The 44,367-nt window shown below is 71.5% G+C and carries 41 protein-coding genes (1 of these 41 cut by a window edge); 19 read left to right on the top strand and 22 right to left on the bottom strand.

All coding sequences use genetic code 11. The features are described from left to right. The 4 genes from C4T78_RS20115 to C4T78_RS20130 all read left to right on the top strand — a co-directional run. Positions 1-92: the 3' end of a hypothetical protein gene (locus tag C4T78_RS20115; protein WP_093349922.1), read on the top strand. The gene continues 169 nt to the left of window position 1, outside the view; the window shows 92 of its 261 coding nt (coding positions 170-261); the start codon falls outside the window, past its left edge; it ends in the stop codon at positions 90-92. Positions 93-96: 4 nt separating this feature from the next. Further along, positions 97-348 (top strand): hypothetical protein, encoded by a 252-nt coding sequence (locus C4T78_RS20120; protein WP_093349924.1) that lies wholly within the window; start codon positions 97-99, stop codon positions 346-348. Between the two features lie 170 nt (positions 349-518). After that, the gene (locus C4T78_RS20125) at positions 519-3,326 is read left to right on the top strand and encodes an FtsK/SpoIIIE domain-containing protein (protein ID WP_093349925.1); all 2,808 of its coding nucleotides are present in this window, start codon (positions 519-521) and stop codon (positions 3,324-3,326) included. Beyond that, positions 3,319-3,708 carry a hypothetical protein gene (locus tag C4T78_RS20130; RefSeq protein WP_093349927.1) on the top strand — a complete coding sequence of 130 codons (390 nt, stop codon included), beginning with the start codon at positions 3,319-3,321 and terminating at the stop codon, positions 3,706-3,708. Before C4T78_RS20125 ends, C4T78_RS20130 begins: the two co-directional genes overlap by 8 nt. Here the strand turns inward: C4T78_RS20130 and rox are convergent, their stop codons facing one another. Further along, positions 3,709-5,136: a rifampin monooxygenase gene (rox, locus tag C4T78_RS20135; protein ID WP_093350197.1), complete on the bottom strand. Its 1,428-nt coding sequence runs from the start codon at positions 5,134-5,136 to the stop codon at positions 3,709-3,711. Between the two features lie 198 nt (positions 5,137-5,334). Beyond that, positions 5,335-5,877 (bottom strand): TetR/AcrR family transcriptional regulator, encoded by a 543-nt coding sequence (locus tag C4T78_RS20140; protein WP_093349928.1) that lies wholly within the window; start codon positions 5,875-5,877, stop codon positions 5,335-5,337. A 91-nt stretch (positions 5,878-5,968) separates the two neighbouring features. On the opposite strand from C4T78_RS20140, the gene C4T78_RS20145 reads away from it, so the two are divergent. From C4T78_RS20145 to C4T78_RS20155, 3 genes are read left to right on the top strand one after another with little or no spacing between them, the layout of a single operon-like run. Next, the gene (locus tag C4T78_RS20145) at positions 5,969-7,141 is read left to right on the top strand and encodes an MFS transporter (RefSeq protein WP_218161534.1); all 1,173 of its coding nucleotides are present in this window, start codon (positions 5,969-5,971) and stop codon (positions 7,139-7,141) included. Further along, on the top strand, positions 7,138-8,295 hold the full coding sequence (locus C4T78_RS20150; RefSeq protein WP_093349931.1) for an MFS transporter: 1,158 nt from the start codon (positions 7,138-7,140) through the stop codon (positions 8,293-8,295). Before C4T78_RS20145 ends, C4T78_RS20150 begins: the two co-directional genes overlap by 4 nt. 52 nt (positions 8,296-8,347) lie before the next feature. Further along, positions 8,348-9,085, top strand: coding sequence for a GNAT family N-acetyltransferase (locus tag C4T78_RS20155; protein WP_103908138.1), 738 nt, complete (start codon positions 8,348-8,350; stop codon positions 9,083-9,085). Here the strand turns inward: C4T78_RS20155 and C4T78_RS20160 are convergent. After that, the gene (locus C4T78_RS20160; protein WP_093349934.1) at positions 9,066-10,709 is read right to left on the bottom strand and encodes an FAD-binding oxidoreductase; all 1,644 of its coding nucleotides are present in this window, start codon (positions 10,707-10,709) and stop codon (positions 9,066-9,068) included. The genes C4T78_RS20155 and C4T78_RS20160 overlap by 20 nt on opposite strands. Positions 10,710-10,725: 16 nt before the next feature. Between C4T78_RS20160 and C4T78_RS20165 the strand changes: the two genes are divergently transcribed. The 4 genes from C4T78_RS20165 to C4T78_RS20180 are packed head-to-tail and all read left to right on the top strand — an operon-like array spanning position 10,726 to position 15,078. Then, positions 10,726-11,346: a TetR/AcrR family transcriptional regulator gene (locus C4T78_RS20165; RefSeq protein ID WP_093349936.1), complete on the top strand. Its 621-nt coding sequence runs from the start codon at positions 10,726-10,728 to the stop codon at positions 11,344-11,346. Positions 11,347-11,371: 25 nt separating this feature from the next. Next, complete coding sequence (locus C4T78_RS20170) at positions 11,372-12,946, top strand: glycerol-3-phosphate dehydrogenase/oxidase (RefSeq protein WP_093349937.1); 1,575 nt, start codon at positions 11,372-11,374, stop codon at positions 12,944-12,946. 48 nt (positions 12,947-12,994) lie between these two features. Continuing rightward, positions 12,995-13,906, top strand: coding sequence for an ABC transporter ATP-binding protein (locus C4T78_RS20175; RefSeq protein WP_235863341.1), 912 nt, complete (start codon positions 12,995-12,997; stop codon positions 13,904-13,906). Next, the gene (locus C4T78_RS20180) at positions 13,903-15,078 is read left to right on the top strand and encodes an ABC transporter permease (protein WP_093349940.1); all 1,176 of its coding nucleotides are present in this window, start codon (positions 13,903-13,905) and stop codon (positions 15,076-15,078) included. The genes C4T78_RS20175 and C4T78_RS20180 overlap by 4 nt, the downstream gene beginning before the upstream one ends. 412 nt (positions 15,079-15,490) lie before the next feature. On the opposite strand, the gene C4T78_RS20185 is transcribed toward C4T78_RS20180, so the two are convergent. The 3 genes from C4T78_RS20185 to C4T78_RS20195 form a co-directional block, all read right to left on the bottom strand. Next, positions 15,491-16,795, bottom strand: coding sequence for a citrate synthase (locus tag C4T78_RS20185; RefSeq protein ID WP_093155956.1), 1,305 nt, complete (start codon positions 16,793-16,795; stop codon positions 15,491-15,493). Positions 16,796-17,173: 378 nt separating this feature from the next. After that, positions 17,174-18,106: a carbohydrate kinase family protein gene (locus C4T78_RS20190; RefSeq protein ID WP_093349942.1), complete on the bottom strand. Its 933-nt coding sequence runs from the start codon at positions 18,104-18,106 to the stop codon at positions 17,174-17,176. Then, positions 18,103-18,714 carry a TetR/AcrR family transcriptional regulator gene (locus C4T78_RS20195; protein WP_093349943.1) on the bottom strand — a complete coding sequence of 204 codons (612 nt, stop codon included), beginning with the start codon at positions 18,712-18,714 and terminating at the stop codon, positions 18,103-18,105. Before C4T78_RS20195 ends, C4T78_RS20190 begins: the two co-directional genes overlap by 4 nt. A 348-nt stretch (positions 18,715-19,062) precedes the next feature. On the opposite strand from C4T78_RS20195, the gene C4T78_RS20200 reads away from it, so the two are divergent. Then, a complete protein-coding gene (locus tag C4T78_RS20200; protein WP_093349945.1) occupies positions 19,063-20,202 on the top strand; it encodes an acyl-CoA dehydrogenase family protein in 1,140 nt (379 codons plus the stop codon). 152 nt (positions 20,203-20,354) lie between these two features. Here C4T78_RS20200 and C4T78_RS20205 read toward each other — a convergent pair whose 3' ends face one another. The 11 genes from C4T78_RS20205 to C4T78_RS20255 form a co-directional block, all read right to left on the bottom strand. Beyond that, the gene (locus tag C4T78_RS20205; RefSeq protein WP_093350200.1) at positions 20,355-21,275 is read right to left on the bottom strand and encodes an aldose 1-epimerase family protein; all 921 of its coding nucleotides are present in this window, start codon (positions 21,273-21,275) and stop codon (positions 20,355-20,357) included. A gap of 76 nt (positions 21,276-21,351) precedes the next feature. Then, the gene (locus C4T78_RS20210; RefSeq protein WP_093349946.1) at positions 21,352-22,752 is read right to left on the bottom strand and encodes an APC family permease; all 1,401 of its coding nucleotides are present in this window, start codon (positions 22,750-22,752) and stop codon (positions 21,352-21,354) included. 96 nt (positions 22,753-22,848) lie between these two features. Continuing rightward, positions 22,849-24,144, bottom strand: coding sequence for an MFS transporter (locus C4T78_RS20215; protein WP_093349948.1), 1,296 nt, complete (start codon positions 24,142-24,144; stop codon positions 22,849-22,851). A gap of 232 nt (positions 24,145-24,376) precedes the next feature. After that, on the bottom strand, positions 24,377-25,030 hold the full coding sequence (pdxH, locus tag C4T78_RS20220; RefSeq protein WP_093349949.1) for a pyridoxamine 5'-phosphate oxidase: 654 nt from the start codon (positions 25,028-25,030) through the stop codon (positions 24,377-24,379). A 329-nt stretch (positions 25,031-25,359) separates the two neighbouring features. Beyond that, positions 25,360-26,259, bottom strand: a complete 900-nt coding sequence (locus tag C4T78_RS20225) for an urea transporter (RefSeq protein ID WP_177247504.1) — start codon at positions 26,257-26,259, stop codon at positions 25,360-25,362. Further along, on the bottom strand, positions 26,256-27,023 hold the full coding sequence (locus C4T78_RS20230; RefSeq protein WP_093349954.1) for an urease accessory protein UreD: 768 nt from the start codon (positions 27,021-27,023) through the stop codon (positions 26,256-26,258). Before C4T78_RS20230 ends, C4T78_RS20225 begins: the two co-directional genes overlap by 4 nt. 69 nt (positions 27,024-27,092) lie before the next feature. Beyond that, entirely contained in the window at positions 27,093-27,809 is a 717-nt protein-coding gene (ureG, locus tag C4T78_RS20235) for an urease accessory protein UreG (protein ID WP_235863344.1), read from the bottom strand. Further along, complete coding sequence (locus C4T78_RS36790; RefSeq protein ID WP_218161535.1) at positions 27,799-28,491, bottom strand: urease accessory protein UreF; 693 nt, start codon at positions 28,489-28,491, stop codon at positions 27,799-27,801. Before C4T78_RS36790 ends, ureG begins: the two co-directional genes overlap by 11 nt. 219 nt (positions 28,492-28,710) lie before the next feature. Further along, positions 28,711-30,438, bottom strand: a complete 1,728-nt coding sequence (locus C4T78_RS20245) for an urease subunit alpha (protein ID WP_093349962.1) — start codon at positions 30,436-30,438, stop codon at positions 28,711-28,713. Then, positions 30,419-30,802, bottom strand: coding sequence for an urease subunit beta (locus C4T78_RS20250; RefSeq protein WP_093155975.1), 384 nt, complete (start codon positions 30,800-30,802; stop codon positions 30,419-30,421). The genes C4T78_RS20245 and C4T78_RS20250 overlap by 20 nt, the downstream gene beginning before the upstream one ends. A gap of 181 nt (positions 30,803-30,983) precedes the next feature. Then, positions 30,984-31,286, bottom strand: coding sequence for an urease subunit gamma (locus tag C4T78_RS20255; protein WP_093155977.1), 303 nt, complete (start codon positions 31,284-31,286; stop codon positions 30,984-30,986). A gap of 272 nt (positions 31,287-31,558) precedes the next feature. Here C4T78_RS20255 and C4T78_RS20260 point away from each other — a divergent pair, with 272 nt between their 5' ends. The 4 genes from C4T78_RS20260 (at position 31,559) to sepH (ending at position 36,295) form a co-directional block, all read left to right on the top strand. Further along, positions 31,559-32,686: a citrate synthase 2 gene (locus C4T78_RS20260; protein ID WP_093349965.1), complete on the top strand. Its 1,128-nt coding sequence runs from the start codon at positions 31,559-31,561 to the stop codon at positions 32,684-32,686. A gap of 129 nt (positions 32,687-32,815) precedes the next feature. After that, on the top strand, positions 32,816-33,745 hold the full coding sequence (locus C4T78_RS20265) for an SEC-C domain-containing protein (protein WP_143185769.1): 930 nt from the start codon (positions 32,816-32,818) through the stop codon (positions 33,743-33,745). A 209-nt stretch (positions 33,746-33,954) separates the two neighbouring features. Continuing rightward, positions 33,955-35,097 carry a phosphoserine transaminase gene (gene serC, locus C4T78_RS20270; protein ID WP_093349970.1) on the top strand — a complete coding sequence of 381 codons (1,143 nt, stop codon included), beginning with the start codon at positions 33,955-33,957 and terminating at the stop codon, positions 35,095-35,097. Between the two features lie 265 nt (positions 35,098-35,362). Then, on the top strand, positions 35,363-36,295 hold the full coding sequence (sepH, locus tag C4T78_RS20275; RefSeq protein ID WP_093349972.1) for a septation protein SepH: 933 nt from the start codon (positions 35,363-35,365) through the stop codon (positions 36,293-36,295). Positions 36,296-36,521: 226 nt separating this feature from the next. On the opposite strand, the gene C4T78_RS20280 is transcribed toward sepH, so the two are convergent. Beyond that, entirely contained in the window at positions 36,522-37,136 is a 615-nt protein-coding gene (locus C4T78_RS20280; protein WP_093350203.1) for a DUF2537 domain-containing protein, read from the bottom strand. Next, positions 37,136-37,948, bottom strand: coding sequence for a TrmH family RNA methyltransferase (locus C4T78_RS20285; RefSeq protein WP_093349975.1), 813 nt, complete (start codon positions 37,946-37,948; stop codon positions 37,136-37,138). The genes C4T78_RS20280 and C4T78_RS20285 overlap by 1 nt, the downstream gene beginning before the upstream one ends. A gap of 64 nt (positions 37,949-38,012) precedes the next feature. On the opposite strand from C4T78_RS20285, the gene C4T78_RS20290 reads away from it, so the two are divergent. Continuing rightward, positions 38,013-38,948 (top strand): aldo/keto reductase, encoded by a 936-nt coding sequence (locus C4T78_RS20290; RefSeq protein ID WP_093349977.1) that lies wholly within the window; start codon positions 38,013-38,015, stop codon positions 38,946-38,948. Positions 38,949-39,068: 120 nt separating this feature from the next. Beyond that, positions 39,069-40,568 (top strand): glutamate-cysteine ligase family protein, encoded by a 1,500-nt coding sequence (locus C4T78_RS20295; RefSeq protein ID WP_093349980.1) that lies wholly within the window; start codon positions 39,069-39,071, stop codon positions 40,566-40,568. On the opposite strand, the gene C4T78_RS20300 is transcribed toward C4T78_RS20295, so the two are convergent. Genes C4T78_RS20300 through C4T78_RS20310 form a run of 3 tightly spaced genes read right to left on the bottom strand, consistent with a single transcriptional unit; the run spans position 40,565 to position 43,379 of the window. Beyond that, positions 40,565-41,332: an ABC transporter ATP-binding protein gene (locus tag C4T78_RS20300; RefSeq protein WP_093349982.1), complete on the bottom strand. Its 768-nt coding sequence runs from the start codon at positions 41,330-41,332 to the stop codon at positions 40,565-40,567. The genes C4T78_RS20295 and C4T78_RS20300 overlap by 4 nt on opposite strands. Then, complete coding sequence (locus C4T78_RS20305; protein WP_093349985.1) at positions 41,329-42,447, bottom strand: FecCD family ABC transporter permease; 1,119 nt, start codon at positions 42,445-42,447, stop codon at positions 41,329-41,331. Before C4T78_RS20305 ends, C4T78_RS20300 begins: the two co-directional genes overlap by 4 nt. Continuing rightward, positions 42,444-43,379, bottom strand: coding sequence for an ABC transporter substrate-binding protein (locus tag C4T78_RS20310; RefSeq protein ID WP_093349987.1), 936 nt, complete (start codon positions 43,377-43,379; stop codon positions 42,444-42,446). Before C4T78_RS20310 ends, C4T78_RS20305 begins: the two co-directional genes overlap by 4 nt. Positions 43,380-43,759: 380 nt before the next feature. Here C4T78_RS20310 and C4T78_RS20315 point away from each other — a divergent pair. Further along, positions 43,760-44,367: superoxide dismutase (locus tag C4T78_RS20315; RefSeq protein ID WP_103908139.1), on the top strand; the 608-nt coding region annotated here is incomplete at its 3' end.

Consider the following 44,367-nt stretch of genomic DNA (forward strand, 5'->3'; position numbering starts at 1 on the left):
CGATCGTCCACGTCATGCAGACGATCGCCAGCGCGCAGGACATGATCCAGAACACCATGACCTCCGCCGAGGCCTACGCGGGTCGGCTCTAGCTAGATGTCCGCGCTCGAAGAGCTCGCGCAGCAGCTGGGCGTCGCAGAGCAGCACCTGACCGATGTCGGCGCCCTGCTGGGAACCACCCGGAAGTCGTTGGGCGATGCGGAGCGATCGCTGATCAAGCTCGATCCCGAGCACCCGGAGACCGTGGTGCCGCCGAGCCTGCACCGCGCGGACGACCAGGTGGCCCGCGCCCAGGAGATGATCGAGAACATCCTGGAAACGCTGCGCGACTTCGCCACCCGGTTGTAGGCCGTCGCCCGGCAGGCCTTCGCCGCGCGGTGGCGGCCGGGACGTCAACTGCGCAAAACGGTCCTGAAAACGGATTTCCGGCTCCGCAGAATGCGAGAGATGGGTTCTGCCCGACCATCTGCCGGGTGGTACTTTGATCACGGTCAGTAACTCTGCTTCCGAGGTGGGGTGTGGGTAAACGCAACGATCGGCGGGACCGCGTCAAAGACGCGTTCCAGCGCCTGCGCTCCAGCATCGCCACCGCGCTCGGGGCCGCCGAGAACGAGTACGCCAGGGTCCTCGCCGAATGCGCGCAGCAGGAGTTCGCGCTGCGCATCGCGCAGACCGGCATCGCGGCGGCGGAGCGCGACCCGCAGGAGATCGGCGATCCCGGTGACGCCGCGTTCCAGGCCGCCATGCGGGAAGCGCTGGCCGATCGCGCCGAGGTCTACGCGGAGTGGACCGCCGAGGGGCCCGGCCGGCTGGCGCAGCTGGTGGCCGAGGCGGCGCCCGGCTCGGCCGGACTGCCCTGGCAGGAGTGGCTCGGCCAGGTCGGCACGCGGGAGCCCTCCGCTCCGCCGCCCGAGCTGTGGCGCATCGGCACCGCGGTCGTGCCGGATTCACCGGACCCGCAGCCCTTCCCCGCCGCCGTCCCGCTGCTCGACGAAGCGCACCTGCGGATCACCTCCGACGGCAACCCGGAATCCGCCGAAGCGCTGGTGCAGGACCTGCTGCTGCGGCTGCTCAGCCACTTCCAGCCGGGCGCGGTGCGCCTCCACGTCTGGGACGTCTCGCAGCTGACCGGCACGCTGCCCGGCCTGTACCCGCTGACCCGCGCCGGGCTGCTCACCGCGCACGACCCGACGCGGCTGGACGAGATGCTGGACGCGCTGTCCGACCACATCCGGCGGATCCACACCAGCGCGCTGCTCGGCGGGCACACCTCGCTGCGGGCGCTGGCCGATGAGAAGGGCCACCGCTCCGAGCCCTGGCGCATCGGCGTGCTGTTCGGCAACGGCGAGCCGCTGCGCGAGGAGCAGCAGCAGCAGTTGCAGCGGATCGCCCGCAGCGGGCCCGCCTGCGGCATCCAGCTGATCGTCGTGGACATGTCCCTGTCGGTGAGCAGCGCGATCGAATCGGTCCGCCTGATCGGCGAGGACCGCGCCCGCACCAGCACCACCGGCCCGGAAGCCGTGGTGACGCTGGACGAATCGCCCTCGCGCAACGAGGTCACCAAGGCCTGCACGACGATCGGCGAGGCGTTCCTGGCCCGCCGCGCGCGGGTGCGGACCTTCGAGGACCTGGTGCCCGAGCAGTACTGGGCGCACAGCTCGAAGACCGGGTTGCAGGCGCCGGTCGGGTTCAACGAGGGCGAGCCGGTGTGGATCACGCTCGGCGACAGCAGCCCGCACACGCTGATCGGCGGGCCGAGCGGTTCGGGCAAGACCAACTTCCTGTTCGGCATGCTCGGCGGGCTCGCCGCCCGGTACTCGCCCGACGAGCTGGAGCTGTACCTGCTGGACTTCAAGGAGGGCGTGTCCTTCGCCCAGTTCACCCCGGGCAAGCGGGATCCGAGCTGGCTGCCGCACGCGCAGCTGGTCGGGGTGAACGTCAACACCGACCGCGAGTTCGGGCTGGCGCTGCTGCGGTTCCTGGCCGACGAGATGCGGCGGCGCGCGGCGGCGGCCAAGGAGCACGAGGTCACCAAGCTCGAAGAGCTGCGCACCGAGGACCCCGGCGGCCGGTGGCCGCGGATCGTCGCGGTGATCGACGAGTTCCAGTACCTGTTCGCCGACCGCGACAACGTCACCGCGCAGGCCACCGCGCTGCTGGAGGACGTGGCGCGGCGCGGCCGCTCGCAGGGCATCCACCTCGTGCTGGCCAGCCAGGACGTGTCCGGCATCGAGGCGTTCTGGGGCAAGCCGGCGATCTTCGAGCAGTTCATCCTGCGGATCGCGCTGCCCAAGGCGCGCCGGGTGCTGGGCGAGCAGAACACGGCCGCGATGGAGCTGCCGCGCTGGCACGCGGTGGTCAACCACGAGTCCGGCGTCAAGCACGGCAACGAGATCGCCCGCATCCCGGACGCCACCGCGCGAAACACCTTCGACTCGCTGCAGCTGGAGCTGTGGAAGCAGCTGGACGGATCCGCCGCGCCACCGCGGCTGTTCGACGGCTCGAACCTGCCCGTGCTGTCCACTTTGGACGACTACCGGCGACTCTCCGCGCCGGTGCCCACGCCGAAGGCGCTGCTCGGGCAGATCATCGACGTGGACGGAACCGCCGCCGCGGTGCGCCTGACCCGATCACCGGGCCGCAACATCGCGGTGATCGGCTCGGTCCGGGTGGACGCGGTGAGCGTGCTGGGCGCGGCGACGCTCTCCTTGGCGCGCCAGCACGTTCCGCGCGGGATCAAGTTCACCGTGGCCAGCCTGCTCGACGACGTCGACGACGACGCGCAGCACATCGTCGAGCAGCTGCGCGCGAGCGGTCACGAGGTGGACCTGGTCGGCCTGGACCGCATCGAGGCGACGCTGACCGAGATCGCGGGCTCGATCGACGGCCGGTCCGGGGCGGACGTGCCGCACTGCGTGGTGCTCTACGCCGCCGACGCGGCGCAGACGACCTTGGAGCGCAAGGACCCGACCACCCGCGTCAGCGGCGTCGACCAGCTGCGGAAGATCCTCAAGCAGGGCCCGGAGTCGCGGGTCCACGTGATCGGCTGGTGGCGCAGCGTGCAGCGGGTGAAGAACACCCTCGGCATGGGCCCGGTGGACGACATCGGCGCGTGGGTCGCCTTCGACGTGCACGGCCAGGAGCTGGCCACCTTCGCGGCCGGGCAGATCGTCACCTGGTCGCCGCGCGCGCGGCGCGGCCTGTTCTTCGACCGCTCCGTGCACTCCCGGCCCGAGGTGATCCTGCCGTTCGACCTCGGCGAGCCGGAGGTGCCGCGGCAGCGGGCCACCGAGGAGACCGAGGTGTTGGAGGAAGCCGGTGACTGAGCGGGTTCCGGCGTCGATCCGGTACAAGGAGCTGACCGCGCTGGCGACCACCGCCGCGCAGCAGCTGCGCAAGCGCGAGCGAGCGCAGGTGGCCGAGCTCAGCGACGAGGTCGCCGCGGGCCAGCAGCGCAAGGACGCGGCCGCCGAGGAACGCGACAAGGTCATCAAGGACGTGGAGTCGCGGTGGGAGGCCGCGATCCGGGCGCTGTGGCACGAGAAGTGGATGAAGGGCTCGGTCTTCCCGGAACCCGACCGCTCGGCGCCGCGCGCGAAGCCGGAGAAGTCCGTCCGCGCCGTCCAGGCCGCGTACCTGGAGTTCAACGACGCCCTGGAGCGACTCCGCTTCGGCTCCGGCTTCCTCCGCCGCAAGAAGTCCTCGTGATCAGCCGGTGGGCTCGCCGAACCACCTGCGCAGCCGGTCTTCCAGGCCCGACTGGTCCGCACCGGCCCACGCCACGTAGCCGTCCGGGCGCAGCAGCACCGCGGGAACGTCCAGTTCCTCGCTGACGTCCACGACGTGGTCGACGCGATCCGCCCAGCCGCCCGCCGAGAGCTGCCCGGTCTGGTCGAGCAGGAGCCCGCGGCCGCCGTGCATCAGCTCGTACAGGCGCCCGCGCTTCAGGCCCACGTCGCGCAGCCGGCGACCTAGGAGTTCGTGGCCCTCGCCGAAGTCGTAGCGCACGCCGATCGCGGTGATCTTCTCGATCAGGTAGCGGTTCACCTCCTCGAAGTCCATCAGCTCCGAAAGCAGGCTGCGCACGGCCTGCGGGCCCGGTTCCAGGGACATCAGCGCCATCTGCGCGCGGGTGTTGGTCAGCACGTCGGCGGCCACCGGGTGCCGTTCGGCCTGGTAGCTGTCCAGCAGCCCGGCGGGCGCCCAGCCGTTGATCTCGGCGGCCAGCTTCCAGCCCAGGTTGGCCGCGTCCTGCACGCCGAGGTTGAGCCCCTGCCCGCCGGTGGGCGGGTGGATGTGCGCGGCATCGCCCGCCAGGAACGCCCGACCGGCCCGGTAGCGCTCGGCCTGCCGCGTCGCGTCGCCGAAGCGGGAGAGCCAGCGCGGGGAGTGCACCCCGAAGTCGGTGCCCGCGATCGCCACCAGCTGCGCCTTGAGCTCGTCGAAGGTGGGTGGGATCGCGCGGTCCTCGGCCAGGCCCGCGGCGGGCGCGATCACCCGGTACGCGCCGTCGGCGAGCGGCACCACGCCGAACCGCTTCTGGGTCTCGCGGACCGCCGCGACCTTGGCCATCAGCTCCTCGCGCGGCACGGCCACCTCGACCTCGCCCAGCAGCGTCTCCACCCTGCTGGGCTCGCCGGGGAAGCCGATGCCGAGCATCTTGCGCACCGCGCTGCGCCCGCCGTCGCAGCCGACGAGGTAGCGCGAGCGCAGCTGCGTGCCGTCGGCCAGTTCGGCGGTGACGCCGTCCTCGTCCTGGCTCAGCCCGGTCAGCTCGCAGCCGCGCCGGATCTCGGCACCGAGCTCGACGGCGCGCTCGGCCAGCAGGCGATCGACGACGGGCTGCGGGATGCCGAGGACGTAGCCGTGCGCGGTGTCCATCCGCTCGGGCCACGGCTTGTCGATGCCCGCGAAGAAGCCGCCCGTCTCGTGCCGCGTGCCCAGCGCGAGGAAGCGATCCAGCAGCCCGCGCTGGTCCATCAGCTCGATGCTGCGCACGTGCAGGCCGCCGGCTCGGACGACCTCGGTCGGCTCCGCGTCCCGTTCCAGCACGACCACGCGCGCACCGTGCAGCCGCAGTTCGGCGGCCAGCATCAAACCGGTCGGCCCGGCACCGACCACGATCACGTCCATCATCACAACGCCCGTCCGACGAGGGTGGGTCCGGCCGGCGGGCACCGGTCGGCGAATGCGCTCGCCGACTCCGATTTCCGCTGGTCGAAGGATTCGAGCGAGGATTCTGCGGCACCACCGGGGTCTTGCCGCAAGCCCCCGCGTGCGCTATACCTTGAAGCAGGCGGGGAGAACGCGGTTCCCCGCCTTCGCCATGTCCGGTCAGCTGTCCATCAGGGATTCGGCGATGCTCCTGGCCCGGCGGGCCGGTTCCGCGGTTCGCTCGCGGAGGGCCGTCACGTTGGCGCCGTCGACCAGCAGCATGAACTGCTCCGCGAGTTCGCGGTGGCGGGCCTGCCCGGCCGCCGCCAGCAGTTCGTCCAGGTAGTCGATGACCTTCTCCTTGTGCTCGGCCGCGACCCGGTGCGCCGCACTGTCCACATCGGCCATCTCGACCATCGTGTTGATCGAGGCGCAACCGCGGAAGTCGGCGGCCTCGAACCGGTCGGCGAGCGCGTCGAAGACCGCCAGCGGCCCGCCGCCGCGCGCTTCGACCGCCTCCGCCAGCCAGCTCCGGAAGCGCTCGTCGTAGCCGCGCAGCATGGTCACCACCAGGTCGTCCTTGCTGCTGAAGTGCCGGTAGAACGAGGCTCGGCCGACCCCGGAGACGGCGACCAGCCGCTCCACGCCGACCGCCCTGATGCCCTCGGTGTAGAAGAGCTGCTCCGCGGCCTCGACGAGGCGTTCCCGGGCTCGTGTGGCCATGCCGACACGGTATCCCACCTTGCGCGAAAACGGAAACGATCGGTACCGTCCACCGACATGGAAACGATCGGTACCGTTTTGGGGAGTCGCGTTGACCACGACCGCTGAACCCGCCACCCGCGTCCCGCTCCGGGTGGCGGTGCTGGCGCTGGGCACCTTCGCGGTGGGCACCGACGCCTTCGTCGTCGCCGGGGTGCTGCCCGAGATCGCCGCCGACCTGGACGTCGGGATCGCCCAGGCCGGGCAGCTGGTGACCGTCTTCGCCATCGCCTACGCCGTGCTCTCACCGGTCCTCGCGACGCTCACCGGCGCCTGGCCGCGGCGCGCGGTCCTGCTCACCGCGCTCGCCGTCTTCGTGCTCGGCAACATCGCCACCGCGCTCGCACCGAGCTACGCCACCGTGCTCGCGACGCGCGTGCTCGCCGCCGCCGGCGCGTCGATGTTCACCCCGATCGCCGGTGCGGCCGCCGCCTCGCTCGCCCCGGAAGGCCAGCGGGCGCGGGCGATTTCACTGGTCGTCCTGGGCCTGACCGTCTCGACGGCGCTCGGCGTCCCGCTGGGCACGCTGCTCGGTTCGGTCACGAGCTGGCGCGGCACGATGTGGTTCGTGGCCGCGCTCGGCGCCGCCGCCGCGATCGGGGTGGCCGCACTGCTCCCGACCATCGCGGCCCCGCCCGCGGCAGGCCTGCGCGAACGCCTCGCACCGCTGCGCGACGGGAAGATCACGGTGGTCCTGCTGACCACGGTCGCGTTCTTCATCGGCATCTTCACCGTGAACACCTACATCAGCGTGATCGTCGAACCCGCCACCGGGAACAACAGCGCACTGCTCGCGATGCTGCTGTTCCTGTCCGGTGCCGCGGGCACGGCGGGCAACCTGATCAGCGGCGGTTGGACCGACAGGTTCGGCGCGCGGCGGGTGATCGCCGTCGCCATGGTGATCGCCCTCATCAACTGCCTGCTGCTGCCCATCACCGCGGAGACGCTGGTCAGCGCCGTACCGGCCGTGCTGGTCTTCGGGCTGACCGCGTGGAGCGTGACGGTGCCGCAGCAGCACCGGCTGATCGAGGCCGCACCCTCGGCGACCTCGCTGGTCATCTCCCTCAACGCGTCCGGCGGCTACCTGGGCTCCTCGCTGGCCGGGCTGATCGGCGCCGCCGCCCTGGAGCTGTCCCCCACCTCGCTGCCGCTGGTGGCGGCGGTGTTCATCGTCATCGGCCTGGCAGCGTCGGAACTGGCGCAGCGGATCGGAGCGCGCTCATGACGTCGGCAGTGGAAACCGCCCCGCGCCGGTGGGCGGTGCCGGTGCTCGGGTTCGGCACCTTCGCCGTGGGCACCTGCGAATTCGTCCTCGCCGGGCTGCTCCCGCAGCTCAGCAGCACCCTGCGCGTGTCGATCGGCACCGCCGGGCAGGTGGTCACCGCGTTCGCCCTCACCTGCGCCCTGCTCGCACCGGTGCTGGCCACGGCGACCGCGAGCTGGCCGCGGCGCCGGGTCCTCCTACTGGCGACGGGCGTGTACCTCGTCGGCAACATCGCCACCGCGCTCGCCCCGTCGTTCCCGCTGGTGATCGCCGCGCAGATCGTCGCCGCCGCGGGCGCGGGCCTGTTCGTGCCGACCGCTGCCGTCACCGCCTCCGCGCTGGTGCCAGCGGACCGGCGCGGGCGCGCGATCGCCGCCGTGACAACGGGTTTCACCGCTGCCACCGCGATGGGCGCACCGCTGGGCACCGCGTTGGGGGCGTTGTTCGGGTGGCGGGTCACGATGTGGTTCGTCGCCGGGGTGGCGGTGCTGGGCCTGCTCGGGCTGGTGCGGCTGGTGCCCGCCGACGTCGCGGCCCCGGCCGCGGAAGGCCTGCGCGAGCGGCTGGCCCCGCTGTCCGACCGGCGGGTGCTGGTGGTGCTGGCCACCACGCTCATCGCGTTCACCGCCGTCTACCTGCCCTACACCTACATCGGCGCGGTGTTCGGCCCGGCGACCGGCGGCAGCGGCGTCCGGCTGGCGGTGCTGATGTTCCTGCTGGGGGTCATCGGCACCGTCGGCAACTACGTCGCCGGGATGCTGGCCGACCGGTTCGGCAGCAGCCGGGTGGTGGCGTTCGCGCTGGTCTGGCTGGTCGCCGCGCTGCTCGTGCTGCCGCTGACCACGGGCGGCTTCGGCTGGGCGATGGCGGAGATCGCGATCTACGGCATCGCCGCCTTCGCCATCACGACTCCGCAGCAGCACCGCCTGATCACCCTGGCACCGGAGTCGGCGCCGGTCCTGGTGTCGCTCAACGCCGCGATCCTCTACCTGGCGATCGCGCTGTCCGGCATCGTCGGCGCGGCGGGCATCGCCTGGGCGGGCCCGCAGCTCCTCGGGCCGATCGCGGCCGCCTTCGCGGCCATCGCGCTCGTCCTCTCCACCAGGAGTCGCTGAAGTCACGGGAAATTCACTTCCGGCGTTGCGGGCGGCGCGGGACGATCGGGACATGCGAGAGCTCCGTTCCGCCGCCGAAGTCGGCGAGGTCACCGATGACCTGCTGGTCCGCTGGGCCGCGCAGGCGCTGGTCGCGGACTACCCGCACCCCGGCGGGGCCGCTTGGCGGCACCGCAGCGCGGTCGTGGTGCACGCACCGGCGCTCAACCAGAACAACCGGGTCGTGTTCAGCGGATCGGCCGAGGACTGCGCCGAACTGCTCGCGGAGGTGCTGCCGGGGCTGCGCGGCGAGAAGCTGCGCCCGCTCGCCCGCACCGCGCTGGCGCACCGGGTCGCCGACCGGCTCGGCCTGGAGGTGCTGGCGACGTTCGGCTGGATGCAGCTGGCCACCGCGCCGCCGACCGCACCGGCGCCGAACGTCGAGTGGCTCACCCGCGATGACGAGCAAGCGGTGGAAAGCCTGCTGCGCAAGGCGAATCCGCGGTCGTACCTGTTCCCCGGCGACCCCGGGGCCCGTCGCTGGGCGGGCATCCGCGGGGCCGACGGGACGGTGCTGTCGGTGGGCGGCGACTGCTGGCCGGCGCCGGGCGTGCGCTACCTCTCCGGCGTCGCCACCCACCCCGACCACCGCGGCGCCGGGCTCTCCACGGCGGTCTGCACGTTCCTGACCAGGGAGCTCGCCCGCGAGGGCGCCGTGGCGCTGATGGCCGACGCGGACAACGAGCCCGCGCTCAAGGTGTACCGCAGGCTCGGTTTCCGCTACCACTCGATCAGCGCGCTGGCCGGATGAGCTTGCCCGGGTTGAGGATCCCGGTCGGGTCCACGGCCTGCTTCGCCGCGGCCAGCACCGATTCGCCGATGTCGCCGATCTCCTCGACCAGCCACGGCAGGTGGTCGGCGCCGACGGCGTGGTGGTGGCTGATGGTGCCCCGCCCGGCGATGGCGTCCGACGCCGCCTGCTTGGCCTGCTGCCACTGACCGAGCGGGTCCTGCGCACTGCGCGGTGCGAGCACCGTGAAGTACAGCGACGCGCCGGTTTCGTAGGCGTGCGAGATGTGGCACATCACGATCGGCTTCTCGCCGCCGGACCGCAGGCTGCGCACGAGGGCGTTGCGCACCGCCGAGCGCAGCTCGCTGATCCCGCTCCAGTGCGTCGCGGTCTCCAGCGTCTCCACGCACACACCGCGGTCGAGCAGGGCATCGCGCTGACGGGGGCCGGAGAACCGGTGCGAGCGCCAGGTCTCGCCGACAGCGCGGCCCAGCCGCACCGCTCGCGTGCCGCGCAGCACTCCCAGGGTCGCCTCGCGGCGCCGGGCGAGCTCCGCCCGCGAGCCCGCGTCCCAGCCCAGCACCAGCATGCAGGGCTGCCGGATTCCCTTGCTGCGCAGCAGGAACTGCAGGGCCTTGACCTTCATCGCCCCGGCCAGCTCGAACTGCACCTCGGTCTCGTCCACATCGGACAGCCGCGTCACGTCGGCGAGCACCCGGTTCTGCGCGAGCGCCCGCACCGCGTCGACCCCGCCCTGCCAGCCGTCGACCACGAAGGCCTCGTAGCGGCTGTGCACCGGCACCGGCCGGACCCGCACCGCCACCTCGGTGATCACGCCGAGCGCGCCCTCGCTGCCGACCGCCAGCTGGCGCAGGTCGGGCCCCGCCGCCGATGCCGGGGCGACGCCGAGCCGCCACTCCCCGGCCGGAGTGGCCAGCCGGACACCGGTGACCATGTCCTCGAAGCGGCCGTAGCCGGAGGACGCCTGCCCGGCGGAGCGGGTGGCGGCGAAGCCTCCGATGGTGGCCCGCTCGAAGGACTGCGGGAAGTGCCCGAGGGTGAAGCCCTGCGCGGCCAGCAGCGATTCGGCCTCCACAGCGCGCATCCCGGCCTGCAGCACGGCGATCCGCGAGCTCGGGTCGAGCGAGACCAGCCGGTCCAGCCGGGCGAGGTCCAGCGACACCACAGCCGCCTTGGACCCGCGCAGGGCGTCGACGCCGCCGACGACCGACGTGCCGCCGCCGAACGGGACCACCGCGATGTCGTGCCGCACGCAGACCTCCAGCGCGGCCTGCACGAGCTCGGGATCGCCCGGGAGCAGCACGGCGTCGGGCACCGCGAGCTCTTCGGCGCTGCGGCGGCGCATCAGGTCGCTGTAGGACATGCCGCCCGCCCGGCCCAGCCGCGCGGTGGCATCGGTCAGCACGTGCTGCTCGCCGAGCAGCGCCGCCAGCTCCTCGCGAGCCGTCTCCGGCAGCGCGCTGTCCGGGACCTCCAGCAGCGACGCGGGAACGGCCGGCGTGGTGGTCTCGGCGAGCCCGATGCGCTGCCGCAGCCAGCGCAGAGCTCGGGGGGACAACGGCGCGGCGGAGCCCCCCGAAGGGGTCCAGGTGCCGCGCAGGGTGTGTTCGATCAGCCCGCTCACCAGTACAGTGTTACACATGACGTCGCAATGTCACAGCAGCTTGCCGCGGCACAGCGCGCGGTCCGCCCCGAACCGGGTCGGCGAGGCCGAGCTGCTGCACGCGGCCCGCGAGTGCGTGCTCGCCAACGGCGTGCGGCGCACGACGCTGACCGAGATCGCCCGCCGGGCCGGGGTCAGCCGGATGACCCTGTACCGCCGGTTCCCCGACGTCGACAGCGTGGTCACCGCGCTGATGACCGTGGAGTTCGGCGAGATCCTGGACCTGGCGCGCGCGGCGGAGCGGACCGGCAACGTCCGGCAGCGACTGGTCAGCGCCACCGTGCACGGCGTGCGGCTGCTGCAGACCGCGCCGCTGCTCCAGCGCGTCGTGGAAGCCGACGCCGAGCTGCTGCTCCCCTACCTGGTGCAACGGCTGGGCAGCACGCAGCTGGCCGCCGAGGGATTCCTGCGCGAATACCTCGTCGAGGGCCACGCGGACGGTTCCATCCGCCCCGGCGACCCGGCGGTCCAGGCCCGCTCGCTGCTGCTGCTCGTGCAGTCGTTCGTCGTCACCGCCGGTCCCGCGACCAGCGACATCGATCCCGACGACCTCGCCGCGGAGCTCACCAAGCTCCTCGACGGAGCCCTCCGCCCCTGACCTCGCCGACACCTCCGGAGTTGCGATGATCACCACGCCGTTGCCCGCCGGTTCGCTGCGCGCGACCTCGCTGAACGCCGCGCGCCGCGCCACCGAGCTGGCCGAAGTGGCCGAGGCCGAGATCGACCTGCTGGTGGTCGGCGGCGGCGTCACCGGTGCCGGCGCCGCCCTCGACGCGGCCGCACGCGGTCTGTCCGTCGCGATGGTCGAGGCCGAGGACCTCGCCTGGGGAACCTCCCGCTGGTCGAGCAAGCTCGTGCACGGCGGGCTCCGCTACCTGGCGCACGGCGACGTGGCCCTGGCGCACGAGAGCGCCGTCGAGCGCAACGTGCTGATGACCCGCACCGCGCCGCACCTGGTCCGCACGATGCCGCAGCTGATCCCCTTGCACAGCAGCGTTTCCCGCCGTTCCGAGCTGGTGCTCGCCGCGGGCCTGCACGCGGGCGACGCGCTGCGCCGCGCCGCGCGCACGCCGTCGGACGTGCTCCCGCCACCGCGCCGCATCCCCAGCGCCGAAGCGCTCGCCCTGGTCCCGGGCCTGCGCGCCGCCGGGCTGCGCGGCGGACTGCTCGGCTACGACGGCCAGCTGATCGATGACGCGCGGCTCGTCGTCGCGCTGGCCCGCACCGCCGCGGGCTTCGGCGCGCGGGTGCTCACGCACGTGCGGGCGCAGAAGCTGGACAGCAACGGCGCCGACGTCGTGGACCAGCGCACCGGCGAGACGCTGCGCATCCGGGCGCGTTCGGTGGTCAACGCGGCCGGGGTCTGGGCCGGAGAGCTGTCGCCGGACATCAAGCTGCGGCCGTCGCGCGGTTCGCACCTGGTGATCGACGCCGACGCCGCGGGAATCGCCGGAACCGCCCTGGTCGCGCCGATCCCGGGCGCCTCCGGCCGGTTCCTCCTGCTGCTGCCGCAGGCCGACGGCCGCGCGCTGCTCGGGCTGACCGACGAGCCGGTCCCCGGCCCCATCCCGTCGGTGCCGGAGGTTCCGGAGTCCGATGTGGACTTCCTGCTGGCGGGCATCCGCGACGTCCTCGGGCAGCCGCTGGGCCGCGAGCACGTGCTCGGCTCCTTCGCCGGGCTGCGTCCGCTGCTGGAGCAGGCGCGGCGCAAGGAATCGTCCGACCTGTCCCGCAAGCACGCCGTGCTGACCTCGCCGGAAGGCGTGGTGACGGTGGTCGGCGGGAAGCTCACCACCTACCGGAAGATGGCCGCCGAAGCCGTCGACGCGGCGGTGCTCGCCGGTGGCCTCTCCGCCGGGCCGTCCAAGACCGCCGCCGTCGCGCTGGTCGGCGCGGCGCCCCGCCGCCACCTGACCGACGTCGAAGCCCCGGCGCGCCTGATCGCGAAGTACGGCACCGAAGCCGCGCGCATCGCCGCGCTGGCCGACTTCGACCCGGATCTCGCCGAACCCGTCGCGGAGGGCGTCTCGCTCACCGCCGCCGAAGTGCTGTGGGCGGTGCGGCACGAGGGCGCGCTCGACGCCGACGACGTCCTCGACCGGCGCAGCCGGGTCGGCCTGAACCCGGCCGAGCGAGACATCGCACAGCCCGTTGTCACCGAACTCGTCGGCCGCGCTCTGGAAGGTGTGCTGAACTGAGCACCACGGGGGCGCGCCCGGATATCAACAGCAGAAGGGGGGCGATCGGTGACTGATCGCGTGCTGGAGATCGACCGGATCTCCAAACGCTACGGACGTGTCACGGCGCTGCAGGAGATGACCTTCAGCGTCCGCGCCGGTGAGATGTTCGGCTTCGTCGGCAGCAACGGCGCCGGGAAGACGACCACGATGCGGATCGCGCTGGGCGTGCTGGCCGCCGACTCCGGCGAGGTGCGCTGGAACGGCTCACCGCTGGACCTCACCACCCGCCGCCGCATCGGCTACATGCCGGAGGAGCGCGGCCTGTACCCGAAGATGAAGGTCGCGGAGCAGCTCGCCTACCTCGGCGAACTGCACGGCATGTCGGCCGCCGACGCGCAGGCGGCCGCGGCGCGCTGGACCGAGCGGCTGGGGCTCACCGAACGACGCGACGAAGAGGTGCAGAAGCTCAGCCTCGGCAACCAGCAGCGGGTGCAGCTGGCCGCCGCGCTGGTGCACGACCCGGAGGTGCTCATCCTCGACGAGCCGTTCTCCGGGCTGGACCCGGTCGCGGTCGACGTGATGAGCGCGGTGCTGCGGGAGAAGTGCGATTCCGGCGTGCCGGTGGTGTTCTCCAGCCACCAGCTCGACCTGGTGCAGCGGTTGTGCGACCGCGTCGGCATCGTCCGCAGTGGACGGATGGTGGCCTCCGGTTCGGTGACCGAGCTGCGCGACCAAGGGCCGGTGACGCTCGTCGTCGACGCGCCCGACGCCGCGCCCGGCTGGGCCGCCGACGTGCCCGGCGCGCAGGTCGTGTCGGTCGACGGCAGCCGCACCACCCTCCAGCTCGACGAGGACGCCGACGACCAGGCGGTGCTGAAGGCCGCGCTGACCACCGGGCCCGTGCGGGAGTTCTCCCGGCACCGGCCGAGCCTCACCGAGCTGTTCCGCAACGTCGTCACCGAGGAGGCCACCGAATGAGCCCCGTCTGGTTGGTCGCCCGCCGCGAGATCCGCACCCGGGTGCGCACCCGCGGCTTCATCATCGGCACCCTCGCCATCATCGCGATCATGGGCGGTTACGCCGCGCTGATGGCCTTCATCGGCAACCAGGCCAGCACCACGAAGATCGGTGTCGCGCCCGAGGCCGCCGCGGTCGGCGAGCCGCTGCGGACGGCGGGCGAGGCCTACGGCCAGACCTTCCTGATCAGCACCGTGCCGGTGCCGGCGGGCGAGCAGCAGGTGCTCGACGGCGACCTGGACGCGCTGATCACCGGGACACCGGCGGAACCGCGCCTGGTCGTCAAGCGGGCGCCGGACAGCTCCGTCGAGGCCGCGCTGAACGCGATCGTGCAGCAGCAGGCGATGAACGTCGAGCTCGCGCGCTCCGGCGTGGACCCCTTCGCGGTCCGCGCGGCGGCGGACAACGCCCAGGTCGCGGTGACCAGCCTGGAGACCGACGACCCGCACCGCGGGGAGCGGATCGCGCTGGCCATCGCCTCCGGGATCGTGCTCTACATGTTCCTCATCATGGGCGGGCAGATGATCGCGCAGGGCGTGGTGGAGGAGAAGTCCAGCCGCGTCGTCGAGCTGCTGCTGTCCACGATCAAGCCGACCCAGCTGCTGGCCGGGAAGGTGGTCGGCATCGGCCTGACGAACCTGCTCCAGATGGTGGTCATCGCCGGTGCGGCGCTGATCGCGGCGGGCGTCGGCGGAGTGCTCACGCTGCCGTCGGCGGCGCTGACGAGCACGCTGCTCTGGGCGCTGGCGTGGTTCGTGCTGGGCTTCTTCACCTACGCGACGATCCTCGCCGCGGCGTCCTCGCTGGTGTCCCGCCAGGAGGAGCTGCAGAACGTGATCAGCCCGGTGATCATGCTGCTGGTGGTGCCGTTCATCATCGGCGTCTCGGTGCTGCCGGGTTCGCCGGACAGCACGCTGGCGGCGGTCCTGTCGCTGGTGCCGGGCTTCTCCCCGACGCTGATGCCGATGCGCATCGCGCTCGGCGTGGCGGCGCCCTGGGAGATCGCGGTGGCGCTGGCCCTGAGCATCGCGGCCTTCGCCCTGCTCCTCCACCTCGGCGGCCGCATCTACTCCAACGCGATCCTCCGCACGGGCTCCCGCGTCAAGCTCCGCGAAGCCCTCCGCACCACCTGACCGGCTCCGCCACCCGGGCGGTCCGCAATTTCAATGGAAATCAGAGGTCCAATTTCCATTGAAATCGCGCAGAATCCGACCCACCGTCGGCGTGTCGGACACCGACACACCGACGGACCGCAACTTCAATTGAAATTGGACGTGCAATTTCAATTGAAATTGCACATCCGGACATCCGGACATCCGGACATCCGGACATCCGGACACTCGGACACTCGGACACTCCGGAGAGTCTGGAGGGTCCGGAGGGCCCGGAGGGTCCGGAGGTTCTGGAGGTTCTGGAGGTTCTGGAGGGCTGGAGGTTCTGGAGGTTCTGGAGGGCTGGAGACGGGTCGGCCCCGGGCACCGCTGCGGTGTCCGGGGCCGTTCGTTTGCCGGGTGCCGTGGCAGCCGACTGGATTCAGGTTTCGATTCAGCGCTCGTTGATCGACTTGTAGGAGCGCTCCGGCGAGCCGGTGTAGACCTGCCGCGGGCGGCTGATCTTGCGGGCCGGGTCCTCCAGCATCTCCCGCCAGTGCGCGATCCAGCCGGGCAGCCGGCCGAGCGCGAACAGGACGGTGAAGTACTTCGTCGGGAAGCCCATGGCCTTGTAGATCAGGCCGGTGTAGAAGTCGACGTTCGGGTAGAGCTTGCGCTCGATGAAGTAGTCGTCGGCGAGCGCCTTCTCCTCGAGCTTCATCGCGATGTCCAGCAGCGGGTCGTTCGCACCCAGCTTGCTGAGCACCTCGTCGGCGGTCTTCTTGATGATCGCCGCGCGCGGGTCGTAGTTCTTGTAGACCCGGTGGCCGAAGCCCATCAGCCGGACGCCGGGCTCCTTGTTCTTGACCCGGTTGACGAACGAGTCGACGTCGCCACCGTTGGCCTGGATGCCCTCGAGCATCTCCAGCACCGCGCTGTTCGCACCGCCGTGCAGCGGGCCGAACAGGGCGTTGATGCCCGCCGAGATGCTGGCGAACAGGTTGGTCTCCGCCGAGCCGACCATCCGGACGGTCGAGGTGGAGCAGTTCTGCTCGTGGTCGGCGTGCAGGATGAACAGCAGGTCCAGGGCGCGGGCCAGCGTCGGGTCGACCTCGTAGGGCTCGGCCGGGAAGCCGAAGGTCATCCGGAGGAAGTTCTCCACCAGGCCCAGCGAGTTGTCCGGGTAGAGGAAGGGCTGACCGACCGACTTCTTGTAGGCGTAGGCCGCGATGGTGGGCAGCTTGGCCAGCAGCCGGACGGTGGACAGCTCCACCTGGTCCTTGTCGAACGGGTTGAGGCTGTCCTGGTAGAAGGTGGACAGCGCGGACACCGCGGAGGACAGCACCGGCATCGGGTGCGCGTCGCGCGGGAAGCCGTCGAAGAACTGCTTGAGGTCTTCGTGCAGCAGGGTGTGCCGCTGGATCCGGTCGGCGAAGTCGTCGTACTGCTGCTGGGTGGGCAGCTCGCCGTAGATCAGCAGGTAGCTGACCTCGATGAAGTTCGACTTGGCGGCCAGTTCCTCGATCGGGTAGCCGCGGTAGCGGAGGATACCGGCGTCCCCGTCGATGTAGGTGATGTCGGAAAGGCAGGCGGCCGTGTTGACGAAGCCCGGATCCAACGTCACCAAACCGGTCTGGGCCAACAACTTGCCGAGGTCCACGCCAGGCGCACCCTCGGTCGGCTGCGTCACCTGCATCTCGTGCTCGCCGGCGTCATAGCGCAGCGCGACGGTACGTTTGGCGGTCACGTCGTCGGGCATTCGGGAACCTCTCGCGCTCGTCGGGGTGCGTGCGTTGACGACCGCGGGTGCCCGGCCGAACGGCAGGGCTGCGTGTTGTCGCCCGCGCGCGGCCCGGGGTGTCCGAACCGCCGCAGCACCACCCCGTTGGGGTCCTGTCAGTAGTCACGCTAGACCGCAGTGGGCCCCCCGCGCAGCAATCGTGTTTCGGCTTTTTGGCAGGTGGGACCACGATCACATCACATCGGGCGGCTTTCACCGGAGATTTTTCGACGCTCCGGAGCCGGACGGGACGGTCATAGTGACCAACCGGACCATCCGGACGGCCCAACGCGCGCTGGGCCGACCGGATGGTGGGCGGCTGAGCTCACAGGGTGTCCTCGGGCACGTCCGCCCAGTTCAATCGGCCGTCAGCTCTCCGGCCCACGGCGGCTCGGCACCCGCGCGGGAGACGGTGACGGCGGCCGCCGCAGCGGCAAATCGCAGAGCTCGTTCCCACTGTTCGCGATCGAGCCGTCGCACGGCATTCGCCGAGAGGGCGCCGTTGCGGTGCAGCCACGCCAGCAGCGCGGCCTGCACGGTGTCGCCGGCGCCGATGGTGTCGGCCACCTCGACCCGCTCCCCCGGCACGGTGATCTCGCCGGCGGCGGTCACCGCGGTGAGCCCGTCCGCCCCGCGCGTCAGCACCACCGCCGCCGGGCCCTCGCGCTGCCAGTCGCGAGCCGCGTCGAGCACGTCTCCGCCGTCGGCGAGCCATCCGGCGTCGTCGTCGGAGACCTTCAGCAGCCCGACCGACGGCAGCCAGGAGCGGAACCGGGCGCGGTAGGCGTCGGGATCGGCGATCAGATCGGCGCGGATGTTCGGGTCCAGCGCGATGAACCGGCCGCGCTCGGCCTCCCGGAACAGCACCTTCTCGTACACCGAGGCGCCGGGCTCCAGCACCATGCCGAGCGTGCCCAGGCAGAGCGCGGTGGTGCGCTCGGGCAGCTCCTGGTCGGTGACGAACCGGGTCGCGGTGCCCTCGGTGTGGAAGCTGTAGCGCGCCGAACCGTCCTCGCCGAGCCCGACCACGGCCAGCGTCGTCGGCTCCGGCCCGCGCTGCACCAGCCCGGTGTCCACGTTGGAGGCCCGCAGCCGCTCGACCAGCTTGTCGCCGAACTGGTCGGTGGACACCCGGGCGTAGAACGCCGCCGGGACGCCGAGCCTGCCCAGCGCGATCGCCACGTTGTACGGCCCGCCGCCCAGCAGCGGGTGCAGCGGCCCGAGCTCGCCCTCGCCCGTGGCCGGGTCCGGGACGAGGTCGACCAGGGCCTCACCGCCGATGACGATCACTTCTCCTCCTCGTTGTTCTGCGGCGCGGCGGCCAGCCCGCCGAGCAGGAACTGCGAGAGCTCGGCGAACGCGGCCGCGTCCGAGAGACCGGTCCGCTCGCCGATCTCGCCGCGCTGGATGCCCGCGATGGCGTGGCCGACCAGCTCGCCGACGAACCCGGCGTGCACCTCCCGGAACACGCCCTGCCGCACGCCCTCGCCGATGAAGCCGCGGATGCGGTCGGCGGCGGCGTGCGCGTTGGCCTCGTAGGTGGCGCGGGTGGAGAGGTTGGCGGCCATGTCGGCGATGAACTCCCGGGACGCCGGGCGCAGCGCCTCCGCCGCGGCGTCCAGGTAGACCCGGACCTTCTCCCGCACGTCCTGGACCGCCTCCACCTGCCGCTCGACGCGCTGCGTGGCGCACTTGAAGTAGTGCGCGACCACGCGGACCGCGAGCTGCTCCTTGCTGCCGGCCAGCGTGTACAGCGTCGACTTCGAGCAGTGCAGCCGCGCCACCAGGTCGTCCAGCGTGAAGTGCGCGAATCCTTCGGCCAGGAACAGGTCGCGCAACTGGTCCAGCAACTCGGCCCGGCGCGCGTTGGCCGGCCGGCGGCTCGGGGAGGTGGTCATCGCTGGAAGCCTGCCACAGCACTCTCGGGTGTCGATGAGGGTTCTCGTTCGCTGAGAACCCGTCGGCGAAGCCGTCCGCGCCTCACAAGCGGCGACGGCAGCCCGTTGGAGCACGCACGCAAAGCGACCACCTGCGGGCTCTGAGAGCTTTCCGGCGAGGGCGGCCCCCCGCCGTGCACTCGGTCATACATCACGAGGGGCACCCGCTGACCTGAAAACCTCGCAGTTCCCGCCGAGTGACACCCCGGCAGCCCAATCACCAACAGGTTCTCGGACTTCCACAGTACTGAAGTACGCCCTACAGTACTGGCACCAGTACCGACGTCGGCATCAGGAGCGCGATCCGCCATGTCCGTCCAACGCCTGCTCCCCACCCCCGAATCCACCGACCTGCTCGCGCTGACCAGGGAGATCGCCCGCGATGAGCTCGCGGGACGGGCTGCCGGTGACGAGGCCGCGGAGAAGTTCCCGCGCGACGTCTTCCGGCTGCTCGGCGAGTCCGGGTTCCTCGGCCTCCCCTACGCCGAGGAGCACGGCGGCGGGGCCCAGCCGTACGAGGTCTACCTCCAGGTCCTGGAGGAGCTGAGCAGCGCGTGGATGACCGTCGGCGTCGGCCTGTCGGTGCACACCATGAGCTGCTTCCCGCTGGCCCACTTCGGCACGCCCGAGCAGCGCTCGCGCTGGCTGCCGGACATGCTCGGCGGCGATCTGCTCGGCGCGTACGCGCTGTCCGAACCGCACGCGGGCTCGGACGCGGCGTCGCTGAGCACGCGGGCCGCGCGGCAGGGCGACGAGTACTCGATCAACGGGGCCAAGGCGTGGATCACGCACGGTGGCGCCGCGGACTTCTACACGCTCATGGCCCGGACCTCCGACGACGGCCCGCGCGGCATCAGCTGCTTCCTGGTAGACGGCTCGACCTCTGGCCTGTCCGCGGGCCCGCCGGAGCACAAGATGGGCCTGACCGGCTCGCCCACCACGCCGCTGTACTTCGAGGACGCGCGGATCGCCGCGGACCGGCTCGTCGGCGAGGAGGGCGACGGCCTGAAGATCGCGCTCAGCGCCCTGGACTCCGGGCGGCTGGGCATCGCCGCCTGCGCGGTCGGGCTGGCCCAGGCGGCGCTGGACCTGGCGGTGGACTACGCCAAGCAGCGCAACCAGTTCGGGCGGCCGATCATCGAGTTCCAGGGCATGGAGTTCCTGCTCGCCGACATGGCGGCGGCGGTGCAGTCGGCGCGCGCGAGCTACCTCGACGGGGCCCGTCGCCGCGACGCGGGCCTGCCCTTCGGCCAGCAGGCGTCGGTGGCGAAGCTGGTGGCGACGGACGCGGCGATGAAGGTGACCACCGACGCGGTCCAGGTCCTCGGCGGCGCGGGCTACACCCGCGACTTCCCGGCGGAGCGCTACATGCGCGAGGCCAAGGTCCTCCAGATCTTCGAGGGCACCAACCAGATCCAGCGCATGCTCATCGCCCGCGGCCTGAAGTAGGGAGCGGGCGGGGCCGGGCTGAGGGGGGCCGGCTCACGTTGCGGAGGTGGTCCGGCTCACGTTGCGGAGGTGGTCCGTGAGTGTTTTGGGGCGTCATAGCACCCCAAAACACTCACGGGACCTGTGCAGGCACAACGTGATCGCGGCCCGGCTCAGAACGGCGTCAGGCCCCAGTGGGCGATCCAGGTCTCGCCCGGTTGGAGGGTGAGCAGGTCGGTTCCGGTGTTGAGGGCGTTCGGCGGGCAGGTCATCGGCTCGATCGCGATCGCCCGGCCCCGGCCCGGGAAGTCCTCCGGCGTGTAGACCTGCACCCACTTGAACACCGGGTCCGCCCACAGCTGGACGCCGTGGCCGTCCGGCCCGGTGACGGCGTGCCGGACGAGCTCGTCGCCCGGCGCCGGGGCGGCCCCGCCGAACGCGGTGTCCAGCAGCAGCCCGGCCAGCGGTCGTCCGCTGCGGAAGTCGAGCTCGTCGCCCTGCAGCGCGCGAGGCGGCCGCACCGGGACCATCCGGTCGGCGTCCACCGGCAGCAGCGTCGACGCCGACAGCCGGAGCGAGCAGTCGTCGGTTCCGGCGGCGCCCGCGCGCGGGTACGGGTGCACGCCGAGCCCGAACGGCGTCGGGCGCGAGCCGAGGTTCTCCATGGTGTGCGTCACGGTGAGCCCGTCGGGGCCGACCGAGTAGCCGACCGACGTCAGCAGCGGCACCGGCCAGCCCGGCTGCGCGGCCACCATCGCCTGCAGAACCACTGTGGACTCGGCGTGCTCCACGACGCTCCACGCGGTGTGCCGCAGCAGGCCGTGGATCGCGTTGCGCCTCGCGGGTTCGGTCAGCGGGAGCTGCTGCGGCTCCCCGTCGAGCACCCACTGCCCGTCCGCGACGCGGTTCGGCCACGGCACGAGCACCGCACCGGCACCGCCGGGCGGCAGCTGGTCCGCGTCGTAGGTCTCGACGTGCGGCACACCGCCGACCTCGAAGGCCCGCAACGCCGCACCGACCTCGGTGATCACCGCGCGCGCCGGTCCGGAAGCGATCTCGAACTGCCGCCCCGTCGCGGGAATAGGTTCGTGCACCCGGCCCACTCTAGAAGCAGGAAACCCCCCGCGCCGCCGAATTCGGCACGGGGGGTTTCCTGGATCCCGGACCGGTCTACTTGCCGAGCTTGGCGGCGTCGAAGTCCTTCCTGCCGCCGAACACGAAGTTGATCGCCCAGAAGATCACGCCGATGCCCAGCAGGATGCCGGCGATGATGTACTCCGTGGCCGGCCGACCGGACAGCGGGCTGGCGAAGAACGCGCAGGTCAGCGCGCCCAGCACCGGCACCCAGCTGGGGGCCTTGAAGTGCTCGTGCTCGACCTTGTCCTTGCGCAGCACCAGCACCGCCACGTTGACCACGGCGAACACCATCAGCAACAGCAGCGAGGTGGTGCTGCCCAGGTCGGAGATCTCCAGCGAGCTCACCAGGATCACCGCGATGAGGCTGGTGAACAGGATCGACACCCACGGCGTGCGCCGCGTGCGGTGCACCAGCCCGAACTGCTTGGGGATGATGCTCTCCTGCGACATGCCGTAGACCAGGCGGCTGGCCATCAGCATGTTGATCAGCGCGGTGTTGGTCACCGCGAACAGCGCGATCATCGAGAACAGGATCGGCGGGAACCACGGCGCCGCGGCCTGGACGACCAGCAGCAGCGGGCCGTCGGATTCGGCCAGCTTGTCGGTGGGCACCAGCGTCGAGGTGATCACCGCGATCACCAGGTAGATCGAAGCCGTGATGGCCATGCCCAGCAGCAGCGCGCGCGGGAAGGTCTTGGCCGGGTTCTTGGTCTCCTCGGCCATGTTCACCGAGTCCTCGAAGCCCACCATCGCGAAGAACGCCAGCGCGGTCGCCGAGGTGATCGCGACCAGCGGCGTGCTGTCGGTGTTGAACTGCAGCAGCCGGCTCGGGTCCGGGTCGACATCGGCGCTGTGCGTGCCGGAGATCAGCGCGAAGAGGCCGAAGAAGATGACGATCGCCAACCCCGTGAGCTCCACGAAGGTCAGCACCACGTTCATCTTCACCGACTCGCCGACGCCCCGGAAGTTGATCGCGGCCAGCAGCAGCAGGAAGCCGATCGCCACGATCCAGGCCCACGAGGAAACGCCCTCGCCGACGATCGCCTCCAGGTAGTCACCGCTGAAGGCCTGGGCCGCCGAGGCCGCCGAGGTGATGCCCGAGCACATCACCGCGAAGGCGATGATGAAGGTCAGGAAGTGCACGCCGAACGCCTTGTGCACGTACAGCGGTGCGCCGCCCGCCTTCGGGTACTTCCCGACCAGTTCCAGGTAGCTGAACGCGGTCAGGAAGGCGACCACGAACGCGACCAGGAACGGTACCCACAGCGCGCCGCCGACCTTGCCCGCGACCTTGCCGGTCAACGAGTAGATCGTGGTTCCGAGGATGTCCCCCACCACGAAGAAGAGCAGCAGTTTCGGGCCCATCACCTTCTTGAGGCCAGGCTCCTGCGCACCGCTGGGCGCGTTGTCGTTCACGGTCGTCTCGTTGGCCATAGCTGAAAAGTGTGCAGGGAGGCTGATCGGCGCGTCTGCCCACCCCTGGTCGAACCGCACTACGCCGACCGGCCCAGGCGTGGCGACCTGCACAATTCAGGCGTCGGAAGTGGGTGCGCGATACCGCCAGAACGCGGGCAGCAGCGCCGCCGAGATGACCGCTCCGACGACCACCAGCACCCCGCCGCCCACGATCGCCGCGGTGGTGCCCATCGCGGCGCCCGCCAGGCCGTGCACGGTGTCGGCCAGCCGCGGGCCACCGGCCACGACCACGGTGAACACGCCCTGGATGCGCCCGCGCATCTCGTCGGTGGCCGCCGTCTGCATGATCGCGCTGCGGTAGACCATGCTCACCAGGTCCGCCCCGCCGCCCAGCGCCAGGAAGAACACCGCCAGCCAGAGCGAGTCCGACAGGCCGAAGCCGATCACCGCGAGACCCCACGCGATCACGCCCACCGTGACGCCGACGCCGTGCCGCACGATCCGGTGCAGCCACCCGGAGAACACCCCGAAGAGGAACGCGCCGAGCGGGATCGCGGCGAACAGCCAGCCCAGCGAGGCACCGCCGCCGGGCGGATCGCCGAAGGTCCGCTCGGCCATCTCCGGGAACAGCGCGCGCGGCATCCCGAACACCATCGCGACGATGTCCAGCAGGAACGACGCGAGCAGCACGGAGTGCAGGGCCAGGTAGCGGAAGCCGTCCAGCACGGCGCGCAGGCCGGCCTTCTTCGGCGCGCCTTCCTGCGGCGGCAGCGGCGGCAGCCGGAACACCGCCCAGAGCGCGGCGCACAGCGCCACCGCGTCGACCAGGTACAGCGTCGAGAGCCCGGCGACCGGCAGCAGCACGCCCGCCAGCAGCGGCCCGGCGATCGAGCCGAGCTGGAACACGGTGGCGCCCAGCGCCTGCGCGGACGGCAGCAGGTGCACCGGGATCAGCCGGGCGATCGCAGCGCCGCGGGTGGGCATGTTGATCGCGAAGAACGTCTGCTGCGCGGCGAAGAGCACCAGCACCAGCCACACCGACCGGGTGCCGGAGGCAGCCGCCACCCACAGCAGGACGGAGGTGACCGCCAGGCCGCCGTTGGTGATCAGCAGCAGCTTGCGGCGGTCGACGGTGTCGGCGATCGCGCCGCCCCACAGCCCGAACACCAGCAGCGGCACGAGGCCGAAGATCCCGGCCAGGCCGACGTAGGCGGAGGAACCGGTGATGTCGTAGAGCTGCTTGGGCACCGCGACGGCGGCGAACTGCGCGCCGACGGCGGTGACGATGTTGGACAGCCACAACCGGCGGTAGGCCGGGTACTTCAGCGGGCGCGTGTCCAGGAAGACCTTGCTCAGCAGGGACTTGACGGATCGGCGCTGGGCTGTCGGGGTTCCGCTGCTGGGCTGCACGAATGCCGAAGCCTAGCCGTTAGCGCCCCTAACAGCACTCGATTTACCGCCCCGTGTGACCGACTTCAACTCTTTCCGCGCGAATCCGCCGATCGGGCAATCACCACCCGCCGACCGCACTGCTCGGAACAGGGAAAATACCGAGCCGAACGAAGCGCGGCGTCAATTTCGCGCGGAATCGACCGTCACCGGGGTGAACGTCGATTCCGCGCGAAATCGGCACGACGGTTGATCACGGAGCGAGGCGCTCGACCGTCCAGGTCGCGTCGGTGCGGCGGAAGCGGAGGCGGTCGTGCAGCCGGTCGGGGCGGCCCTGCCAGAACTCGACCGACTCGGGGCGGATCCGCCAGCCGCCCCAGTGCGGCGGCACCGGGACCTTCTCCTGCTCGGCGAACCGGCGCTCGATGCCGCTCAGCGAGGACTTCAGCGCCTCCCGGTTGGCGACCACCCGGGACTGCGGCGACGCCCACGCGCCGAGCTGCGAGCCGCGCGGGCGGACGTCCCAGTACTCGGCGGTCTCCGCCGAGGAGACCTTCTCCACGGTTCCGCGCACGTTGACCTGGCGCTGCAGGCCCAGCCACGGGAAGGTCGCGGCGGCGACCCGGGTGGACTTGAGGTCGTGGCTCTTGGCGGAGGTGTAGTTGGTGAAGAACACCACGCCCCGCTCGTCGAATCCCTTGCACAGCACCGTGCGCGACGACGGGACGCCGTCGGCGTCGGCGGTGGCCAGAACCATGGCGTTCGGCTCCACCAGCTCGGCCTGCACGGCCTCGTCGAACCACAGCTGGAGCTGCTCGTACCAGGTCGCGGCGAGCGAGGACTCGTCCAGCGCTCCGGCCTCGTAGGACACCCGCATCGACGGCAGCGCGACGTTGGCCTCCGACATCCCCATTTCCTCCCTGACTCGCCCGGCAGCGGCACGACTCGAACTTCTCCGGCTGCGCAGCCGGACGGTACGGGTTGGACCGGCCGGCGCGACAGGACCAGGTGGCGCCAGCCACCTACGACGGTAAACGGGATCCGAACGGACGCCGAATCGGCGGTGCTTCACGATCGATTCCGCAACCGATGCAGTGATCGTTCCCACACCCGATCGGACGTGCGAAAATCACTCCTTGCAGTGAAATCCGGTGAAAGGACCAAAAGGGATCGTGAGTGTTTCGGGCCCTATAACGACACAAAGCACTCACACAACCAACAGGTCCCACAACCGGCTCAGGGCTGCGCGGCACCGGTGCGGCGCAGCTTGCGCAGGTCGGCGGCCCACATCACCAGCACGAACGGGAAGGTCGTCGGCACCAGGCCGAGCGCCTCGATCCCGCCCTGGATGAGCAGCACCGCCGGAACCGCGAGCAGGCAGGACCGCCAGGTGCGCCCGGTCGTCAGCAGGCCCACGACGATCAGCGCGGCGTTGAAGCCGTACACCCCGCTGCTGACGTCCGGCGGTGTCTCGGGCAGCAGCTCGACAGCCGCGAGTGCCACCGCCGCACCGCAGAACGCACCCGCGGCGAGCCGGAACCGCACCAGCGCCAGCCCGATCAGCATGACCAGGCCGGGCAGCCAGCCCGACATCAGGAACACCTCGGCCTCCGCGCTGAACAGGGCCAGCGGGTCGCCGTCCAGCCCGAGCACCGGTGACACGGGACTGGGCGACGCGCGGATCCAGTCGAAGTGGTGTCCGATGTAGACGATCAGCCAGTAGGTGAGCACGAACGGGGCGGTGCGGGCAGGAACCGAGAGGAGAAAGTCCGCGACGCGCGCCAGCGCCGTCGCCACGACCGCCCCCGCGATTCCGACCAGCAACGCCGTGCCCAGCGGCTGGAAGGACGCCACCGTCCCCAGCACCACCAGCGTGGCGTTGAAGCCGAAGAGGCCCTGGGATATTCGCTCTCCCGGCACGCGCAGCGCGAGCGCCGTGAGCACCCCGACCGCGCTGCCGACCAGCCCGGCGAGCGCGAACTCCGGGCCGGCCAGCGCGAGCGCGGCCAGGAACACGATCCCGGCCGGCACGCTTTCCTGCAGGTACACCTGCGAGACGCCCGTGGGCACGGCGCGCAGCAGTCCCAGCGCGCCGTGCCGCACCGGCGGCGGCTTCGCCGCAGCGGTGTCGTTCACCAGCTTCGAACCTCTAGTTCCTTGGCATCCGGGTGGTGCGAAACGGCTTCGGCGAGCCGCCGCTCGGCGACCACCGCGTCGTCGCCCACCGCGGTGGCCAGCGCACCGCCGGCGGCCAGCGGCGCCAGCGACCACCACTGCCCGCTGCTCGGTGTCACGGGATCGCTGTTCCACACCACGGTTTCGGTGGCCAGCACCCGCGCACCGGCGAGGTAGCCGGCGCTCGCGGTCAGCCGCTCGTCGCCGATGTCCAGCCGCTGCCGCAGCAGCGGAGTGCCACCGCGCACGACGTGCGTCGTGGTGGTCAGCAGACCGGACCGCTCGCCGTAGCGGCCGAGCACCAGCGTTTCCCGGCAGCGCGCCCGCGCGCCCTCGCCGAGCGAGATGGTCATCTCCGCCTCGTGGACGGCCCGCGCGGTGATCACCGTCGCCTCGGGCAGGTACTCGACCGTCCCGCCCTCGGCGACCTCGATGTGCACGGTGGACCGGCTGCGCCCGGCGTGCTGCCCCGGCAGCGCCACGGTCGCGGCGGTGCCGCGCAGCAGCAGCCGCGCGCCGGGCCCGACGTGCACCCGCAGGTCGACGAGGTCACCACCGACCGGGGTGGCCGCCGAGCCGACGAGGTGCACGACCGCGGTGCCGTCGGTGCTGGTGGCGGCGGCCCGGCGGGGCACCATCGTCATCGGGGCCTGCGACCGCAGTTCCCGGACGACGCTGCGCCCGCCTCGCCCGAGCTCAACGCTCAGCAGCGCACTGGCGCGCACGCCGCACCGCCTTCCGCGCCGGGGGTCGTGAGCGCGGGAACCGCCCCGCGCTCACGACGTGGTCCCACCTCACGCACTGACGCCGACCTTGAGCTGCTCGCGCACCCAGGCCGCCACGTCGGGCGCGTTGGGGGTCCGGGTCAGCGACTGGGTGATCACCGGCAGCTCGCCGCGCATCCGGTGCGCGTCGGAGACCATGACCTCCATGTCCGCCCCGACCTGCTCGGCAAGGTCGATCTTGTTGATCACCAGCAGGTCCGCGGTGGTCACGCCCGGCCCGCCCTTGCGCGGCACCTTGTCACCACCGGCGACGTCGACCACGAAGATCTGGCTGTCGGCCAGCCCGCGGCTGAACACCGCGGTCAGGTTGTCGCCGCCGCTCTCCACGATGACCAGCTCCAGGCCGGGGTGGCGCTCGCTGAGCCGGTCGACCGCGTCGAGGTTGGCGGTGATGTCGTCGCGGATCGCGGTGTGCGGGCAGGCGCCGGTCTGCACCGCCTCGATCCGGTCGGTGTCCAGCACGCCCGCCTTGCGCAGGAAGTCGGCGTCCTCGGTGGTGTAGATGTCGTTGGTCACCACGGCGAGCTCGATCTCCTGGCCGAGCGCGCGGCACAGCGCGGCGGTCAGCGCCGTCTTGCCGCTGCCGACCGGGCCGCCGATGCCGAGGCGGAACGGCCTGCCGTGCTTGGGCTCCGCGTCGAACGGGTCGGGCTCGGTGGCGGTGGGGTCGAAGTTGACCGGATGCGTGTGCCCGTGACCGTGTCCGTGGCCGTGTTCAGGAAGCAAAGAGACGCACCTCTTCCCGGTGATGTCGATCGTGCGATTCGGCGAGCAGGTCCAGCGCGGGAGCTCCGGGCGCGGGCAGGTCGGCTGGGTCGAGCCCGGCGGTCGCCGCCGCCTCGGCGGCGATCCGGTCCAGGTCATCGCCCATCTCGGCGACCACCGCGTTGACCGCGAAGGGATCCATGCCGTGCAGCCGGACGCCTGCCGAGGACGGGCCGCTGACGGCCAGGTACCCGGCGATCAGCGCCGCTTCCTGCGGCCCGGCGCCGGCCGTCGCGGCCAGCACGCCGAGCACGATCGGGTGGTGTGGCCGCGGGCTCGCGGTCACCAGTTCAGCCAGCACCGGCGAGGGCCAAGCGGCCCGGCCGGCGCGGATCATCCCCTTCCCCTGCGCGCGCGAGGCCTCCCGCTGCGCCGGGGAAGGGGTGCGGGCGTCGAGTTCGACGTCCAGCTCCCGCCAGTATCCGCTCGGGACCCGGCGGGCGGCGGCGTGCGCCGCGGCGGCGGCGAACACCGCTTGCAGGGCGCCTGCTGCGCGCAGCCGCCCGTGCAGGAATTCGCGCAGGTCGGCGACTCCCGTGATCAGCCCCCGCGCGGCGGCCTCCTCGACGCCGCCGGAGTGCACGTGTCCCCCGCCGGGGAACCGGGAATCGGCGAGTGCAAGCACCGCAAGACCGGCTCGCACCGCTCTCCCCCCTTCTCGGGCAAGTCGACGCTCACCCGCTTCAGCGACATGCACGCGATTTCAATGGAAATCGGGCCTTCGATTTCAATGGAAGTCGCGCACCGTCGGCGTGTCAGGCACCCGACACGCCGACGGTGCGTCGGGTTCGCCGCAATTTCAATGGAAATCTGACATGCAATTTCCATTGAAATCGCGCTCCCGCAACGACCCGCCCCTCCGCTAGAAGAGGAAGTACCGCTGGGCCATCGGGACCTCGGCGACCGGATCGGGTTCGACCAGCTCGCCGTCGATGTGCACGGCGAAGCTGTCCGGGTCCACCTGGATGTCCGGCGTCGCGTCGTTGTGCACCATGTCGGCCTTGCCCACGTCGCGGGTGTTCTCCACCGCGACCATCCGCGAGCTCAGCCGCGCCTGTTCCGGCAGCTGGGCGTCCAGCGCCACCGGCGCCACGAAGAACACGCTGCTCGCCGCCGCCGCGCGGGGCTGCGCCCCGAAGCTGGGCCGCGCGATGTAGGGCTGCGGCGTCGGGATCGACGCGTTCGCGTCGCCCACCGCGGCCCAGGCCGCGAACCCGCCCTTGAGCACGATGTGCGGGCGGACCCCGAAGAACTTCGGGTCCCACAGCACCAGGTCGGCCATCTTGCCGACCTCCACCGAGCCCACGTGGTGGGCGATGCCGTGCGCGATGGCCGGGTTGATCGTGTACTTCGCGACGTAGCGCTGCGCGCGGTTGTTGTCCGCGCGCCCGTCGCCGGGCAGCGAGCCGCGGCGGCGCTTCATCACGTGCGCGGTCTGCCAGGTGCGCATGATGACCTCGCCGATGCGGCCCATCGCCTGCGCGTCCGAGCTCATCATCGAGATGGCCCCGATGTCGTGCAGGATGTCCTCGGCGGCGATGGTCGACGGCCGGATGCGGCTCTCGGCGAACGCCAGGTCCTCGGGCACCGCCGGGTTCAGGTGGTGGCAGACCATCACCATGTCCAGGTGCTCGTCGATGGTGTTCACCGTGTGCGGCCGGGTCGGGTTGGTCGACGAGGGCAGCACGTTGGAGTGCGAGGCCAGCCGGATGATGTCCGGCGCGTGCCCGCCGCCCGCGCCCTCGACGTGGAACGCGCTGATCGAGCGGCCGTTGATCGCTTCCAGCGTGGACTCGTAGAACCCCGCCTCGTTGAGGGTGTCGGCGTGCAGCGCGATCTGCACCCCGGACTCCTCGGCGACGCGCAGCGCGCTGTCCAGCACCGCCGGGGTCGCGCCCCAGTCCTCGTGGATCTTGAAGCCGCCCGCTCCGGCGCGCAGCTGCTCCCACAGCGCTTCGCGGCGCATGGTGCTGCCCTTGCCGAGCAGCAGCACGTTGACCGGCATGAAGTCGACGGCCTGCATGATCATCCGCAGGTTCCAGGCGCCGGGCGTGACCGTGGTGGCCTTGCTGCCCTCGCCGGGCCCGGTGCCGCCGCCGATCAACGTGGTCAGCCCGGAGGCCAGCGCGGTGTCGACCTCCTGCGGGCAGATGAAGTGCACGTGGGAGTCGATGCCGCCGGCGGTGAGGATCTTGCCGTTGCCCGCGATGACCTCGGTGGACGGGCCGATCACCAGCGAGCGGTCCACGTCGTTGTTGGCGCTGGGGTTGCCTGCCTTGCCGATGCCCACGATGCGGCCGTCGCGGATGCCGACGTCGGCCTTGATCACGCCCCAGTGGTCGAGGATCACCGCGCCCGTGATCACCACGTCCGGCGTGCCCTCGGCGCGGATCGCCGCGGACTGGCCCATCGACTCGCGGATGACCTTGCCACCGCCGAAGACGACCTCGTCGCCGGAGCCGGTGGGGCCCTGGCTGCGGTCCTCGGTGACCTCGATCAGCAGGTCGGTGTCGGCCAGCCGGATGCGGTCGCCGGTGGTCGGGCCGAACAGCTCGACGTACTGCGAGCGGTCAATGGACGATGTGCTCACCGTGGTGGCCCTCGCCTTTCTCTCCGTAGGTGAACGGGGTGGGTTCGTGGTCGCGGGTGTCGAGCTCGCCCGCGTACTCCAGGCGCAGGCCGCGCACCAGCCGGGCGCCGCCGACGTCCACGAGGTCGACCTCGCGCGCCACGCCCGGCTCGAACCGCACGGCGGTGCCCGACGGCACGTCCAGGCGGTTGCCCCAGGCCTTGGCCCGGTCGAACTCGAGGCTCGGGTTGACCGCGGCGAAGTGGTAGTGCGAGCCGACCTGCACGGCGCGGTCGGCGCGGTTGACGACGGTGATGCGGATCCGGGCCCGCCCCGGGTTCAGCGGGATCGGGTCCTCGTCGGTGATGATCTCCCCAGGACGCATGGGCAACTCCCTAAGCGATGTGTGTCGAAGAGTGGATCGGGCCCGCGGTTGGAGCCGGGAACGGCCGCGGTGCGGCCGCCTTCCACCGCCCGGGCGAAACGCGCGCTGAGGCCGCGCAGGCCGGGAACCGCTCAGGTCCCGCCGGGTGACCACGCGAGCAGCGCAACCATCGGCATGCCGTTCAGGTGATCGGGTCGTGGACGGTGACGAGCTTGGTGCCGTCCGGGAAGGTCGCCTCGACCTGCACGTCGTTGATCATCTCGGCGATGCCGTCCATCACCTGGTCGGGCCGCAGCACCTGGCGACCGCTCTGCATGAGCTCGGCGACGGTCCTGCCGTCCCGGGCGCCTTCCACGACGTGGTCGGTGATCAGCGCGACCGCTTCCGGGTAGTTGAGCTTCAGACCGCGATCAAGCCGTTGGCGCGCCAGGCCGGCCGCCACGTGGACGAGCAGCTTGTCGCGCTCGTGAGGAGCAAGATGCATGAAGCTTCTTTAACACACGGGGCTCTGGCACCCCCGGGCTGCCCTGCGATTTTAATGCCGTTAACTTGCCCCGTTACAACCATTTTTCCGGACTTTTACGTGGCTAACGGATTTTCTTGAAGACCCTGTGAGCTAGCTCATGATGTGACTTCCCGGAGTCGGGATTGTGCGCCGCCCCGGGCGGGTGCACTGTGTGATCAGACGCCTGCACCCCGCCACGTCCAGCGTCCGCGCAGCCGCGCGCACGCGTCCAGCGACGAGACGAGGCAGTCATGAGCAGTGCAGCTCAGTCCGAGTTCCGCCCCGGCCTGGAGGGCGTGGTCGCCTTCCGCACGGAGATCGCCGAGCCCGACCGCGACGGCGGCGCCCTGCGCTACCGCGGTGTCGACATCGAAGACCTGGTCGGCACGGTCTCCTACGGCGACGTGTGGGCATTGCTGGTGGACGGCGGTTTCGGCGACGGCCTGCCCGCCGCCGACGCAACGCCGGTACCGGTGCGCACCGGCGACGTGCGCGCGGACGCGCAGGCATCCCTGGCGATGCTCGCTCCCGCACTCGGCTTCGCACCACTGCTCGACGTCGACGAGGCCCAGGCCCGCGAGCAGCTCGCCCGCGCCTGCGCGCTCGGGCTCTCCTTCGTCGCGCAGTCCGCGCGCGGTGACCAGCCGCCGGTCCCGCTGTCGCGGGTCGAGGAGGCGACCACCGCGACCGAGCAGTTCCTCACCCGCTGGCGCGGCGAACCCGATCCCACGCACGTCCGGGCGCTCGACGCGTACTGGGTGTCGGCCGCCGAGCACGGCCTGAACGCCTCCACCTTCACCGCCCGGGTGATCGCCTCCACCGGCGCCGACGTCGCGGCCTGCCTGTCCGGCGCGGTCGGCGCGATGTCCGGCCCGCTGCACGGCGGCGCGCCCGCCCGCGTGCTGCCGATGATCGAGGAGGCCGAGCGCACCGGGGACGCGCGCCGCGTGGTGGAGTCCATCCTGGACCGCGGCGACCGGCTGATGGGCTTCGGCCACCGCGTCTACCGCGCCGAGGACCCGCGGGCGCGGGTGCTGCGCAACACCTGCGACCAGCTCGGCGCGCCGCGCTTCGAGGTCGCCCGCGAGCTGGAGCAGGCGGCGCTGTCCGTGCTGCGGGAGCGCCGCCCGGACCGGCAGATCGAGACCAACGTGGAGTTCTGGGCCGCGGTGGTCCTCGACTTCGCGGAGGTGCCCACGGCGATGATGCCCGCGATGTTCACCTGCGCCCGGCTGGCGGGCTGGGCGGCGCACATCATGGAGCAGAAGCGCACCGGCCGCCTGGTGCGCCCGTCGGCGCAGTACATCGGCCCGGGCCCCCGGTCCCCGCAGGACGTCCCGGGCTGGGACCAGCTGAACCAGCTGATCGCCCCGGTGTGATCGGCACCTTCCGCAGGTGGCGGCACGTGAGCGTTTTGAGGGGCCATAGCACCGGAAAACGCTCACGCGCCCATCGCGGACACACCCTCTGCCCAGCACCGGCGCAGCGCGCGGCGCTAGCGTGGAGTGGTGGTAGCTCCATCCTCCGACGCCCGGAAACGTCGCATGCACGTCGAGTACGCCGAGGCGCTCGAAGCCGATGCGGAGATCAGCGGCCAGCGCTGCGACGACCTCGTGGAAGCGTCCGGCTACTGGCACTTCGCCGATGAGCACGGGCGCGAGGAGCGGGCGCTGGCCGCTGCCGCCGAGGTCGACGACGGCCGCAGCGTGCTCAGCGGGCGGGCCGCCTACGCCTCGTTCCTGCTGACCCACGGCCGCCGCGAGGAGGGCGAGCGCGCCATGGCGCAGCTGATGCACGAGGGCTCGGAGTGCGAGTGGGCCTACGGCGAGGCCGCCGCCGGCTACCAGGCGATCGGCGCGCACCAGGAGGCCTTGCGCTGGCTCAACATCGGCGTCCAGCGGTTCGTCCCGGATCTCGGCGCCGAGGTGGAAGTGGGCGATCCCGGCTTCGAGCTGCTCCGCGAACGCGCCGACCTGCGCCACCGGCTGGGCCTCCCCGCCGACCAGTACGACGAGCTGCTCACCCGCTCCGAGGAGCGCTCCCACGAGGTCTTCAGCCAGATCGAGGAGATCGGCAGGCAGCAGCACGCGATCCCGGCGGTCCTCTACTGGCCCGAGGCGGAGTTCGCCGAGGTCCAGCGCAGGCACCCGGACTGGAACCCCGGCCTCGCGCACGTCGAGCACCGCCGGTTCATCCAGCGGACGCTGACCGACCACCCGACCAGCGCGGTGATCGTCGCCGGTGCGCTCGACGACCTGGTCGCCTTCGCCGAGTCCCGCGAGCTGCCGCTGGACGACCCGGCGACGCACGCGGAGTACACCTCCGAAGCGGCGCGGCTCGGGCAGGCCGCGCCGTGGCCGCCGGAGCGCAACGACGCCTGCTGGTGCGGCTCGGAGCGCAAGTACAAGAAGTGCTGCGGAGCCCCCGGGTTCGCCTGAACGATCTCCCCCGGCGAGGTGCTGGCCAACCGGAGCGAGCCGCAGTAAGTTGCGGTGCGGCTGTTGGCAGCAGGTGCCCGTCACCTGCCGGAAACCCTGCTGCAACACTTGAGCCGAACCGGCAACGGCGCCGGTCAGCAGGCCACTGGCGCGCGGGGGCGAGGTCTTGCCCCTGCACGATCACCACGACAACGCCCGGAGGCGCCGGCATGACGCAGGCCGAGACCATCGACCCGACCACCTTGAAGCTGCCCGACGAGTTCCAGCCCGCCGACGGCCGCTTCGGCTGCGGTCCGTCCAAGGTGCGCAGCGAGCAGCTGGCCCGGCTGGCCGGCGAAGGTGCCGAGGTGATGGGCACCTCGCACCGCCAGAAGCCGGTGAAGTCCCTGGTCGGACGGGTCCGCGAGGGGATCCAGGAGCTGTTCTCCCTGCCGGACGGCTACGAGGTCGTGCTCGGCGTCGGTGGCACCACGGCGTTCTGGGACGCGGCGACCTTCGGCCTGATCCGCGAGCGCTCGCTGCACCTGACCTACGGCGAGTTCTCCTCGAAGTTCGCCAAGGCCGCCAAGACGGCCCCGTTCCTGGGCGACCCGCTGGTCGTCTCCGCCGAGCCGGGCGACGCACCGGAGCCGGTGGCGGACCCGAGCGCCGACCTGATCGGCTGGGCGCACAACGAGACCTCCACCGGCGTGATGCTCGCGCCGACCCGCCCGGCGGGCTCCGAGCACGCGCTGATCGCGGTCGACGCGACCTCCGGCGCGGGCGGGCTGGCGTTCGACGCCGCCGACGTCGACGTGTACTACTTCGCGCCGCAGAAGTGCTTCGCCGCCGACGGCGGGCTGTGGCTGGCCGCGATGAGCCCGGCCGCGATCGAGCGGATCGGCGAGATCGGTTCCTCGGACCGCTGGGTTCCGGAGTTCCTTTCGCTGCCCACCGCGCTGGAGAACTCCCGCAAGGACCAGACCTACAACACCCCCGCGGTGGCCACGCTGTTCCTGCTCGCCGACCAGATCGAGTGGATGAACGGCCAGGGCGGCCTGGACTGGTGCGTGCGGCGCACCCGCGAGTCCTCGCAGCGGCTCTACGACTGGGCCGAGGCCTCGGAGTACGCCACCCCGTTCGTCACCGACCCGGCCAAGCGCTCCCAGGTGGTCGGCACCATCGACTTCGCCGACTCGGTGGACGCCGCCGCGGTGGCGAAGGCGTTGCGCGCCAACGGCATCGTGGACACCGAGCCGTACCGCAAGCTGGGCCGCAACCAGCTGCGCATCGGCATGTTCCCGGCGATCGAGCCGGATGACGTCACCGCGCTGACGAAGTCCATCGACTGGGTGGTCTCGCAGCTGTCGTGACGACGCAGCGCTGCCGGGGTCCCCGCGGGCCCCGGCAGTTTCTCCTCCGAGACCACAACACTGAGTGAAAATCAACCACTCTCGGTGAGGTTCACCAAATATGAGTGGTTTTACTGGTTCGCTCAGGCGGCTCCTTTCCGGCAAGATCGATGCCGGGAGGACGACCAACTGCCGCACGGCATGCCCGGCGTGCCTCCCGCGTCAAGGCGGCGCGCCGGGTTACCGTCACAGCTTGGTGACATGTAGGTCGGTGGGAGGCACGCGTATGCGATCGCTGCGAGTGGTCGGGCTCGACGAGGACGGTGAATCCGTCATCTGCGAGGACCCGGAGAACGGCGAGCGCTTCACCGTGCCCGCCGACGAACGACTGCGCGCCGCGGCCCGCGGTGACCTCACCAGGCTCGGCCAGGTCCAGATCGAGATGGAGTCCCAGATGCGGCCGCGCGAGATCCAGGCCCGCATCCGCTCCGGCGCGTCGGTCGAGCAGATCGCCGAGGCCTCCGGCATCCCGGAGCACCGCGTCGAGCGCTACGCCTACCCGGTCCTGCTGGAACGCCGCCAGATCGCCGAGATGGCCCAGCGCGGGCACCCGGTCCGCGAGGACGGCCCGGACGTGCAGACCCTCGGCGAGGTCGTCGCGCACACCTTCGGGATGCGCGGCCACGACTACGCCGAAGCCGACTGGGACGCCTGGCGCGGCGAGGACGGCAAGTGGGTCGTCCAGCTGACCTGGCAGGCGGGCCGCTCCGAGAACCTCGCCCACTGGGTGTTCCACCCGGGTGCGCACGGCGGCACCGTCGCGGCGCTCGACGACCACGCGGCCGATCTCCTCGACCCGTCGCCCAACCGCCCGCTGCGCACCGTCCGCCCGGTCACCGAGCTGGCGCGCGAAGCGCTCCAGCTCGACCAGCAGGGGATGTCGGCGGAGCCGACGACCCCGGCACCGCCGCCGGAGGCGCCGGTGGCGCCCGCGCCACCGCTGGCCGAGGCCCCGACGCTCGACCTCGACACCGGTGCCCCGGAGCGACCGGCGGAGCCGGGAGCCGAGCAGTCCGCGGCGGAGAGCGCCGAAGGCGCGACCGCCGAGGAGGCGGAGGACGACGCGGCGCGCAAGGCGGAGCCGCGCCGCGGGCGGAAGAGCCACCCGATCGTCCCGTCGTGGGAGGACGTCCTCCTCGGAGTCCGCTCCCACCGCTGACCGAGAACCCGCACGAGGCCGGGGCGAGCACCAGCTCACCCCGGTCTTCTGCTGTCCGCACCAACTCCAGCCACGCCGTCGGACCATCCCCCGACATGCCGATGAAGTGCTCAATTCACCCGCCCCAGCGACCGACACGTGCAATTTCAATTGAAATTGGAGGTCACATTTCAATTGAAATTGCACGATCATCCGACGCGCCGCCGGGGATCTGGGCTCGGGTCGGTCAGACGTGCGGGGTGTAGGGGCTCAGGAGGGTGAGGAGGAGGACCAGCCAGGCGAGGACGATGCCCGCCGCTGTTCCGTAGGCGACCCAGCGCCACACCGCTATTCGGCGGCCCAGCCAGATCGAGGGGGCGAAGCCCGCCGCCACCGCCAGGTTCACCACTGCGGCCAGGACACCGCTGACGTCCGCCAGCCCCAGCGTCACCACCACCAGGGTGGTCGTCGCGATCGCCGCGATGATCGCGCTCACCGCCAGGCCCGGGCCCCAGGGCGTCGGTTCCTCGCGCGGCACCGGGAGCGCGTAGCGGCGGGGTGCCGGTGGGCGCGGGCGGCCGATGCGGTCGAGGCGGCCGCTGAGCGGGTCGAGGTAGCCGATCTGGCCGCCGGTTTCCGCGGCCAGGCGCATCGCCAGCTGGCGGCCGCGCTTCGAGATCAGTTCGCGGTCGCCGGGAGCCGTGGTCTCGTGCGCCGTGTCGGCGACGTGCGCCCATTCGTGCAGCGCTTCGACCAGCGATTCGGGCAGCCGCAGGCGTCCCGGGTCCACCTCGTGGTCGACGTCGCGCACCAGGACCGCGCGGCCGGAGCGCGCGTGCAGTTCCCAACCGGGCTCGCGCATCACGCCCCGCTCATCGCGTGGAAAGCGATCGCCCCGGCCGTCGCGACGTTGAGCGAATCGACACCGCCGGCCATCGGGATCCGCACCGCCAGGTCGGCCGCGGTGATCGCCTCCTCGGTCAGGCCGGGGCCCTCCGAGCCGAGCAGGACCGCGACCCGCCCCTCGTCCAGCGCCGCATCGCGAAGAGATTTCGCGTCTGCTCGGGGCGTCAGCGCGGCGATGCGGAAGCCGTTGTCGCGAAGCAGCTTGAGATCTTCCGGCCACGACTCCAGGTGCGCGAACGGCACCCGCAGCACGTGCCCCATCGACACCCGGACGCTGCGCCGGTACAGCGGATCCGAACAACCGGCGCCCAGGAGCACGCCGTCGACGCCGAGCGCGGCGGCGTTGCGGAACAGCGCGCCCAGGTTCTCGTGGTCACCGATGCCCTCGAGCACCACCAGGCGGCGGGACCGCTCGATCAGCTCGGCAGGCGGGAGCACCGGGGCGCGGTCGGCCACGGCCAGCACGCCGCGGTTGAGGTGGAAGCCGACGACCTGCGCCATCACGTCGGCGCTCGCGACGTAGGCGGGCACGTCGAGAGCGGCGGTGGCCCCGGCCAGCTCGTCGATCCGGCGGCGCACCCCGAACAGCGCGCGCACCGGGTACGGCGAGGCGAGCAGCCGCTCCACCACCACGACGCCTTCGGTGATCACCAGCCCGCGCCCGCCGGGCCGGTCCGGCCTGCGATCCGCGCGCGAGAGGTCGCGGAAGTCGTCGACCCGCGGATCGTCGACTTCACTGATCTCGACCATGTGCGCCACGTACCGCATTCTCGCACCCGCTGCACCGGCCGGTGCTCCCCGCCGGTATCGCCCGCGCGGGTACGTTCGAAGCATGGCTCAGCTCGGTGGCACGGCGCTCGACGTCTTTCCCATCTGCCTCGGTGGCAACGTCTTCGGCTGGACGGCCGACCGCGACGAGTCCTTCGCCGTCCTCGACGGCTACGCGGCGGCGGGCGGCAACTTCATCGACTCCGCGGACATGTACTCGGCCTGGGCACCGGGCAACTCCGGCGGCGAATCCGAGACGATCATCGGCGAGTGGCTGCGCGCCCGCGGCAACCGGGACGACGTGGTCGTCGCGACGAAGGTGGGCTGGCTGCCGCAGCGCAGCGGCCTTTCGGCGGCGAACATCGCGGCGGCTGCGGAAGATTCACTGCGCCGCCTGGGCGTCGACCACATCGACCTCTACTACGCCCACGGCGACGACCCGACGGTCCCGCTGGCCGAGACGCTGGGCGCCTTCGACGCTCTGGTGCGCGCGGGCAAGGTCCGCTACATCGCGGCGTCCAACTACACGGCACCGCGGCTCGCCGAGTCGCTGGCGGTCTCCCGCCGCGAGGGATTTGCCGAATTCACCGCACTGCAACCGAAGTACAACCTCGTGGAGCGCACCGAGTTCGAGGGCGAGCTCGCGGATCTGTGCGCGGCGGAGAACCTGGGCGTGGCACCGTACTACGGACTCGCCAGAGGTTTCCTGACCGGAAAGTACCGTCCGGCGCAAAACAACTCGAGCAGCCCGCGCGCCGAAGGCGCCCGCGCGCACCTGAACGACCGCGGCCTCCGGGTGCTCGCAGCCCTGGACGAGATCGCAACGCTGCGTAATGCCCCGGTGGCGTCGATCGCGTTGTCCTGGCTGCGAACGCAACGCACCGTCACCGCCCCGATCGCCAGCGCTCGCACCGCGGATCAGCTCGCCGACCTGCTGCTCGCCGCCGAATTGGAGCTCACCGCGGCGGAGGTGCGGAGGCTCGACGACGCCTCCGTTTGACGGCCTCGACACTCCGTTCGCTGACACCGTTTTGGCCGCTGGATCGCCGGGTACCGATGTGTCACGGTGGTTTCCCCAGCGCTGCGCGCTGACGTGCTGCCGACCGAGCGGAGAGACGGCATGGGACGGCACGTGGACGACCGAGGGTTCAATCCGGTGGACCGGCAGCGGTATCGGAACAAGATGCAGCGCGGTCTGGACGCCCTGGCCCGGATGCTCGCCGACGGCAACTTCTCCTTCCCGCGCCAGCAGATGGGGCTGGAGATGGAGCTGTGCCTGGTGGGGCCGGGCATGGAGCCGTCGATGTCCAACGCCGAGGTGCTGGAGAAGATCGACGAGCCGGCCTTCACCACCGAACTCGGCCAGCAGAACATCGAGCTCAACGTGGAGCCGCGGGTGCTGGCCGGGGACAGCGCGCTGCAGTTGGAGGATCGGATGCGCGCCGCGCTGCGGCGGGCCGACGACAGCGCGCACGACACCGGCGCGAAGATCGTCATGATCGGCACGCTGCCCACTCTGCGCAGCGCGCACTTCGACCCGGGCTGGCTGTCCCGCAACCCGCGCTACTCGCTGCTCAACGAGCAGATCTTCCTGGCCCGCGGCGAGGAAATGCTGCTGGACATGGAGGGCGAGCCGCTCGGCGAGGGCTACCACTCCGAGCGGCTGCACTCCTACGCCAACTCGATCCTGCCGGAGTCGGCGTGCACCTCGGTCCAGCTGCACCTGCAGGTCGCCCCGGAGGACTTCGCCGCGCACTGGAACGCCGCGCAGTGCCTGGCCGGCGTGCAGGTGGCGATCGGCGCGAATTCGCCGTTCCTGCTGGGCAAAGCGCTGTGGCACGAGACCCGCATCCCGCTGTTCCTGCAGGCCACCGACACCCGCCCGGTGGAGCTGAAGAACCAGGGCGTGCGGCCGCGGGTGTGGTTCGGGGAGCGGTGGATCACCTCGATCTTCGACCTCTTCGAGGAGAACGTCCGCTACTTCCCGGCGCTGCTGCCCGATCCGGAAGAGGAGGACCCGGTGGCCGCGCTCGACGCCGGGCGGGCGCCGACGCTGGCCGAGCTGCGGCTGCACAACGGCACGATCTGGCGCTGGAACCGCCCGGTGTACGACCTGGTGGACGGGGTTCCGCACCTGCGCATCGAGAACCGGGTGCTGCCCTCCGGGCCGTCGGTGGTCGACATCGTCGCCAACGCCGCTTTCTTCTACGGGGCGCAGCGCGCGCTCACCGAGCAAGATCGTCCCCTGTGGACGCAGATGTCCTTCGCCGCGGCCGAGGAGAACCTGTTCTCCGGTGCTCGCAGCGGTTTCGACGCCCACCTGTACTGGCCGGGCACCGGCTGGGTCGCCCCGGACGAGCTGGTGATGCGACGTCTGCTGCCGATGGCGCACGAAGGGCTCCGCGCGTGCGGCGTCTCCGACGAGGCCCGCGAGCGGTACCTGGGCGTGATCGAGCAGCGCTGCCTGGCCCGCCGCAACGGCGCGACCTGGCAGCGCGAAACGGTGGCCCGACTGGAGGAGCGGGGCGCGAACCGCCACGAAGCCCTGACCCGAATGCTGGAGCACTACATCGCCCTGGCCGACGGAGGCGACCCGGTCCACACCTGGCCGGTGGGCTAGCCGGTCACTCCGGTGATGGTGAGGATCGGGCGTCCGTTGTGGTCGGCCAGGTGGGCTTCGACGCCGAAGACGTCGGCCAGCAGGCGCTCGTCGAGGACTTCCGCGGGCGTTCCGGTCGCCGCGATGCGGCCGGCGTCGAGGACCGCCAGCCGGTCGCAGAACTCCACCGCCAGCCGGAGGTCGTGCAGCGTCAGCAGCACGGTCAGGCCGCCGGCCGCGAGTTCGCGCAGCAGCGCCAGGACTCCGTACTGGTGACGCAGGTCGAGGTGGTTCGTCGGCTCGTCGAGGACCAGGACCTGCGGCTGCTGCGCGAGCGCCCGCGCGATCGAGGTCCGCTGCCGTTCCCCTCCCGAGAGCAGGCGCACGTCGCGTTCCGCCTGCGCCAGCAGGCTGGTGGCCCGCAGCGCATCGTCGACGATCTCGTGGTCGGCCGCGCCCATCCGGTCCAGCAGCCCGAGGTGCGGGATCCGGCCCTGCGACACCACTTCGCGCACGGTGAGCGCCGCGCGGGCCTCCGTCTCCTGCGTCGTCGCGGCCAGGACGCGCGCCAGCCGGCGCCGCCCGGCCGCCGCGACACCGGCGACCTCCACCGTTCCGGCCGCCGGTTGGACGGCTCGGTAGAGCGCGCGCAGCAGGGTCGTCTTGCCGCTGCCGTTGGGGCCCACGAGGCCGAACACCTCACCGGCCCGAACGTCGATGTCCACATCGGACAGGACCGCCCGGCCGCCCAGCTCCACCTGGACTCCGCTGACCCGCAGGCTCACGCGATCCTCCGTCGCCGCCGCAACATCACCAGGAACACCGGGCCGCCGACCAGCGCGGTGAGCACTCCCACCGGCAGTTCCGAAGGCGCGACGACCAGCCGCGCCACCAGGTCGGCCAGCACCAGGAACACCGCACCGAGCAGCGCCGACACCGGCAGCAGGCGGTGTGCTTCGGAGCCCACCAGGAAGGTGGCCGCGTGCGGCACCAGCAGCCCGACGAACACGATCCCGCCCGCCACCGAAACGGCCGTCCCGGCCAGCAGCGAGATCGCGATCAGGCAGCACGTCCGGAACACGCGCGCGTTGATCCCGAGCGCAGCAGCGGCGTCATCGCCGCTGTGCAGGACGTTCATCCACCGCCCCGACGCGGCCGCCGCGATCAGCCCGAGCGCCAGCACCGCGGCGGGCACCGGCAGCGACTCCCAGCGCACGGCCCCGAGCCCGCCGCTGATCCAGAACATCACCTGCTTGGCCTGGTCACCGGTGCCGAAGGCGTGCAGCACGAACGAGGTCATGGCGAACGCCACCTGCCCGACCGCCAGCCCGCCGAGCACCAGCGTCGTCACCGACCCGGAACGCCCGGAGACGGCCAGCACGATCAGCAGCGCCGTCAGCCCGCCCAGGAACGCCACCAGCGGCAGACCCACCGCACCGGCACCGATGCCCAGCACGATCGTCAGCGAAACCGCGAACCCGGCGCCCTCGGACACCCCGAGCAGGTACGGGTCGGCCAGCGGGTTGCCCGTGACCAGCTGCGCGATCGCCCCGGACAGCGCCAGCGCGGCGCCGACCAGCACGCCACCGACCACCCGCGGCATCCGCGAGTCGAAGACGATCGCCGCGCGCGCCGGGCGCCAGTCCGGCTCGATCCACGGCAGCACCGGCTCCAGCACGATCCGCCACACCTGCCCCAGCGGCAGCCGCACGGAGCCCAGCGAGATCGCCAGGCCGCCGACCACCACGAGCGCGACCAGCAGCGCGGCGTAGACCAGCAAGAGCCTCTTGCCCGCTCCGCCTCCCTGTGCCGCCTCTCCGCGATTCGCGGTGGTGCCTGCGTCCTTCTCGATCTCGCGTTCTCGTGGCTGGGCTGCGGGGTTCGACTCCGGGCTGCTCATTTGCCGTGGAGGTCCCGCGCGAGGCGTTCGACGGCGGCCGGGAACCTGATGCCCTCGGTGAGCTCGACCAGCGGGATGGTGCTGAACCGGCGGTCGCGCACCGCTGGCGTGCCGGAGACCAGCGGATGCCCTTCGAGGTAGGACTGCTTGTGCTGCACCGGGGCGCCGAGGTAGTCGACGAGCACGATCGCCGCCGGGGCCCGCGTGGCGACCTGCTCCCAGCTGACGTCCTCGAAGACCTTCGGCACGTCGCCGAAGACGTTGCGTGCGCCTGCCCTGGTCAGCGCGTCGTTGCCGACACCGTTGCCGCCCAGGGTGAACGCGGTCTGCTCACCGGAGTCGTACACGAAGACGTCGACCGGTGCCACGCCCTGGAGCCGCTGCTCGACCGCCCGGACGCGCTCCTCGATGGCGGTGTTGAGCTGCCGCGCGTTGTCCTGCAGGCCGAGCGCCTCGCCGAACATCGAGATGTCGGCCAGCAGCGCGTCCATCCCGACCGGCTCGGCCGCGCAGGACTCCGACAGCAGCAGGGTGTTGATGCCGTTCTTCGCGAACACCTCGCGCCCGCGGCCCTCGGCCTCGTCGAAGGCGCTGGCGTAGCCGCCGACGACCAGGTCGGGCTCGGCTTCGAGGATGCGCTCGTAGGACGGGTACCGGTCGGACAGCAGCGGCACGTCGGCGTAGCCGGCGGCGACCTCCGGCGGTGGCGCGTGGTCGTCCGGGAATGCGGTGCCGACGAGGCGGTCGCCCAGCCCGAGCGCCACCAGGATCTCCGTGGCGTGCTGGTTGAGGCTCACCACGCGCTGCGGCGGGCGCGCGAACGTCTCGACGCTGCCGCAGTTCTCCACGCGCAAGCCGTCCGCACGCGATTCGGCCGCGGTGCAGCCGGTCAGGAACAGCGCGGCCATGATCAGGGCGAAGGTGCGGCGCATCGTGCCTTCCGAGGTCGTGCGCGGATGCGCGAGACCAGGACCGCACGCGGCGTTCCCAGACCCCGACCGCAGACCGCGACAGTCGTTGGAGCCATCCCTCGCGGAGCGGGCGATCGGGCTCGCCGCGACGTGCGCGGCCTACCGTTGCGGGTCAGCGCCGGACTTCGACCGGCTTCTCCCGCTCGCGGGGTCGGAGAGGATGCTGCCCCACGCGTCGATCCCGGTCAACCGGCCGAATTCCCGCTCCGCGCCACGTTTGCGCAGTTCACCGAGGCTGTTCGCGCAACGCGCCCGGCAGATGAGATCAACGCCTCCATCCGGCCTAGTTGCAATAGGGTGGCAGTAGCTACAGTCTGTCGATAGCGAAGGGAGAAGGCTCGATGGCGCAGTACGTGTTGCCGGAGTTGGATTACGACTACGCGGCGTTGGAGCCGGCGATCGCCGGTGAGATCAACGAGTTGCACCACAGCAAGCATCACGCGACCTACGTCAAGGGCGCCAACGACACGATCGAGAAGATCGCCGAGGCGCGGGAGAAGGGTGATTTCTCGTCGATCGTGGGGCTGGAGACCACGTTGGCGTTCCACTTGGCGGGGCATTCGTTGCACCTGGTGTGGTGGAAGATCCTGTCTCCGAACGGTGGGGACAAGCCGACCGGTGAGCTGGCGGCGGCGATCGATGAGGACTTCGGTTCCTTCGATGCGTTCCGGGCTCAGATGGAGGCGGTGTCGGGCACGATCCAGGGCAATGGCTGGGGTGTGCTGGCGTGGGATCCGGTGGGGCGGCGGCTGGTGACTCAGCAGTTGCGTGATCATCACTCGAACCTGTCGATCGCCACGACGCCGCTGCTGGTGTTCGACATCTGGGAGCACGCGTACTACCTGCAGTACCGCAATGTGAAGGCGGACTACATCAAGCAGTTGTGGAACGTGGTGAACTGGGAGGAGGTCGGCAAGCGTTTCGCCGATGCCCGTGCGGGCTACAACGG

It is taken from the genome of Saccharopolyspora kobensis (genome assembly GCF_900108315.1).
Taxonomy (GTDB): Bacteria; Actinomycetota; Actinomycetes; order Mycobacteriales; family Pseudonocardiaceae; genus Saccharopolyspora; species Saccharopolyspora kobensis.

Bases quoted from the DNA above. Each gene is read 5' to 3' on its own strand.
- C4T78_RS20200 (WP_093349945.1), top strand. From the start codon at position 19,063: ATGTCCGTCCAACGCCTGCTCCCCACCCCCGAATCCACCGACCTGCTC.
- C4T78_RS20255 (WP_093155977.1), bottom strand. From the start codon at position 31,286: ATGCATCTTGCTCCTCACGAGCGCGACAAGCTGCTCGTCCACGTGGCG.
- C4T78_RS20140 (WP_093349928.1), bottom strand. From the start codon at position 5,877: ATGGCCACACGAGCCCGGGAACGCCTCGTCGAGGCCGCGGAGCAGCTC.
- C4T78_RS20305 (WP_093349985.1), bottom strand. From the start codon at position 42,447: ATGAGCAGCCCGGAGTCGAACCCCGCAGCCCAGCCACGAGAACGCGAG.
- C4T78_RS20250 (WP_093155975.1), bottom strand. From the start codon at position 30,802: ATGCGTCCTGGGGAGATCATCACCGACGAGGACCCGATCCCGCTGAAC.
- C4T78_RS20210 (WP_093349946.1), bottom strand. From the start codon at position 22,752: ATGGCCAACGAGACGACCGTGAACGACAACGCGCCCAGCGGTGCGCAG.
- rox (WP_093350197.1), bottom strand. From the start codon at position 5,136: ATGATGGACGTGATCGTGGTCGGTGCCGGGCCGACCGGTTTGATGCTG.
- C4T78_RS20170 (WP_093349937.1), top strand. From the start codon at position 11,372: ATGATCACCACGCCGTTGCCCGCCGGTTCGCTGCGCGCGACCTCGCTG.
- C4T78_RS20155 (WP_103908138.1), top strand. From the start codon at position 8,348: ATGCGAGAGCTCCGTTCCGCCGCCGAAGTCGGCGAGGTCACCGATGAC.
- C4T78_RS20260 (WP_093349965.1), top strand. From the start codon at position 31,559: ATGAGCAGTGCAGCTCAGTCCGAGTTCCGCCCCGGCCTGGAGGGCGTG.
- C4T78_RS20185 (WP_093155956.1), bottom strand. From the start codon at position 16,795: ATGCCCGACGACGTGACCGCCAAACGTACCGTCGCGCTGCGCTATGAC.
- pdxH (WP_093349949.1), bottom strand. From the start codon at position 25,030: ATGTCGGAGGCCAACGTCGCGCTGCCGTCGATGCGGGTGTCCTACGAG.
- C4T78_RS20280 (WP_093350203.1), bottom strand. From the start codon at position 37,136: ATGCGCGAGCCCGGTTGGGAACTGCACGCGCGCTCCGGCCGCGCGGTC.
- C4T78_RS20310 (WP_093349987.1), bottom strand. From the start codon at position 43,379: ATGCGCCGCACCTTCGCCCTGATCATGGCCGCGCTGTTCCTGACCGGC.
- C4T78_RS20195 (WP_093349943.1), bottom strand. From the start codon at position 18,714: ATGACCACCTCCCCGAGCCGCCGGCCGGCCAACGCGCGCCGGGCCGAG.
- C4T78_RS20165 (WP_093349936.1), top strand. From the start codon at position 10,726: ATGACGTCGCAATGTCACAGCAGCTTGCCGCGGCACAGCGCGCGGTCC.
- sepH (WP_093349972.1), top strand. From the start codon at position 35,363: ATGCGATCGCTGCGAGTGGTCGGGCTCGACGAGGACGGTGAATCCGTC.
- C4T78_RS20180 (WP_093349940.1), top strand. From the start codon at position 13,903: ATGAGCCCCGTCTGGTTGGTCGCCCGCCGCGAGATCCGCACCCGGGTG.
- C4T78_RS20285 (WP_093349975.1), bottom strand. From the start codon at position 37,948: ATGCGGTACGTGGCGCACATGGTCGAGATCAGTGAAGTCGACGATCCG.
- C4T78_RS20290 (WP_093349977.1), top strand. From the start codon at position 38,013: ATGGCTCAGCTCGGTGGCACGGCGCTCGACGTCTTTCCCATCTGCCTC.
- C4T78_RS20120 (WP_093349924.1), top strand. From the start codon at position 97: ATGTCCGCGCTCGAAGAGCTCGCGCAGCAGCTGGGCGTCGCAGAGCAG.
- C4T78_RS20150 (WP_093349931.1), top strand. From the start codon at position 7,138: ATGACGTCGGCAGTGGAAACCGCCCCGCGCCGGTGGGCGGTGCCGGTG.
- serC (WP_093349970.1), top strand. From the start codon at position 33,955: ATGACGCAGGCCGAGACCATCGACCCGACCACCTTGAAGCTGCCCGAC.
- C4T78_RS20295 (WP_093349980.1), top strand. From the start codon at position 39,069: ATGGGACGGCACGTGGACGACCGAGGGTTCAATCCGGTGGACCGGCAG.